This is a genomic window from Schlegelella aquatica, assembly GCF_026013905.1.
GTDB classification, from domain to species: domain Bacteria; phylum Pseudomonadota; class Gammaproteobacteria; order Burkholderiales; family Burkholderiaceae_C; genus Caldimonas; species Caldimonas aquatica.
This window is the reverse complement of the sequence record NZ_CP110257.1, coordinates 1,637,268-1,691,013: the sequence shown is the minus strand read 5'-3', so window position 1 is coordinate 1,691,013 and position 53,746 is coordinate 1,637,268. Positions and strand designations below refer to the sequence as shown.

Annotated in this window: 58 protein-coding genes and 1 pseudogene (2 of these 59 only partly in view); 33 read left to right on the top strand and 26 right to left on the bottom strand. The window is 70.7% G+C overall.

Going from position 1 to position 53,746, the window contains the following annotated elements:
- The 3 genes and pseudogenes from OMP39_RS07655 to OMP39_RS07645 all read left to right on the top strand — a co-directional run.
- Positions 1–238, top strand: partial view of an HPF/RaiA family ribosome-associated protein gene (locus tag OMP39_RS07655; protein WP_264891168.1) — the end only. 308 nt of this gene lie to the left of the window's left edge; only the last 238 of its 546 coding nucleotides appear in the window; its start codon lies off the left edge, out of view; its stop codon occupies positions 236–238.
- 54 nt (positions 239–292) lie between these two features.
- Positions 293–382, top strand: a pseudogene (locus OMP39_RS07650) (hypothetical protein); the annotation flags it as partial.
- A 130-nt stretch (positions 383–512) separates the two neighbouring features.
- Positions 513–716, top strand: a complete 204-nt coding sequence (locus tag OMP39_RS07645) for a CBS domain-containing protein (RefSeq protein ID WP_264891167.1) — start codon at positions 513–515, stop codon at positions 714–716.
- Between the two features lie 71 nt (positions 717–787).
- Here OMP39_RS07645 and OMP39_RS07640 read toward each other — a convergent pair whose 3' ends face one another.
- The 4 genes from OMP39_RS07640 to OMP39_RS07630 form a co-directional block, all read right to left on the bottom strand.
- Positions 788–1,390: a response regulator gene (locus OMP39_RS07640; protein WP_264891166.1), complete on the bottom strand. Its 603-nt coding sequence runs from the start codon at positions 1,388–1,390 to the stop codon at positions 788–790.
- A gap of 192 nt (positions 1,391–1,582) precedes the next feature.
- Positions 1,583–2,014, bottom strand: coding sequence for an RtcB family protein (locus OMP39_RS15375; RefSeq protein ID WP_280925500.1), 432 nt, complete (start codon positions 2,012–2,014; stop codon positions 1,583–1,585).
- The gene (locus OMP39_RS15370; protein ID WP_280925499.1) at positions 1,900–2,355 is read right to left on the bottom strand and encodes an RtcB family protein; all 456 of its coding nucleotides are present in this window, start codon (positions 2,353–2,355) and stop codon (positions 1,900–1,902) included. The genes OMP39_RS15375 and OMP39_RS15370 overlap by 115 nt, the downstream gene beginning before the upstream one ends.
- Before the next feature lie 2 nt (positions 2,356–2,357).
- On the bottom strand, positions 2,358–2,777 hold the full coding sequence (locus OMP39_RS07630; protein WP_264891165.1) for an archease: 420 nt from the start codon (positions 2,775–2,777) through the stop codon (positions 2,358–2,360).
- A 171-nt stretch (positions 2,778–2,948) separates the two neighbouring features.
- Here OMP39_RS07630 and OMP39_RS07625 point away from each other — a divergent pair, with 171 nt between their 5' ends.
- Positions 2,949–3,833 carry a hypothetical protein gene (locus tag OMP39_RS07625; protein ID WP_264891164.1) on the top strand — a complete coding sequence of 295 codons (885 nt, stop codon included), beginning with the start codon at positions 2,949–2,951 and terminating at the stop codon, positions 3,831–3,833.
- Positions 3,834–4,000: 167 nt separating this feature from the next.
- On the opposite strand, the gene OMP39_RS07620 is transcribed toward OMP39_RS07625, so the two are convergent.
- The 4 genes from OMP39_RS07620 to OMP39_RS07605 all read right to left on the bottom strand — a co-directional run bounded on the left by OMP39_RS07620 (position 4,001) and on the right by OMP39_RS07605 (position 6,811).
- On the bottom strand, positions 4,001–5,104 hold the full coding sequence (locus tag OMP39_RS07620; RefSeq protein ID WP_264891163.1) for a CapA family protein: 1,104 nt from the start codon (positions 5,102–5,104) through the stop codon (positions 4,001–4,003).
- Positions 5,105–5,192: 88 nt separating this feature from the next.
- Complete coding sequence (locus OMP39_RS07615; protein WP_264891162.1) at positions 5,193–5,672, bottom strand: YbhB/YbcL family Raf kinase inhibitor-like protein; 480 nt, start codon at positions 5,670–5,672, stop codon at positions 5,193–5,195.
- Positions 5,673–5,735: 63 nt separating this feature from the next.
- Positions 5,736–5,948, bottom strand: coding sequence for a hypothetical protein (locus tag OMP39_RS07610; RefSeq protein ID WP_264891161.1), 213 nt, complete (start codon positions 5,946–5,948; stop codon positions 5,736–5,738).
- Between the two features lie 275 nt (positions 5,949–6,223).
- Positions 6,224–6,811: an ATP-dependent Clp protease proteolytic subunit gene (locus tag OMP39_RS07605; RefSeq protein WP_264891160.1), complete on the bottom strand. Its 588-nt coding sequence runs from the start codon at positions 6,809–6,811 to the stop codon at positions 6,224–6,226.
- 365 nt (positions 6,812–7,176) lie between these two features.
- On the opposite strand from OMP39_RS07605, the gene OMP39_RS07600 reads away from it, so the two are divergent.
- From OMP39_RS07600 to phbB, 4 genes are all read left to right on the top strand, one after another.
- The gene (locus OMP39_RS07600; RefSeq protein ID WP_264891159.1) at positions 7,177–7,662 is read left to right on the top strand and encodes a universal stress protein; all 486 of its coding nucleotides are present in this window, start codon (positions 7,177–7,179) and stop codon (positions 7,660–7,662) included.
- Entirely contained in the window at positions 7,659–8,195 is a 537-nt protein-coding gene (locus OMP39_RS07595; protein ID WP_264891158.1) for a hypothetical protein, read from the top strand. Before OMP39_RS07600 ends, OMP39_RS07595 begins: the two co-directional genes overlap by 4 nt.
- Before the next feature lie 208 nt (positions 8,196–8,403).
- A complete protein-coding gene (locus OMP39_RS07590; protein WP_264891157.1) occupies positions 8,404–8,853 on the top strand; it encodes a host attachment protein in 450 nt (149 codons plus the stop codon).
- A gap of 171 nt (positions 8,854–9,024) precedes the next feature.
- Entirely contained in the window at positions 9,025–9,777 is a 753-nt protein-coding gene (gene phbB / locus OMP39_RS07585) for an acetoacetyl-CoA reductase (RefSeq protein WP_264891156.1), read from the top strand.
- Positions 9,778–9,822: 45 nt separating this feature from the next.
- On the opposite strand, the gene lon is transcribed toward phbB, so the two are convergent.
- From lon to OMP39_RS07555, 6 genes are all read right to left on the bottom strand, one after another.
- Positions 9,823–12,204 (bottom strand): endopeptidase La, encoded by a 2,382-nt coding sequence (gene lon, locus OMP39_RS07580; protein ID WP_264891155.1) that lies wholly within the window; start codon positions 12,202–12,204, stop codon positions 9,823–9,825.
- A gap of 175 nt (positions 12,205–12,379) precedes the next feature.
- Complete coding sequence (locus OMP39_RS07575) at positions 12,380–13,399, bottom strand: hypothetical protein (RefSeq protein ID WP_264891154.1); 1,020 nt, start codon at positions 13,397–13,399, stop codon at positions 12,380–12,382.
- A gap of 167 nt (positions 13,400–13,566) precedes the next feature.
- A complete protein-coding gene (locus tag OMP39_RS07570) occupies positions 13,567–14,424 on the bottom strand; it encodes a Crp/Fnr family transcriptional regulator (protein WP_264891153.1) in 858 nt (285 codons plus the stop codon).
- 140 nt (positions 14,425–14,564) lie between these two features.
- On the bottom strand, positions 14,565–15,206 hold the full coding sequence (locus tag OMP39_RS07565) for a response regulator (protein ID WP_264891152.1): 642 nt from the start codon (positions 15,204–15,206) through the stop codon (positions 14,565–14,567).
- The gene (locus OMP39_RS07560; RefSeq protein WP_264894416.1) at positions 15,203–17,392 is read right to left on the bottom strand and encodes a PAS domain-containing protein; all 2,190 of its coding nucleotides are present in this window, start codon (positions 17,390–17,392) and stop codon (positions 15,203–15,205) included. Before OMP39_RS07560 ends, OMP39_RS07565 begins: the two co-directional genes overlap by 4 nt.
- Before the next feature lie 138 nt (positions 17,393–17,530).
- The gene (locus OMP39_RS07555; protein ID WP_264894415.1) at positions 17,531–18,283 is read right to left on the bottom strand and encodes a lipoyl protein ligase domain-containing protein; all 753 of its coding nucleotides are present in this window, start codon (positions 18,281–18,283) and stop codon (positions 17,531–17,533) included.
- 228 nt (positions 18,284–18,511) lie between these two features.
- Here OMP39_RS07555 and OMP39_RS07550 point away from each other — a divergent pair, with 228 nt between their 5' ends.
- Positions 18,512–18,937: an Hsp20/alpha crystallin family protein gene (locus OMP39_RS07550; protein WP_264894413.1), complete on the top strand. Its 426-nt coding sequence runs from the start codon at positions 18,512–18,514 to the stop codon at positions 18,935–18,937.
- A gap of 180 nt (positions 18,938–19,117) precedes the next feature.
- On the opposite strand, the gene OMP39_RS07545 is transcribed toward OMP39_RS07550, so the two are convergent.
- Entirely contained in the window at positions 19,118–19,255 is a 138-nt protein-coding gene (locus OMP39_RS07545; RefSeq protein WP_264894412.1) for a hypothetical protein, read from the bottom strand.
- A 13-nt stretch (positions 19,256–19,268) separates the two neighbouring features.
- Here OMP39_RS07545 and OMP39_RS07540 point away from each other — a divergent pair, with 13 nt between their 5' ends.
- Positions 19,269–19,685 carry a hypothetical protein gene (locus OMP39_RS07540; protein ID WP_264894410.1) on the top strand — a complete coding sequence of 139 codons (417 nt, stop codon included), beginning with the start codon at positions 19,269–19,271 and terminating at the stop codon, positions 19,683–19,685.
- Between the two features lie 44 nt (positions 19,686–19,729).
- On the opposite strand, the gene OMP39_RS07535 is transcribed toward OMP39_RS07540, so the two are convergent.
- Entirely contained in the window at positions 19,730–20,149 is a 420-nt protein-coding gene (locus OMP39_RS07535) for an ArsR/SmtB family transcription factor (protein ID WP_264894409.1), read from the bottom strand.
- Positions 20,150–20,280: 131 nt separating this feature from the next.
- Between OMP39_RS07535 and OMP39_RS07530 the strand changes: the two genes are divergently transcribed.
- The 8 genes from OMP39_RS07530 (at position 20,281) to OMP39_RS07495 (ending at position 30,289) form a co-directional block, all read left to right on the top strand.
- Positions 20,281–21,378 (top strand): efflux RND transporter periplasmic adaptor subunit, encoded by a 1,098-nt coding sequence (locus tag OMP39_RS07530; protein ID WP_264894407.1) that lies wholly within the window; start codon positions 20,281–20,283, stop codon positions 21,376–21,378.
- 15 nt (positions 21,379–21,393) lie between these two features.
- A complete protein-coding gene (locus OMP39_RS07525) occupies positions 21,394–24,642 on the top strand; it encodes an efflux RND transporter permease subunit (RefSeq protein ID WP_264894406.1) in 3,249 nt (1,082 codons plus the stop codon).
- A 12-nt stretch (positions 24,643–24,654) separates the two neighbouring features.
- Positions 24,655–24,864: a YgaP family membrane protein gene (locus tag OMP39_RS07520; protein WP_264894404.1), complete on the top strand. Its 210-nt coding sequence runs from the start codon at positions 24,655–24,657 to the stop codon at positions 24,862–24,864.
- 25 nt (positions 24,865–24,889) lie between these two features.
- The gene (locus OMP39_RS07515) at positions 24,890–26,272 is read left to right on the top strand and encodes a TolC family outer membrane protein (RefSeq protein ID WP_264894403.1); all 1,383 of its coding nucleotides are present in this window, start codon (positions 24,890–24,892) and stop codon (positions 26,270–26,272) included.
- A gap of 170 nt (positions 26,273–26,442) precedes the next feature.
- On the top strand, positions 26,443–27,399 hold the full coding sequence (locus OMP39_RS07510) for a DnaJ C-terminal domain-containing protein (RefSeq protein WP_264894402.1): 957 nt from the start codon (positions 26,443–26,445) through the stop codon (positions 27,397–27,399).
- Between the two features lie 3 nt (positions 27,400–27,402).
- Positions 27,403–27,714: a chaperone modulator CbpM gene (locus tag OMP39_RS07505; RefSeq protein WP_264894401.1), complete on the top strand. Its 312-nt coding sequence runs from the start codon at positions 27,403–27,405 to the stop codon at positions 27,712–27,714.
- A gap of 131 nt (positions 27,715–27,845) precedes the next feature.
- Positions 27,846–29,336, top strand: coding sequence for a thymidine phosphorylase family protein (locus OMP39_RS07500; RefSeq protein WP_264894479.1), 1,491 nt, complete (start codon positions 27,846–27,848; stop codon positions 29,334–29,336).
- Entirely contained in the window at positions 29,333–30,289 is a 957-nt protein-coding gene (locus OMP39_RS07495; protein ID WP_264894399.1) for a ribose-phosphate diphosphokinase, read from the top strand. Before OMP39_RS07500 ends, OMP39_RS07495 begins: the two co-directional genes overlap by 4 nt.
- A 27-nt stretch (positions 30,290–30,316) precedes the next feature.
- On the opposite strand, the gene OMP39_RS07490 is transcribed toward OMP39_RS07495, so the two are convergent.
- Genes OMP39_RS07490 through OMP39_RS07475 form a run of 4 tightly spaced genes read right to left on the bottom strand, consistent with a single transcriptional unit; the run spans position 30,317 to position 36,066 of the window.
- Positions 30,317–31,432 carry a hybrid sensor histidine kinase/response regulator gene (locus OMP39_RS07490; protein WP_264894397.1) on the bottom strand — a complete coding sequence of 372 codons (1,116 nt, stop codon included), beginning with the start codon at positions 31,430–31,432 and terminating at the stop codon, positions 30,317–30,319.
- Between the two features lie 4 nt (positions 31,433–31,436).
- On the bottom strand, positions 31,437–32,105 hold the full coding sequence (locus tag OMP39_RS07485) for a chemotaxis protein CheB (protein ID WP_264894396.1): 669 nt from the start codon (positions 32,103–32,105) through the stop codon (positions 31,437–31,439).
- Between the two features lie 10 nt (positions 32,106–32,115).
- Positions 32,116–32,943 carry a CheR family methyltransferase gene (locus OMP39_RS07480; RefSeq protein ID WP_264894378.1) on the bottom strand — a complete coding sequence of 276 codons (828 nt, stop codon included), beginning with the start codon at positions 32,941–32,943 and terminating at the stop codon, positions 32,116–32,118.
- Positions 32,944–32,952: 9 nt separating this feature from the next.
- Complete coding sequence (locus OMP39_RS07475; protein WP_264894377.1) at positions 32,953–36,066, bottom strand: response regulator; 3,114 nt, start codon at positions 36,064–36,066, stop codon at positions 32,953–32,955.
- Between the two features lie 261 nt (positions 36,067–36,327).
- Here OMP39_RS07475 and OMP39_RS07470 point away from each other — a divergent pair, with 261 nt between their 5' ends.
- Positions 36,328–37,341 carry an SDR family oxidoreductase gene (locus OMP39_RS07470; RefSeq protein WP_264894477.1) on the top strand — a complete coding sequence of 338 codons (1,014 nt, stop codon included), beginning with the start codon at positions 36,328–36,330 and terminating at the stop codon, positions 37,339–37,341.
- A 62-nt stretch (positions 37,342–37,403) separates the two neighbouring features.
- On the opposite strand, the gene OMP39_RS07465 is transcribed toward OMP39_RS07470, so the two are convergent.
- The 3 genes from OMP39_RS07465 to OMP39_RS07455 are packed head-to-tail and all read right to left on the bottom strand — an operon-like array spanning position 37,404 to position 41,078.
- Complete coding sequence (locus OMP39_RS07465; protein WP_264894375.1) at positions 37,404–37,640, bottom strand: hypothetical protein; 237 nt, start codon at positions 37,638–37,640, stop codon at positions 37,404–37,406.
- Between the two features lie 57 nt (positions 37,641–37,697).
- Positions 37,698–39,872 (bottom strand): amylo-alpha-1,6-glucosidase, encoded by a 2,175-nt coding sequence (locus tag OMP39_RS07460; protein WP_264894374.1) that lies wholly within the window; start codon positions 39,870–39,872, stop codon positions 37,698–37,700.
- Positions 39,873–39,926: 54 nt separating this feature from the next.
- On the bottom strand, positions 39,927–41,078 hold the full coding sequence (locus tag OMP39_RS07455; RefSeq protein ID WP_264894372.1) for a glycosyltransferase family 4 protein: 1,152 nt from the start codon (positions 41,076–41,078) through the stop codon (positions 39,927–39,929).
- A gap of 149 nt (positions 41,079–41,227) precedes the next feature.
- Here OMP39_RS07455 and OMP39_RS07450 point away from each other — a divergent pair, with 149 nt between their 5' ends.
- The 13 genes from OMP39_RS07450 (at position 41,228) to flhC (ending at position 51,403) form a co-directional block, all read left to right on the top strand.
- Complete coding sequence (locus OMP39_RS07450) at positions 41,228–41,941, top strand: glycine-rich domain-containing protein (protein WP_264894370.1); 714 nt, start codon at positions 41,228–41,230, stop codon at positions 41,939–41,941.
- Positions 41,942–42,025: 84 nt separating this feature from the next.
- Positions 42,026–44,263, top strand: a complete 2,238-nt coding sequence (locus OMP39_RS07445; protein ID WP_264894368.1) for a hybrid sensor histidine kinase/response regulator — start codon at positions 42,026–42,028, stop codon at positions 44,261–44,263.
- Positions 44,264–44,320: 57 nt separating this feature from the next.
- A complete protein-coding gene (locus tag OMP39_RS07440; RefSeq protein WP_264894366.1) occupies positions 44,321–44,773 on the top strand; it encodes a response regulator in 453 nt (150 codons plus the stop codon).
- A gap of 87 nt (positions 44,774–44,860) precedes the next feature.
- A complete protein-coding gene (locus OMP39_RS07435) occupies positions 44,861–45,163 on the top strand; it encodes an ElaB/YgaM/YqjD family protein (RefSeq protein WP_264894364.1) in 303 nt (100 codons plus the stop codon).
- Between the two features lie 4 nt (positions 45,164–45,167).
- Entirely contained in the window at positions 45,168–45,581 is a 414-nt protein-coding gene (locus OMP39_RS07430; protein ID WP_264894362.1) for a phage holin family protein, read from the top strand.
- The gene (locus OMP39_RS07425; RefSeq protein WP_264894361.1) at positions 45,578–45,841 is read left to right on the top strand and encodes a hypothetical protein; all 264 of its coding nucleotides are present in this window, start codon (positions 45,578–45,580) and stop codon (positions 45,839–45,841) included. Before OMP39_RS07430 ends, OMP39_RS07425 begins: the two co-directional genes overlap by 4 nt.
- Positions 45,842–46,140: 299 nt before the next feature.
- Positions 46,141–46,533: a hypothetical protein gene (locus OMP39_RS07420; protein WP_264894359.1), complete on the top strand. Its 393-nt coding sequence runs from the start codon at positions 46,141–46,143 to the stop codon at positions 46,531–46,533.
- 99 nt (positions 46,534–46,632) lie between these two features.
- Positions 46,633–47,097, top strand: a complete 465-nt coding sequence (locus OMP39_RS07415) for a hypothetical protein (protein ID WP_264894357.1) — start codon at positions 46,633–46,635, stop codon at positions 47,095–47,097.
- Between the two features lie 193 nt (positions 47,098–47,290).
- Positions 47,291–49,504 carry a serine/threonine protein kinase gene (locus OMP39_RS07410; RefSeq protein ID WP_264894355.1) on the top strand — a complete coding sequence of 738 codons (2,214 nt, stop codon included), beginning with the start codon at positions 47,291–47,293 and terminating at the stop codon, positions 49,502–49,504.
- A 73-nt stretch (positions 49,505–49,577) separates the two neighbouring features.
- A complete protein-coding gene (locus tag OMP39_RS07405; protein ID WP_264894354.1) occupies positions 49,578–49,979 on the top strand; it encodes a TraR/DksA family transcriptional regulator in 402 nt (133 codons plus the stop codon).
- Between the two features lie 143 nt (positions 49,980–50,122).
- Positions 50,123–50,305, top strand: a complete 183-nt coding sequence (locus OMP39_RS07400) for a hypothetical protein (protein ID WP_264894352.1) — start codon at positions 50,123–50,125, stop codon at positions 50,303–50,305.
- Positions 50,306–50,499: 194 nt separating this feature from the next.
- Entirely contained in the window at positions 50,500–50,829 is a 330-nt protein-coding gene (gene flhD, locus OMP39_RS07395; RefSeq protein ID WP_264894350.1) for a flagellar transcriptional regulator FlhD, read from the top strand.
- A 37-nt stretch (positions 50,830–50,866) separates the two neighbouring features.
- The gene (flhC, locus tag OMP39_RS07390; RefSeq protein WP_264894348.1) at positions 50,867–51,403 is read left to right on the top strand and encodes a flagellar transcriptional regulator FlhC; all 537 of its coding nucleotides are present in this window, start codon (positions 50,867–50,869) and stop codon (positions 51,401–51,403) included.
- Positions 51,404–51,511: 108 nt separating this feature from the next.
- Here flhC and OMP39_RS07385 read toward each other — a convergent pair whose 3' ends face one another.
- Positions 51,512–51,916 carry a hypothetical protein gene (locus OMP39_RS07385; RefSeq protein WP_264894346.1) on the bottom strand — a complete coding sequence of 135 codons (405 nt, stop codon included), beginning with the start codon at positions 51,914–51,916 and terminating at the stop codon, positions 51,512–51,514.
- 205 nt (positions 51,917–52,121) lie between these two features.
- Here OMP39_RS07385 and OMP39_RS07380 point away from each other — a divergent pair, with 205 nt between their 5' ends.
- Positions 52,122–52,544 (top strand): four-helix bundle copper-binding protein, encoded by a 423-nt coding sequence (locus tag OMP39_RS07380; RefSeq protein WP_264894344.1) that lies wholly within the window; start codon positions 52,122–52,124, stop codon positions 52,542–52,544.
- Between the two features lie 42 nt (positions 52,545–52,586).
- On the opposite strand, the gene OMP39_RS07375 is transcribed toward OMP39_RS07380, so the two are convergent.
- Both OMP39_RS07375 and OMP39_RS07370 read right to left on the bottom strand, forming a co-directional pair.
- Positions 52,587–52,820 (bottom strand): hypothetical protein, encoded by a 234-nt coding sequence (locus tag OMP39_RS07375; protein WP_264894342.1) that lies wholly within the window; start codon positions 52,818–52,820, stop codon positions 52,587–52,589.
- An 8-nt stretch (positions 52,821–52,828) separates the two neighbouring features.
- Positions 52,829–53,746, bottom strand: the 3' portion of a protein-coding gene (locus OMP39_RS07370) for a S8 family peptidase (RefSeq protein WP_264894340.1). The gene runs 591 nt beyond the window's last position; only the last 918 of its 1,509 coding nucleotides appear in the window; the start codon falls outside the window, past its right edge; its stop codon occupies positions 52,829–52,831.

The window sequence follows — 53,746 nt, the reverse complement described above, 5'->3', positions numbered from 1 at the left end:
CCAAACCAAAGCCCACGCCCCCGAGCTCATGGGCGAGGTGGTTCGATTCGACAGCGAAGGCCGCTTCGGCTTCATCCGCTCCGAGGAAGGCGACGAATACTGGTTCGGTCCCGACAACGTCTCGGGCCTGCCGTTCGAGCACCTGCAGGTGGGCGCCGAGGTGCGCTTCATTCCCGAAACGGCGGCCGAGGGCCGTCAGGCCAAGCGGGTGAGTCTCGGCAAACACCATTTCGAGTGACGGAGGCATCATGTCAGTCGCAAGACCACCGCGGGCGACATCTGCACCCGCATCGTGTCCATCGCACCCCCGGGCCTGTCTCTCGAAGAAGCCGCGCGCGTCATGCGCGACCAGCACGTCGGCTGCCTGGTGATCGTGGAGGAGCCGTCGCCCGAGGACCGGCAAGTGGTGGGCGTGCTGACCGACCGCGACATCGTGACGCAAGTGGTGGCCGGGCAGAAGAACCCGAACGGCCTGTGCGCGGCCGACGTGATGAGCCCGCGAGGTCGCCAGCGTGCGCGAGGACGACTCCCTGCTGGACGTGCTGGCCACCATGCGGCGCAAGGCGGTGCGGCGGGTGCCCGTGGTCGGGCCGCACGACCGGCTGATCGGAGTGATCTCGATCGACGACGTGCTGGAGGTGCTGGCCGAGGAGATGCAGGCCGTGGCCGACGCCATCGGCGCCGCCCAGCATCACGAGCAACGGCAGGGCCGCTGAGCCGAGCTGCGCGCCGTCGTCGCATCGAGCGCGCCCGCGGGCGTCGCGCAGCCGGCGACCGTGTTGGCCCGTCACCCCGCCGGCAGGCGGGCAATGAGGTTGCGCACCCAGTCGGGGGTGATCGGTTTGGTGATGAACTCGTCGACGCCCAGCTCGCGGGCCCTCTTGTTGTAGGGCCGCAGTTCGCCTTCCGTGCGCGCCGTCACCATCGCCACGTACGTGCCCCACGAGGCGAGCTGGGGCCGCAGCGTGTCGACCACGGCCAGGCCCTCCATGTCGGGCAATCCCATGTCGCACAGCAGGATACGAGGTTTCACGCCCGCCGCGGCGTCGAGCGCTTCGCGCCCGGAGGCCACGTAGATCACCTCCAGACCTTCGCCACGCAACAGGTCGAGCGTGGCTGCACCGAGCTCCGGATGGTCCTCGACCAGCAGTGTCCGCAGCGGTCTGGCGGGCCGCCGCGCAGGTGCGACGAGCACCGGGGCGCCGTCGATGCTCGAGACGAACTCACTGCCTGCACCCAGTCCCCCGCTGTGGACCAACGGCTCGACGATCTTGTCTTGCTCCTCGTGCGCCACGCCCGGCTCGCTGCTGCGCAGCCCGACGTGCGACCCGGCGTCCCCCGAGTGCATCCCGAGCTCGTGCAGCAGGCGCATGGCCCGCATGTCGTCCATCGTGTCGCCCCCTGACTGCTGTGGACCGGCGACTGGACGCAACCTCCGTACATCTCGTGCAGGCCCTGGCCGATCTCAGACGCCATTGGAAGCGCCCCGGCCGCGGCCACAGCCAATAACCGACCCGCGCAAGGGGGGAAAAGCAGGCTCCGGCGTCGAATCGCCACCGGGCGCGGGGGAGCGGGCTTCGTCCTAGCCCTTGACGCAGATCAACGGCGCGAGCCGCGCCACCTTGCGCGCGAGCCCGGCCCGGTCCGCCGCATCGACGACGGCGGTCACGTCCTTGTAGGCGCCCGGGGCCTCCTCGGCCACGCCGCGCGAAGAAGGGCTGCGCACCAGGATGCCCCGCGTGGCCAGTTCGTCGACGACCTGGCGGCCGTACCAGTGCTTCAGCGCTTCATGCCGGCTCATCGAGCGCCCGGCACCGTGGCAGGCCGACGAGAGCGCGAGCCCCTCCGATTCGCCCGTGCCCGCCAGCACATACGAGCCGGTGCCCATCGAGCCGCCGATCAGCACGGGCTGGCCCGCCGAACGCAGCGCGTCCGGCAAGTCGGGATGCCCCGGCCCGAAGGCGCGCGTGGCGCCCTTGCGATGGACGTACAACGGCCGCAGCCGCCCGTCCACGCCATGCACTTCGAGCTTGCACGTGTTGTGGGAGACGTCGTACAGCAGATCCAGACGTCGAACCCCACGCCTCCGGCCGAGACCACGCCCCCGCGTTGCTCGTCGAAGGCCGCGACGCCGCCGATCGGAAAGCCGTAGCCCCAGTGCGCGTCGGGCATCACGTAACTGGCCTGCACGATGCCCGGCAGGCTTGCGACGTTGGTCGCCTGCTGCCGCACCTTGTCGTCCATCCCGTGCATCAGGTCTTCGGTGGCGTAGAACACCACGGGCACCTGCATGCGTCCTTGAGGTTCGATTTCCCAGACGCACTCGCTGCGCTGGATGAGGGAATGCATGTCCATGGTCAAACGTCCACCACCGTCTGTGCCACCCATCCGGCCTCGGGCAGCGGTTGCACCTTGAGCTCGGTGTACGTGGCACCCTTGACCTCCACGGCCGGTTCGTGGCGCTGCACCGAAACCGGCTCGCCCAGCGCCACGGCATGAAGGCCGTCCTCGCGCAGCTCGACCCGGAAGCCGCCGAAGAGCATGTGCCGCACGCCCATCTGGTAGACCACCGCGTTGAGCCAGTCCGCAAGCAACAGCTCGTCGTCCGGCGCCTGGCACACGATGGGCACGGCCTGCTGTTGCCGCACGCGCTCGGGCGGCGTCACCACCGCAGTCAGCGCGAGCGCTGCCTGCTCGAACGCGCGGGCCTTGGTGCTTCCGTAGCCCCGCACGCCGATGTCCGCCCCGTGATCGAAGTGTTCCCAGCGGTCTTCCATGGACGCACCCTTGCGCTCCTTTTATGCGCGCCGGCAGACGGGCGCCGCTTGCGCCAACGCAACCGGGCAGGGCAGGGGCGAGCATCGGGCCCCGGGCGGGCATGCCGGTCCAGGCCCGCGAAGTTGCGCGGCATCAAACCGGGCGGGGCGAGGGGCGGCAGAGTGGACGCGATGAAGCCGTCTCGCGTGGCCATCGTGGGCTGGGGGCATCTGGGAGCGGCCTGTGCCGAAACCCTGCGCGGCCAGCCCGACCTGGCACTGGCCGGGGTGGTCCAACCTCCGGAGCCTCCGCCGGCGCTCCCCCTGCCCAAAGGCGTGACGTGCGCCGGGCATGTCAGCGAGCTGGACAGTGCCGACCTTGCGCTCCTGTGCGTGCCCACCGACCGCGCGACCGACGCGGCCCACGACCTGCTGCAACGCTGCCTGCCGGTCGTCGAGTGCGCCAGCCTCGAGGCCGACTCGCTGCACCATCACCGCCAAGCGCTGGCCAGAGCCGCCGCGCGGCATCGCGCCGTCGCCGCGCTCGGTGCAGGCTGGGACCCGGGGCTCTTGCAGCAATTGGTGCGCGTGTTCGAGTTGCTGGTGCCCAAGGGCTCCACGCGCGTGAACCGCCACACCGCCACCGGGCTCTATCACCCCGCGGCGGTGGAGTCCGTGCCCGGCGTGCAGGAGGCCCTGAGCACCGAGATCCGCGACGCCTCCGGCCACCCGCAGCGCTACGTCTACGTCCAGCTCGCGCCGGGCGCCCAGTTCGAGCGCGTGCGCTCGCCGATCGAAGGCGACCCGCTGTTCAACGACGAGCCCACGCAGGTGCTGGAAGTGGACGACCTGGCCTCGATGCAGAAGGAGAACTCGGGCATCGTCTTGCAGCGTCTGGGCAGCGGGGGCCCGGGCCCCCATGCCAGCCTCGTGTTCGAGGCGAGGGCGGATGCGACCGCCTTCACCGCCCGGCTGATGGTGGACGCAGCCCGGCTGCTGCGCGCCTTGCCCCCCTCCGCGCGCGGCGCCTGGCTCTACACCCCGTTCGGCCTCGTGCCCTGGACACCTGAGCCCTAGAGGCGCTGGCCTGGTGTGGCGGTGGACGCGCGGGGCGTTGCGTCACCACAGGCGTCACGGCAGGGGTCACGGCAGGGGTCACGGCAGGGGTCACGGCAGGGGTCACGGCAGGGCAGTCGTCGCCCCGGCCCTCGGGCCGGTCGTCCAAGCGGTCGTCCGGGCCGCCCTCAGGCCCCGGCGGACCACACCAGGCGAGGGCGGCCTTGCGTGGCGGCCTCCAGCCGGGTGCCCATCGCCCGGCACCGCGGGACGAGCAGGTCCGTCAGCCACTGGAAGGCAGCCGGGCTGGGGTGCCTCAGGCGGAACTGCCGCACCTGCATCGGCACGATCTCCAGCGCCCGAAGGCTGCCGCTGCGGGCATCCAGAGACGCCGCATACCAGCAGCCCACGTCGCTGCGCAGATCGCCGTGCAGGCCGATCCCCTCGTAGTCGTTGATCAGATCGCCGCAGCCATAGAGGATCAGCTTGCCCGCATGGACCTCGAAGGGCAAGGGATGGTGCGAGGAGTGCCCATGCACCACGTCGGCGACATCCAGTTCGATCAATCGCCGCGCGAAGCGGCGGTGACGCGAGGGCACTTCCTGCACCCAGTTGGCGCCCCAGTGCAGCGACACCAGCACCAGGTCGCCCGGGCCACGGTGGCGGCGCACGACCGAGGCCACCTCCGAGGCCGCCGCTTCGTCCAGCCCGGGCAGCCACGCGATGCCGGCTCGGCGGTCGGTGGCCGCCCACGCCGTCGGCACGCCGCAGTCGGGCGCCGCCCAGGCAAACATCAGCAAGCGCCGGCCGGCGCCGGGCAAGGGCAGGGCGGCGGGGGCTCGTGCGGCCTGTCCATCCCGCCCGGCGCCGGCGTGCCGCAGACCGGCGTCGTCGAGCGCCTGGAGCGTGTCGGCCAACCCTGGCGTGCCCCAATCGAGGATGTGATTGTTCGCAAGGCAGCAGGCGTCGATCCGCGCCGCCTTCAGACAGCTCGTATGAGCGGGGCTCATGCGGTAGTGGACCTCCTTGCCGGGCCAGGCGGAGGGGGACTTCGTGATCGCCGTCTCCAGGTTGACGATCCGCAGGTGCGGTGCCAGGGCGTCCATCACCTCCAACGCGTCGCCCCAGGGGTAAGCGTCGGACACGGGGGCGCCGATGGGGCCGTTGACCCGCTCGGCCAGCCGGACGTACTCGCGCGCATCCCGCACGAAGCTCTCGTACAGCACCGGGGGCACGGGCTCGCGCATGACCTGGTCGATGCCGCGTCCGGTCATCACGTCACCGGCCAGCAAGAGCTCGATGGTGTCCGTGGTCAGCCCTCCTGATTCACGTGCGCAGGGCCCGGGGCCATCAGCCGGCCGAGCCCCACGTCCCTCGGGCTCAGTCCTCGCCCGAACGGGTGTGTTGCCGCTCGTACATGCCGATCAACTCGGTGTGCACCAGGACGTGCCCGCGCATGGCGTGTTCCAGTTCCGCCTTGGTGGGCTGCTTCAGCCCGGGCAAGGTCGTGTCGAGCGCGTAGAGCTTGAAGATGTACCGGTGGCGCCCGATGGGAGGGCAGGGGCCGCCGTAGCCGGTGCGCTTCCAGTCGTTCAACCCCTCGCGGGCGCCCGCCGGCAGGCGCCCTCCCTCGGGCAGCCCGTGACTCTCGGGCGGCAGATCGACCACGACCCAGTGCACCCAGGTGCGCTGGGGCGCGGCCGGGTCCGGGGCATCGGGGTCGTCGGCGATCAGTGCGAGACTGCGCGTGCCGGCCGGCACCTCGGCCCAGGACAAGGGGGGCGAAACGTCGTCCCCGTCGCAGGTGTATCGGCGCGGTATTCCGCCGTAGTGCACGAACGCGGCCGATGTCAGCTTCATGACGACTCCTCCATCAAAGAACCGGAAAACGGCCGCGCCGGCACGTGCGGGCGCCTCGCCTCCCTAGGACGGCAGCGCTCCCAGCAGGTCGGGGTCCTCGGCCAGAGCATCGCCGGTGGCGAAGCGCCCCCAGAAGCTCAACTCCTCCAGTTGCACCACCGGCAAGCCCGCCGACCGCAGCCGAGCGGCCAGTTCACCGGAGACCAACCACCACTCGTTGATCTCGCGTTCGCTGTCCAGCCCTTCCGGGCGCACGATCAAGGAGACGCCTGCCATCGCGCTGACCGCCCGATCACAACGGCAGAACACGTGCTGCTTCACAAAGCCTGAAACCGTCGAGGCCATCGCTGCTCCTTGCTCCGTCCGGCCGCCCGATGACGAACTGATGCGCTCATCGAGCGCGGGCGGCCGCCGCAGTTGACGGTTTAGTCCAATCCGCCCGCCGCGGCTTGAGAAAGGGCAAGCGCGCACCCGAGCGGCGCCCTGCGCGCCTGCGCCGGTTCGTCCGCTCGCGCCTTGCCCCCGCGGCGTGAAGCCCTCAGCGCGTCGTTTCAGCTGCGGATATCCGCCTGACGCTCCACGATGCGGCCCACCAGACCGTAGTCCAGCGCTTCTTCTGGCGACATCCAGCGGTCGCGCTCGATATCGGCCATCACCCGCTCGAAAGGCTGCCCCGTCTCGCGCGCGATGGTGCGTGCGATGCGCTCGCGGGCCTTGATGATCTCTCTGGCCTGGATGGCGATGTCGGTGGCTTGGCCGCCGGCGCCGCCGCTGGGCTGGTGGATCAGAAAGCGGGTGTTGGGCAGGCAAAAGCGCCGCTCACGCGGCACCGACAGGTAGACATGCGTCGCGGCGCTGCCCACCCAGCCGGTGCCGATCATGTTGACCGGCGCCGAGATGAAGCGCACCACGTCGTGGATGCTGTCGCCCGACTCGAGATGCCCGCCTGGCGAGCACATGAGCATGTCGATCGGTTCGTTGGAGTCGGCCGCCAGCGCGATCAGCCGCCGCACGATGTCCTGCGCCACGTTGTCGTTGATCGGCCCGTAAAGCAGCACCGTGCGCGACTTGAAGGCCTTTTCCTCCAGAAACGAGGTGCGCGAGTCGACGGGGTGGATGGGAGGTGGGGTGGTTTCCATGAGATGAGTGCCTCCAGGACGTCAGGGCATCTTAGTGCCGGCCACCAGGTACCGCGCCCACGAGGTGCAACAGCCCTCGATGCAGCGAGGTGCATGGTCGCGGGGGGCACGGTCCTCTGGTTCCTGGGGGGTGCGTTTACGAGTTGACATAACGCACATTCTGGAAAGCTTATGGCTGGGGCGTCACCGAGCCCCGGCCACTGGTGTGCCACGGGCCCGAAGCGCCAGCGTGAGATATATCAAGCGAGCGCTGGCGGCGCGAGCCAAGATGGATGCGTGGATCGAACAAGACCGCCATCGCCCCAGCGCGGGCGCCAGGCGGCTTGGCCGGCCGGGCTATACAGGGCTCGCCCCTCACCATCACCATGTACCAACGAATTCTCGTGCCTCTGGACGGCAGCGCGACAGCCGAATGCGGGCTGCGCGAGGCCCTCGCCGTGGCTCAGGCGCAGCGTTCCTCCTTGTACTTGCTGCACGCGCTCGAGAGCTTCCCACTGACCCTAGGCGCGGCACCCGATGAGGCCGCAGACCGGCTGCGCGCTCGGCTGCGCCGCTACGGCGAGGACCTCCTCGGTCGCGCAGCGGCCGCTGCGAGCGAAGCGGGCGTGCCGAGCGTCATGCTCTTGCGGGAGGTGGCCACGGGACGCGTGGCCGACGTCATCTTGCAGGAGGCGGTGCGCATCCCTGCCGACCTCGTGGTCATGGGCACGCACGGTCGCCGCGGGTTCAACAAGTTGGTCCTCGGCAGCAATGCGCAGGCCGTGGTCCACGGCAGCTCCGTGCCGGTGCTGTTGGTTCGCCAGCGCGAGACGCTCGTGCCGCAGGCCTTGCCGCCAGGGAGCGACCCATGATCGAAGGCCATGCCCACCTCGGCTACGCGCCTCGCGGTGCGGGCCTGCTGTACGCCGTCACCTGGTTCGCGCATGGGCCGGACGTCTTCGGGTGGTACATCGGCGCCCGGGAGGGACTGCCCTGCGCATCGTACTTCGCGCTCCCGCGCTACTACACCGCGCGGGATGTCGTGCTGTGCCGGACGGCCGAGGACGACTTGCACGGCCGCTGGCTGGAAGTGACGCCACAGGGGGAAGTCGAGCTTCCACCGCCCTCCCCGGTGCCGCAGGAGCTGAGCCACGACCTGGCACGCCTGCAGGACGAGTTCACCCGCCATTGGCTGTTCTGCGACGACGACCCGCAGGCCGCAGACGAGGTGCGTGCGCTCGAGGTGCAGGGGTTCCCAGTCTGCCGCGTGAACATCCTCGCCTCGCGCATGGGCAAGCTGCGCCCCGGCGCCGCCGTGTGGCGCTACGACGCGCCGGGCGCCGACCGCAACGTGCTTGTGCACCTGTCGCGGCTGTGGCCGCTCGACGAGCGGCTGTACGACTGAACGCACGTGGCGGGCGTGCCGCGCCGGGGTTTCGAGACGCGGCGAAACCGACATTTCTCAATGGCCACCGCGGCGTCTCATCCTATCGTGCGCGCATCGGCCCTCCGAGCGGCAGGCGCGCCGTGCAGCGCGCAGGCTGCATCGGGGCTTGGAGCCCCAGTCGCGGACTCGCCGAGATCGGACGTCGCCCTTGCCCTAGGAGCCCTTTATGAAGCCAGACTGGTTCCTCGTCGCCAACGCCTCGCAAGCGAGGCTGCTCAGCCGAGAAGCCCCGGACGCCCCGCTCGTGCCGGTGGCTCAGTTCGAGCACCCTCAAAGCCGCCTGTCCGACACCGAGCTCGGTGACGCGCCGCACGGTCGCACCAAGTCCGACCAGCGTTCCCGCGGGACGTCGTTCGCGCCGCGCACCGAACTGCACCGCAAGGAGCGGGAACACTTCGCGCGCGAGATCGCGGACTACCTCGACGAAGGAGTGCAGGCCGGAAAGTGCCGCTCGCTCACGGTCTTCGCCGCCTCGCCCTTCCTCGGCGAGCTCAAGGCGGAGTTCGGCGACGCGACGCTCGGGGCGCTCAAACATGCCGTCGACCTGGACCTCACCCACTTCGGCCTCAGCGAACTCGAGCATCGCATCGCCCAGGCGCTGCCGCACGCGGGCTGAGTGCGGCTGTCGCAAGGTGTTGCCCATCTTCTGCTGCCGTGCTCCCGCCCGGGACAAGGGATGTGAAGACTCAGATCGGGTCGGGGACGGGCCCCGCCCGCTTGCGCTGGCGCAAGCGGGAACGATGGCGCACGTTGCACCCTTCTGGCCACTCAACACAGGGAGAGACCTATGTCATCGAACACACCGAAGGTCGCCGTCGTCACGGGCGGCATGGGCGGCCTGGGCGAGGCCATCTGCAAGCGCCTGAGCGAGTCGGGGTTGACGGTCGTGGCCGCGCATTCGCCAGGAAACCGCCGTGCCGGCGAATGGCTCGAGCGCATGAGCCAGGACGGCTACCCTTTCGCTGCACAGGCGATGGACGTGGCGAGCTTCGCCTCGTGCCGCGAGGCTTTCGAGGAGATACGCCGCCGCCGCGGCCCGGTGTCCGTGCTCGTCAACAATGCCGGCATCACGCGCGATGTCAGCTTTCGCAAGATGAGCGAGGAGGACTGGCAGACGGTGCTGCGGACCAACCTCGATTCGATGTTCAACGTGACCAAGCAGGTCATCGAGGACATGCTCGCGCTGGGCTGGGGACGCATCGTCAACATCTCGTCCGTCAACGGGCAACGCGGTGCCTTCGGCCAGGCCAACTACGCGGCCTCGAAGGCCGGCATCCATGGGTTCACGAAGTCGCTGGCGGTGGAGTTCGCGAAGAAGAACATCACCGTCAACACGGTCTCTCCCGGCTACCTCCACACGGCCATGGTGGCCCAGGTGCCCAAGGATGTGATGGAGACGCGCATCCTGCCCGAGATCCCCGTCGGACGGCTCGGGGAGCCGGACGAGGTGGCGCAGTTGGTGAGCTACCTCGCCTGCGAGCGCGCGGCATTCATCACCGGCGCGAACATCTCGATCAACGGTGGTCAGCACATGTATTGAGATTGAGTGATCGCAACCGACGTGTGCGGCGGCAGGGCTGCGGCGTCACACCAACCGGAAGCTCCCCGCGCTGCCCGCTGTGCTCGGGTCGCCCAGCGCCGCGGTCACCGCGTCGTCCACCGTGTCCAGCCAGACGAACCGCAGAGCCTCCTGGGCCGACGCGGGGACTTCATGCAAGTCCTTGCGGTTGCGCCTGGGCAGCATCACCGTCGACACGCCGGCGCGAAGGGCGGCGAGCACCTTCTCCTTGATGCCGCCGACCGGCAACACGAGGCCGCGCAGGCTGATCTCGCCGGTCATCGCCACGTCGTGGCGCACGGGCCGGTCGGTGAACAACGACGCCAGCGCCACGAACATCGCGATGCCGGCACTCGGCCCGTCCTTGGGGATGGCGCCGGCCGGCACATGCAGGTGAAGGTCGATGCCGTCGAACATCGCGGCCGGCACGCGCAGCTCGGGCGCCCGCGCCTTGATGAGGGTCAGCGCCGCCTGGGCACTTTCCTTCATCACGTCGCCCAATTGCCCGGTGAGGATGAGGCGGCCGCTGCCGGCCACTCTCGTCGCCTCGATGAAGAGAATGTCGCCTCCCACGGGCGTCCACGCGAGGCCGGTGGCCACGCCGGGCAAGCCACTGCGCAGCGCCGTCTCGTGCTCGAACTTCGCCGGCCCCAGGATGGCTTCGAGGTCTGCCTTGTGCACCCGCACACTGGTGCAGCGGCCCTGCGCCACGCACATCGCGGCGTGACGCATGACGCGGCCGACCTCGCGCTCGAGCTGACGCACGCCGGCTTCGCGCGTGTAGTCCGTCACCAGCGCGCGCAGGGCCTCCAGCTCGATCTCGCACTGGTCCTCGCGCAACCCGTTGGCCTCGCGCTGGCGCTGGACGAGGTAGCGCTGCGCGATCTGCAGCTTCTCCTCCTCGGTGTAGCCCGGCAGTTCGATCACCTCCATGCGGTCGCGCACGGGCGGCGGCACGTTGTCGATCACGTTGGCCGTCGCGATGAACACCACGCGGCTCAAGTCGAACGGCACACCGAGGTAGTTGTCCCGGAACGTCGAGTTCTGCTCGGGGTCGAGCACTTCGAGCAGGGCGGCCGACGGGTCCCCTTGCAGGCTCGCGGACATCTTGTCGACCTCGTCGAGCATCATCACGCAGTGGCGCGCGCCCGCCTTGCGCAGGCTTTGCACGATGTTGCCGGGCATCGCTCCGATGTAGGTGCGGCGATGGCCCCGGATCTCGGCCTCGTCGTGCACGCCGCCGAGCGAGACACGCACGAACGGCCGTTGCAGCGCCCGCGCGATGCTCTGCCCCAAAGAAGTCTTGCCCACCCCGGGCGGGCCGACGAAGCACAGGATCGGCGACCTGCCGGTGGGGTTGAGCTTCTGCACGGCGAGGAATTCCAGGATGCGCTGCTTGACGCGCTCCAGCCCGAAGTGCTGCGCTTCCAGCACCTCGCGCGCGACGTCGAGGTCGATCGCGGTTTCCGGGGGCGTGCGCCAGGGCAACTCCGTCATCCACTCCAGGTAGGTCCGCAGCATCGAGTACTCGCCCGTGGTGTCGCCCATGCGCTGCAATCGTCGCAGCTCCTTGCGGGCCTGGGTCTCCACCTCCTCCGGCATGCCCGCCTGCGCGATGGCCTGCTCCAGCCGGGCGATCTCCTCGTCGCTTTCGGTGCCCTCACCCAGCTCCTTCTGGATGGCCTTGAGCTGCTCTTGCAGCAGGAAGCGCCGCTGCCGGTCGTCGAACTGCTCCTTCGTGCGCGCGCTGATCTCCTGAGACAGGCGCAACACCTGAACACGGTGCGCCACGATCTCGAGCACCTTGTGCAAGCGCTGTTCGGTGTCGGTGGTCTCCAGCAGTTGCTGCTTCTCCGCCGGTTGAGCATCGAGCAGGCTGGCCACGGCATCGGCGATCGAACTGGCGTCCCGGGTCTCCTGGATGGCCTGCGCAAGCTCGGCGGGCACGGCCGGCAAGAGCGACATCAACTCGCTGGCCCTCTCGCGCAGTTGCAGCGCGAGCGCTTCGGCTTCCGCGGAAGCGGGGCTGGGCTCCGAGACGGGCTGCGCATGCACCGCGAGGAACGGGTAGCCCTCCACCGGCGCGACCACCCTGAACCGCTCCAGCCCTTGGCAGACCAGATGGTACTGGCCGTCGGCGCCTTTCAGGCGGCGGATGACCTTGGCCAGCGTGCCCATGACGCACAGGTCCTGCACCGTGGGGTCGTCGACAGTGGCGTCCTTTTGCAGCAGCACGCCGATGGGCCCGGAGGTCTCGGTGGCGTACTGGACGGCGGCCAGCGAGCGCGGACGCCCGACGGTCACCGGCAGCAGCACATGGGGAAACAGCACGACGTTGCGCATGGGCACGACCGGGACCACACCCTTGGGCAGGCTGGGGGAAGACGACGAGGTCGAAGTGGTTTCCATGGAACTTCCATCCGATGCCGATGAGCGGCCAGGCGCGTCCCCGGTCGGAGCGACGGAGGACGGGCTGCCCGCCTGAGGATGACAAGGCGCGGCCCGCTTCGGGCGGTCTGCGCCGACCCCTTCGAGGGGCGCCGCGGAAACCGCCGCCCGCCCGAGCCCTGCGCGAACCCAGCTCCTAGGATGGGCCGGCACCGCCACCGCAGGCGTGCGAAATGTCAAAACCGGGGTGGTGCTGCCCCCAACGCTGCGACAGGAAGGCGTCGAGGAAGTCGGCGAGCCGGCTTCTGGGCAGCAGGTCGATGCCGGCCGCACCCGTACGCCCGGAGCCCCCGAAGCGCCGACACAGCTCGTCTGCCCCGCTCGGCGAGGACAGCGGCGCGCGCACGCTGACGCGCCAGCCGCCGCCCGAGGCGGTCTCGACCAGCACGGCGTGAGCCCGGTCGGGGTAGGCCGTCGCGAGGTCGTTGGCGAAGGTGCCCACCACGCGCCGGGACCAGGCCGCGTCGGGCAGGAGATGCACGCTGGCACGATCGCCTTCCAGCAAGGGCGATGACGCGCGAGCGCGGTTCAGGTCCGCAGCACGCAGCTCACGCAGCTCCCGAAGCACGGGTTCGCTGCGCACAGCCTCCAATGGGTTCTCGTGGCGGCTCAAGATCCCATAGAGCACGGCCGGTGCCACATGCACGTCGCTTTCCGACTCGCCGTAGGCGTTGTAGTTGATCGATCGACCGAGCTCTTGCAGTTGCTCGCATTGCGCATCGCTCAGCCCCGCCTCGACGGCCAAGCGATGCCCCACTTCCTGCAGGTTGTCGCCGAACGCACCCACCGCCGCCCACGCTCGTCGCCGGCCCTGGAGGTGGCGGTCCATCAGAACGCAGGTGCACACCCCGCTGCCCGCATCCAGATGCACTTCCAGGCCCGGGTGCTGCGGAATCTCGCCCGCGGCGTGATGATCGAAGTAGCGCACACGCGCCCCGGCCGCGAGCAGCCGAGTCAGCGCGGCCCGGTTGCGCTGCATCGACAGATCGCACACCAGCACCTCGTCACCGGGCCCGGCCGGCACCCGTTCGAGCAGCGCGATGTCGCGCTTGAGCCCGGTCACCAGCGTCGCAGGCGCCGGCCGCTCGAGCCGCCACTGCAGCACGGCGCAAAGCCCGTCGGCATCCCCGTTGCACACGTCGAAGCACCGCATCATCCCGAGTCCTCGTGGCTGGGCCCGCACCCCGGCCGCCCGTCAGGCCGCGTGGGCGACGGCCGTGTGCGGGCCTGCCACCCCATGCTGGCGCACCCGGACGTGCGCTGGCGTGCGCCACATCAACTGCGGGGCCACGAAGGTGGCGTGGCGAAGGGGGTCGATGGGCCTCACGCGACGGCACAGTCCCCGAGAGCCGATGGGCTCGCGAAGTCGGCGGCGTCGGTTGCCATGCCGGGCAGTGGCCGCGGCGCGTCGAGTTCGGCCGTTCGCCGCGTCAGGCGCTGAAAGCTCTGCAGCCCCTCGATGTCGACGATCTCGATGGCGCGCTGAGAGACGGTCAAGTAGCCCCCCTGGGCCAGCGCCGTGAAGGCGCGGCTCACCGTCTCGTGGGCCAGCCCCAGGTAGCTCGCGATGTCGCGGCGGCTCATCCGCAGCACGAAGCGGCGGCCGGAGTGCCCGATGAGCGCATTGCGCTCGGACATCTGCAAGAGGAACCGAGCCAGCCGAACGTCGGCCCCCACCGCGCAGACGAGTTGCAGGGCGTCGAGGCCGCGGCGCACTTCGCGGCTCGCGCAGCGGTGCAAAAAGCCCTGCATCGCCGGCACGTCCGCCTCCAAGCCGCGCAGCTCGGAGAAGGCCACCACCGCAGCGCGCGAGTCCTCGAGCGCGATGACCGACGTCGTGTAACGGCCGTTGGCGATCCCGTCCATGCCGATCATGTCGCCGCGCACGGCAAAACCGAGGACCTGCTCGTACCCTTCCTCGTCGCAGCGCGCGAACTTGAAGGTGCCGGACTGGACGAAGAACAGATGGCGAAACGTGCCTTCCTCATGGACCAGGGCCGCCCCCCCGGGCACCGGTCGCACGGGGAAGTACCGGTCCTCCAGGACCGCGGCGGCGGCTGCCTCGCCCGCGAAGGAGCGCAGCAGACTCGACAGGCTGCACCGATGCTCCAGCGCAGCGTTCTCGACCGACGGGCCCGCGCCCGTGGTCGAGTCCGCGCGGTCGGCCGTGCGACACACCATTCACATCTCCCTTCTTGCACGCTCGGACACCCGCGCTTCGGGTATCGACCCGGAAGACTCTAGGCCGCGCGCTCGCGGGCCGCTGTAGGGAGTTCTCGACGGCCCCTGTGCGGAGTGTTCGCAATCGGGCGGCTTGAGTCTCACTCGTCGTCGAGGTCGATCAGGCCCTCACGGATCGCGAAGCGGACGAGCGCAGGCACGTCCGGCACGCCGAGCTTTTGCATCAGACGGTAGCGGTAGGTGTCCACCGTCTTCGGAGACAGGCACAGCTCCTGCGCGATCTGAGCACTCGAGCGGCCCGTGGCCACCATCCGAACGATCTGCCGCTCTCGCTGTGACAACGCCTCGAGGCGGTCCTGGGCCGAGGCCGTCGTCAGCGCTTGCACGGCCAGGTCCGCGATCTCGGCGCTGAGGTAGCGCCGGCCCTGGCCCACCACCTCGATGGCCTTCAGGAGTTCGGGCGCCGGGGAGTCCTTGAGCAGGTAGCCGGCCGCGCCCATCCGCAACGCCTCGGCCACGTGGCGCGGTTGCGCCGACATGCTCAGCACGATGATGCGCACCGAGGCGGTGCGATGCTGGAGGCCCGACAGCACCTCGAACCCCGAGCGGCCGCCGAGGTTCACGTCGAGCAAGACCATGTCGGGGCCCGCTCGCACGATCTCCGCGATGGCCTGGACCGGCTGGTCGGCCTCGCCGATCACCTCGTGTCCGGCTCCCTGCAGCAGCAGACGCAGCCCGTCACGCACGAGTGCGTGGTCCTCGACAAGATACAAGGTGCTCATGGGCACGCCGTCCAGTGAAGCTCGACCACCGTGCCTCCGCCCGCGCCGGCCCCGATCGAGAATGCCGCACCGATGGCCGTGGCCCGTTCTCGCATCCCCACCACCCCCAGGTGGCCCGGCTCCACGCTGACACCACCGGCGGGCAGACCCACACCGTCGTCCTCGACGCGAAGCCGCAGACCGCCCTGCGTGCCCGACAGCACCACCCGTACGGTCGAAGGCTGTCCGTGCATCAAGGCGTTCGCGATCGCCTCCCGGGCCACCATGAAGGCCGCGTACTCCACGTCGGCAGGCCAGCGCGCCGCGCGCTCGTCCAGCGGGCCGTCGAAGACGAGCCGCACGCGGGGCGACGCCGCCGCGCGACTGCGCAGCTCGTTGTCCAGGGCGATCTCCAATCCCTCCTCTTCGAGCAAGGGCGGGCGCAGTTCGATGAGCACCCGACGCACTTCGAGGAACGCCTGTGCGATCAACGAGGCGATCCGCTCGTCGAGCTGCCGCATTCGGCCGTCCTCCCCCTCCCCGTGCAGCGAGCGCGCCACCTCGCACGACAGACGGATCGCGAGCAGCGTCTGGCCCAGCCGGTCGTGCAGCGATTGGGCGATGCGCTGCGTCATCTCCTTTTCCTGGCTCATCAGACGCTGCGTCAACGCTGCGGCGTGCGACTGGGCCTGATGCTGGGCGGTCGTGTCGTTGGCCACGAGCAGATAGCCGACGAAGTTGCCGGTCGCATCGCGTGCCTGCGTCGCATGCCACTCGCAGTGCAGCGCCTCGCCGTCCCTGCGCTGCATCGGGCCGCTGCCGTTGACTTCGTGCCCTTGCTGCAGTTGCTCGTGCAGGCGCTGCATCGTCTCGGCCGCGACACCTCCGGCGAAGCTGCTTTGCGGAGTCCGGCCCAACACCTCGCGGTCCGACCAGCCGGCGAACATCCGGCGGCAGGCCTCGTTCCAGTACAGCACGCGCAAGCCGCAGTCGCACAGCAGGACGCCCGACGGCAGTGCGTCCAGCACCAGCTGCAAGCGGGTGGCGTCTTGAGCCAGCAGCGCCAGAACTTCGCGAGCCGTGAGCGGTCGTTGCTCGAGGGGCCCCTCGGGGCCGCCGGCGGGCGCCTCGCGCGGCATCGGGAGGTCCCTCGCGTGGGCCGTGAGCACATCGAGGTAACCGGCGAGCCCTGCGCGCCCCGGCGTGCTGGCCTCGCGCACGCGCCGCGTCATCGCGGCAAGCAGCCGCTCGTACGGCTGCATGAGGCGACGCGACAGCTTGTAGCCGAGCGCGCCGAACACCAGGGCGGCGAGCACGCCCACGGCGGCCACGCTGCGCTGCAGGGTTTGAGAGGGCCGAAGTGCCACTCCGAGGTCCTGCACCGCGACCACCTGCCAACCAAGACCGGCCGGGCCGCCGACCGGTATCGACGCCATGAGGAGCTCCCGGCCGCCATTCGTGCTCGTCTTCCAGTACCTGGCCGGCCTCGGCCCGCCGGTGTCGGCGCGCATCAGGACGGGGTCGAGTTCCCCCAGGCTCTCCATGCGCGTGAGCAGCCGGCGCTGCTCGGTGGAGTAGATACCCAAGTCCAGTCCTTCGCCGCGAGAGTCGAGCTCGAGCCCGAGGATCGGCTCGCGCAGCGAGACGAACCACCACCAATCGATGCTCGAAACGAGCACGGCCTCCAGGCGACCCTGCGGCCCCGGGAGGGGCACCGCCATCTCGACGACCATGCGCTTCTCGTCGACCGGCACGGGCCCACCCCCCGTCTCGATCGCGCGTGGCCGCCCGACGCGGGACTGCGCCGCTTCACCGGGCAGGCGCTGCGCTTGTTCATGGACCGAGCCCACCTGCGCCGCCTCGGTGGAGGCGATCACGCGTCCGTCCAGATCGACCACTGCGAGTTGACGCGAACCTTCGAGATGCTGTTGGGCCCATTGCAGCACGGGCGTCAGCAGGGCCGGGTCCAGGGCGCCCTGCCCTTCCACGCGGGCGATCATGCGCAGATGGTCTTCGCGCTGTTCGATGGCCTTGGCGAGGCGGAAGGCAAAGGCTGCGCCGGCTTGCCGCATGCGGGTGGCCGCCCGATCCTCCAGGTACCCGTTGAGCAGCCATTGGCTCAACCCGAGCACACTGAGGACCAACAGGACCGCCAGCGCCGCCGGGATGGCTGCCACCTGCCAGTGCAAAGCGATCGGCCTTCTCATGACTGCCCCCGGCCAAGCCCACCCTCTGTTGATGCATGCCAATGCATCGCCCCGGCTGCCGCGCATTGCACGGCAGCGGCAGCCATGAGGACCTTATACCCACTATCCGCCCGCTGGGGGGCCGACCCTTGATCTGGATCACAGAGGGCGGCGCTCGCCCGGGCCGCGGTCGGTGCCGCCCCCGTGGCTCGAGGCCTGGACCCAGCCCTGCAAGACGGCGTGCAGTTCTCTGGCCCATCGATCGGCATCGAGGTCGGCCGCGCCGGCCTCGGCGCAGCTCGCGACGCCCTCGTCCAGGGCACGGGCCCGCGCTTCGGGCTGGCGCAGCGCCTCGCACAGCAGGGCCCAAGGCACCGGCTGCAGGAGCACGCCTGCGCTCGAGACGGCGGCGTGCGCTCCCCGCGCCTGCGCCAAGGCGGCGATCTTGCGTCCCCGCACGCAGACCTCCCACGGCGCAACCCCGGCAAAGCAGGCCCACTCGACGCCCTGCGGGGCCGCACGGCCCACCGGGTGCACCCGGGCCTCGACGCGATGCCGGCGCAGCCACCGCACGAGGGCGAGGCCGAGCCGGCGGTGGGGTTCGAGGAGTCCGATGCCGAGCAGGCGATGCCGGGCCGGCAAGGCCACACTCGCAGTGAGCATCCACGGGCCCACCAGCACGGCCGTGCCTCCCGTCGCGCGCAGCAGCACCTGCCCGCCCCACCCCGCAGGGCCTTCGCGGGCCAGGGCGGGCGCGATCACCTCCAAGGAACTCTTGACCAGCACGGCCCGAGCGAGCGCCTGTCCGCGGTGCACGTGGTCGCCCTCGGCCACGAACCACTGATCGAGCAAAGCAGCAGTGCCGGCCTCCAGCGACTCCCACAGCTCGGGATCGAGGATCACGTCCTTCATGCCGCCACCGCCAGCCGCGGCTGCATCAGCAGCCGGCATTGCTGCACGATGCGCTCGACCGAGGGAATCACCTCCTGCTCGAGCCAGCCCGGAGTTTGACGAGACTCAAGCAGAGCCCGCCTCAGTGGGCCAGACTCGACCCATGGTCGCCCCTTCTCAGGAAGAAGTAACGAACGTCGGAGCGGCCTCTTCGCGACTCTTCAGACCTTTTCGACAGGGGAATTCGTCATGAACCAGATCCGTCTGCCCGATGTGCTGTCTTTGGAGAACACCGAGGAGCTGTGGCGCAGCTTGTTGCGGCCCCTGCGGTGGGATGGCCCTCAGGGCGTGCCGCAGATCAAGCTGGACGTCCACGAGGACGACGCCGCCTACACCGTGAAGGCAGAGATGCCCGGGGTGAAGAAGGAAGACATCGACGTGCGCATCGAGGGCGCGCAGGTGTCGATCAGCGCCGAAGTGAAGAAGTCCGACGAGAAGAAGGAAGGCACCCGGGTGCTGCGCGCCGAGCGTTATGAAGGCTTCGTCAGCCGCAGCTTCACGCTGGGCTGCGAGATCGATCGCGACAAGGCGACTGCGCGCTACCAAGACGGTGTTCTCGAACTGCGGCTGCCCAAGCAGCAATCGGGCGCCGCCCACAAGGTCACCATCGAGTGACCACCGCGCCGCGGCCTCCCGTGAGGCCGCATGTCCTTTCTGTGTCCTATCTCATGCCTTGCACCCGCAAGGCCAGGAGACCCGCATGGCCTCTCGCCCGGCAATCATTGGCAGTACCTCCTCCGAATCCCTCGCCTCGGCGCAGCCGCAGGTGTCGCCCGACGGCCCTTCCACCCACCCTCACACCACCACGGCCACAACAGCCACCACGGCCACAACAGCCACCACGGCCACCACGGCCACCACGGCCACCACGGCCACCACGGCCACCCCCCCGGAGGCCACCCCGCACACGAGCCCCGATCCGTGGGCCGACATCACTCGGCGACAGATGGAGTGGCCCCTGCAGGTCATGCTCGCGATGTTGCACGGCGCCGAGGCGATGGGGACCATCGAACTCAACTACGCGCACATGCTGCGGCAGCACCATGAGGCGGTGCTGGCGCGGCTGGCTGCCGCCGAAGATGTGACGCAGATGTGGGCGGCGCAGGCCGAGTTGCTGCGCTTCGACGCTGCGGGTTCGCTCCGATGCTGGCAGGAGACGCTCGACGCATGGGTCCACGCCGGGCAGGACATGCTCAATCGCGTGGCCTCGGCGGCCGACCGCAATGGAGGCGACCCGCTCCTCGCAGCTTTCCTTGCGATGCAAAGCTGCATGCACAGCGGCTTCCGCCCGATGGACGACTTGTTCAACGCGCCGTACTCCCGCCCCTTGGACGGCGGCCGGGCTGGTCCGCAGCCTCACTGAACCCGAGCGACGCCGGGCCGCAGCCCTCCGTCGGGGCCCGAGCCTCAGACGGACTTCACCCGCCGTCCGCGAGGGCGGCGAGCGCTGGCCTCGGCCGGGGCGGGCGCGCTGGCCTGCGCCACGGACGCCGCCGCGGCGCCGAACAGCGTGCGCCCGTGCACCACGTCATCCAGCCGGCGGGCGATGCTGCCGCACACGAGGTCGCACAACGCATAGACGGATTCGTCCGCCACCCGGTAGTAGACCGCGGTGCCCCGGCTCTCGCGGCGCACGAGCCCGTGTTGCATCAACAAGGCCAGGTGGCGCGACACGTTGGCCGAAGTGCATTCGCACGCCTGCGCCAGTTCACCCACGTTGTACTCGCCTTGGCGCAGCAGATTGAGGATCTGCAGCCGCGTGGGCTCCGCCAGCGCCTGGAAGTAGGCGGCAACCTGTTCGAGGGCCTCGGGGGGTAGGTCTTGCATGGTGAGACGCGAGATCAGGCCCGCATATTGCCTCAGATCGGCACGTCGAGGCGCGCGAGTGGTCATCACTTGACTATTTAGCTAAGTGCTCAAATAATACACCCGAATTCTCGATCGTCATGGGAGCCAGAATGTCCTCGGTCGCCTTCCGGTTCTTCAGCCCGGTGCTCGTCGCGATGGCCACCGCCGGCGTTGCGGCGGCGCAGCCCCCCTCGTCCACCTCTGCGGCCCGCGACGGCGCCGCCGGCGAGGCGCGGCCCTCGAGCGCGCTGGCCACGGCCGTCGTCGCCGCCGCGCGCGACGGCACCCGAGCCGCCTATGAAGGGACGGTCCAGGCCGTGCGCCAGACGGTGCTCGCCGCCCAGGTCCCCGGCGCGGTCGTCGACCTGCGCGTCAAGCCCGGCGACGCGGTCGAGGCGGGTCAGGTGTTGGTGCGGCTCGACGCCCGTGAAGCGCAGCAGGCGGCCGCCGCCAGTGCGGCCCAGGTGCAGGCCGCGCGCGCCGCGCAGGAGGCGGCCACGCGCGAGTACGAGCGGCAGAAGCAACTGTTCGAGAAGCGCTACATCAGCCAAGCCGCCCTCGAGCGCGCCGAGGCCCAGTACAAGGCGGCCCAAGCCCAGGCCGCGGCCATGATGGCGAGCGCGCAGGCGGCCACCACGCAGTCCGGCTACTACGTGGTCAAGGCTCCCTACGCGGGTGTGATCGCCGAGGTGCCGGTGGTGCTGGGCGACATGGCGATGCCCGGGCGCCCGCTGGTGACCTTGTACGACCCAGCCCGCATGCGGGTGAGCGTGCCGCTGCCGCAAGGGGTGGCGTCGCGCTGGAGTGCGGACACCACCGCCTCCATCGAGATCCCCGGCTTGCCGGCCGAGCGCGTGGCGCCCGTCGCCGCGGAGCTCCTGCCGGCCGTCGATCCGTCCACCCACACACAGGAGCTGCGCCTCACCCTGCCGGCCGGCCTGGCGGTGCGGCCCGGCTCGTTCGCTCGCGTGTGGCTGCCGCTCGGTGCGCAGGGCGACCGGAGCGCCGCGGCCCTGTTGGTGCCGGCCCAAGCCGTGGTGCGCCGGGCTGAGCTGACCGGCGTGTACGTGCTGTCGCCGGAAGGCCGGCCGCTGCTGCGTCAGGTGCGCCTGGGCCGACGCATCGGCGATCAGGTCGAAGTGCTCAGCGGCGTCTCCGCAGGCGAGCGCGTGGTGCTCGACGCCCAGGCCGCCTCGCGCGTGCGCTGAGGACGGAGGTCACCGATGCACAGCCCCCTCGGCATCTCCGGCCGCATCGCGCGGTTCTTCCAGTCGGCGCAGATCACGCCGCTGCTGGCGCTCGTCGCGCTGTTGCTCGGCCTCTTCGCGGTGATGGTCACGCCGCGCGAGGAAGAGCCGCAGATCGACGTGACGATGGCCAACGTGTTGGTGCCCTTCCCCGGCGCCTCGGTCAAGGACGTCGAGCAAATGGTGGCGACCCCGGCCGAGCAGGTGCTCTCGCAAATGGCCGGTGTCGAGCACGTCATGTCCGTCTCGCGCCCCGGGCTCGCGGTGCTGACCGTGCAGTTCAAGGTGGGCGTGCCGCGCACCGAAGCCCTGGTGCGCCTGCACGACACCCTGCGCGCGAACGCCGACTGGCTGCCGCGCGGCCTGGGCGTGGGCGAGCCCTTGGTCAAGCCCAAGGGCATCGACGACGTGCCCATCATCAGCCTCACCCTCTATGCCCGCGACGCGAGCCTCGGGGCCTACGACCTGGAGCGCGTGGCTCACAGCCTGGAGGCCGATCTGAAGCGCGTGCCGGGCACGCGCGAGGTGGTGACGATCGGCGGGCCGGGGCGCGCCGTCCTGATCGAGGTCGACCCGGCCCGGCTGGCCGGGGCCGGCGTCACCGTCTCGGACGTCCGCCAGGCCCTCCAATCGGCCCACCTGGCCGCCCCCGTGGGCGAGCTCCTGGCCGGCAACCAGGCGGTGGCGATCGAGGCCGGGCCCTTCCTGCGCGACGCGCACGACGTGGGCCAGCTCGTGGTCGGCGTGCGCGCCGGCCGGCCGGTGTTCCTGCAGGAGGTGGCCGACGTGCGTGACGGGCCGCTGCCGCCGCAACGCTACGTGTGGCACGGCCAAGCCGGCGAGACCCCGCGCGAGGACCCCGCCGTGACCCTCGCCATCACGAAGAAGCCCGGCGAGAACGCGATCGACGTCGCCGAGGCGGTGATCGCCCGTGTGGAGGCGCTGCGCAACACGGTGATCCCGCAGGGCGTGGAGGTGGCCACGACCCGCAACTACGGCCTCACCGCCGACGAGAAGGCGAACCAGCTCATCCACAAACTGCTGTTCGCCACCGCCTCGGTGGTCGCGCTCGTGTTCCTCGCGCTGGGCAAGCGCGAGGCGGCCATCGTGGGCGCCGCGGTCATCCTCACCCTCACGGTCACGCTCTTCGCGAGCTGGGCATGGGGCTTCACGCTCAACCGCGTGTCGCTCTTCGCGCTCATCTTCTCGATCGGCATCCTGGTGGACGATGCCATCGTGGTGGTGGAGAACATCCACCGGCACCAGGCTCTGCACCCGGGCCGGTCGCTGGCCGAGATCATCCCCGCGGCGGTCGACGAAGTGGGCGGCCCCACCATCCTGGCCACCCTCACCGTCATCGCGGCCCTCCTGCCGATGGCCTTCGTCACCGGGCTGATGGGGCCCTACATGAGCCCCATCCCGATCAACGCGAGCATGGGGATGATGCTCTCGCTGGCGATCGCCTTCGTCGTGACGCCGTGGATGGCGCGGCTGTGGATGAAGGCGGCCCCGTCGGCCCACGGCCACGGCGAGACCAGCGGCAAGGAAGGAAGCGGTCACGGCCCGAGCGGCCGCATCTCGCGGCTGTTCGAGCGCGTCTTTGCGCCCCTGCTCGATGCCAGGCGCGGCGGGCGCAACCGCGCGCTGCTGGGCGCGGCCGTCGCCGCGCTGATCGCGGTCTCGCTGGCCCTGCCGGTCCTGGGCTGGGTGGTGCTCAAGATGCTGCCCTTCGACAACAAGTCCGAGTTCCAGGTGGTGGTGGACATGCCGGCCGGCACGCCGGTCGAAAAGACCGCCGCGGTGCTGCGCGAACTGGGCGACTACCTGGTGCGCCAGCCGGAGGTGGCCCACTACCAGGCCTACGCAGGCACCGCCGCGCCGATCAACTTCAACGGCCTCGTGCGCCAGTACTACCTGCGAGCCGGCGGCGAGGTGGGGGACCTGCAGGTCAACCTGGTCGACAAGCGCCATCGCAAGGAGCAAAGCCACGCGATCGCGACCCGCCTGCGCCCGGCCTTGCAGGAGATCGGTCGCCGGCATGGCGCCAACGTGAAGGTCATCGAGGTGCCCCCGGGCCCGCCCGTGCTCTCGCCCATCGTGGCCGAGATCTACGGACCGACCGCCGAAGGCCGCCGGCAGGTCGCGCAGGCCGTGCGCAAGGTCTTCGAGGAGACGCCGGGCGTGGTCGACGTCGACGACTCGGGCATTGCCGAGGCGCGGCGCTTGCTGTTGCTCGTCGATCGGCGCAAGGCCGCCCTGCTCGGGGTGCCGCAGGCCGCCATCGTCGCCACGCTGCGCGCAGGCTTGGCCGGCGAGCCCGCGGCCTACCTGCACGACGAGAGCAAGTACCCCGCCGGCGCGGTGATCCAGCTGCCCGCCGAGCGGCACGGCGATCTCGACGCCCTGCTGCAACTGGGCGTGCGCGGCGCGGCGGGCCAGGTGGTGCCGGTGCGCGAGCTCGTGACGGTGAGCGACACCGTGCGCGAGCAGCCCCTCTATCACAAGGACGGCTTGCCGGTGCACTTCGTGGTCGGCGACATGGCGGGCGAGGTGGACAGCCCCCTGTACGGCATGTTCAAGATGCGCGAGCGTCTGCAGGCGCTCCAGACGCCGGGTGGCGGACGCCTGGTGGAGTACTTCATCCGCCAGCCGGATGAAGCCTGGCGCGACTACGCCCTCAAGTGGGACGGCGAGTGGCAGATCACCTACGAGACCTTCCGCGACATGGGCGCTGCCTACGCCGTAGGGCTGATCCTCATCTACCTGCTCGTCGTCGCCCAGTTCGGCTCGTACCTCACGCCGCTCATCATCATGGCGCCGATCCCGCTGACCATCGTCGGCGTGATGCCGGGCCACGCCCTGCTCGGAGCCCAGTTCACGGCCACCAGCATGATCGGCATGATCGCGCTGGCCGGCATCATCGTGCGCAACTCCATCTTGCTGGTGGACTTCATCCGCCTGGAGGTGTCGCAGGGTGTGCCGCTGGAGCGGGCGGTGGTGCGCTCGGCGGCCACGCGCGCGCAGCCCATCGTGCTGACCGCTCTGGCCGCGATGCTGGGCGCCTTCTTCATCCTCGACGATCCCATCTTCAACGGGCTCGCCGTGTCCCTGATCTTCGGCATCTTCGTCAGCACGCTGCTGACGCTGGTGGTGATCCCCTTGCTGTACTACGTGGCCTACCGGCACCGACCGCAGGCCGCGGCCCTTTCCTCGACCTCTCGCTGAAGGAGCTTCGTCATGACCTCTTGGCAACTCGTGCGCATGTTCGCCGGTGTGTTCATCCTGCTGTCGCTGGCGCTCGGCATCCCGGGCAGCCCGCTCTTCGTGAGCCCGTGGTGGCTGGCCTTCACGGCCTTCGTGGGCGCCAACCTGCTGCAAAGCGCGTTCACCCGCTGGTGCCTGCTCGAAACCATCCTGCGCAAGCTGGGTGTGAAGCCCGGCTGCTGAACCACCGCACGCATCGGGAGGCTCCATGCCGAGCAAGCGCGCATTGACGGTGATGGCCTGGGCCGCCTTGGCGGCCGGGCCCTCGTGGGGGCTGGATCTGATGGAGTCGTGGCGGGCAGCGTCTGCCCACGACGCCCAGACCGCGGCCGCGCGAGCGGCGCGCGACGCCGGCGCTGCGCGCGCGCAGCAGGCCAAGGCGCTGTGGCGGCCTCAGGTGGTGCTCGAAGGCGGCGCCGGTGCGGCGACGAACGAGAGCGCCACCCGCGGCGCGCGCTTCGCCACGCCGGCTTTCGGCTCGTCCACCGACGTGGGCTTCGACACCTCGGTCACCGGGGGCACGGCCACGCGTTACGCGCTGATGCTGCGCCAGCCTCTGTACGACCGGGAGCGCTCGGCACAGGCGCGCCAGCTCGGGCTCTCGGCCCAGGCTGCCGAGGTGGAATGGCAGGCCGCCCGTGATGCGCTGCTCATTCGCACCGCCGAGCGCTACTTCGACGTGGCATTGGCCGCGGCCCGCGTGCGCCTCCTCGCCCGGCAGGAAGAAGCCGTCGAGAGCGCGCGGCAGGAAGCCGAGGACCGTTTCCGCATCGGCGACCGGCCCGTCACCGACGTGCACGAGGCGACGGCGCGCGCCGCCGCCTTGCGCGCCGAGCGCGCGGCCGCCGAGGCCCAGCTGGAGGTGGCCCGGGCCGCCTTCGCGGACCTGACCGGCCTGCGCCCGGCGCTCGACGAATGGGCGTTGCCTGCGGCCGCCGACATGAGCGGCCTGGGCACGGTGGACGAGTGGGTGAGCCGCGCAGCCACCGAGCATCCGCAGGTGCGCCTGGCGATCGCCCAGCTGCAGGTGGCCGAGGAGGAGGCGCGCAAGACCTCGGCCGCGCTCTCGCCGACGGTGGACCTGGTGGCCCAGGCCAAGCGCGACCGCCTCTCGGGCAGCGGCGATTTCGGCGACGCGAGCCACACCGCGGTGGACCGCGCCATTGGCGTGCAGGTGCGCATTCCGCTCTACACCGGCGGCTGGCGCAGCGCCCGACACACCGAGTCGCAGGCCCTCGTCGAACGCGCGCGCGCCGAACTGGAGCGCGCCCGGCAGGAGGCCGCGCTCCAGGCCCGCGGGGCGTGGCTGGATGTCACCCTGGGGCAAAGCCGGCTGGCCGCGCTCGAGGCGGGCCTGCAAGCCGGCCGCGCCCGCCTGGACGCCACCCGGGTGGGGCTCAAAGCGGGCGACCGCACCACGTTGGACCTCCTCAATGCCGAGAACGACGCGGCGGCCGCCGAGTTGGCCCTGCTCCAGGCGCGCACGCAGCTGTGGCTGCGCTGGCTGCAGCTTCATGCCGCGACCGGCCGCCTCGACGAAGGGGCGCTGGCGCAGGCCAACGCCCGTCTGGCCGCCGCGCCCAAGTCCTGACCCGCCCCGCGGGGCCCTGTCACCACCCGGCGTCCACCACCCGGCGTCCACCCGGGCGCCCGCCTCTGCGTCTTGAGCTGTGTCAAGGCGCGTGGCTCGCAACGGCCCTACCGTAGCCACGGGTGGCGCCCTTGAGCGTGTGCGCCCCCGACCCCATACTCGGGAGGGCCATGGACTTCAAGGACTACTACCGCATCCTCGGCGTCGATCGCGGGGCCGACGAAGAAGACATCAAGCGCGCCTACCGCAAGCTCGCCCGGAAGTACCACCCCGACGTGAGCAAGGAGGCGGACGCCGAAGCGCGCTTCAAGGAGGTCGCCGAGGCCTACGAGGTGCTGAAGGATCCTCAAAAGCGCGCGGCCTACGACGAGGTCTTCCGTCGGTGGGAGCGCGGGGAGTCGTTCCACGTGCCGCCGGGCACCGACGGAGGCTACGAATTTCGCGGCGAAGGCGTCGATCTCGGCGAGGACTTCGACCCGAGCGAGTTCTTCGAGGCGATCTTCGGCCGCGCCACCCGCCGCCGGGGCGCCCATTTCCGCCGCTCGGGCGGCGGTGTGCGCGGCGAGGACCACCACGCGCGCGTGCTCATCGACCTCGAAGACGCCTACCGGGGCGGCGTGCACACGATCACCTTGCGCATGCCCGTGCTCGACGAGCACGGCGGCGTCCAGATGCGCGAGCGGCGGCTGGAGGTGGCGCTGCCCCGCGGCGTACGCGAGGGCCAGCACCTGCGGCTGGCCGGCCAAGGCGGCCCGGGCTACGACGGAGGCCCAGCCGGCGACCTCTACCTCGAGGTGGCGTTCCGTCCGCATCCGGTCTTCCGCGTGGACGGGCGCGACGTCTACTTCGACCTGCCGCTCGCCCCGTGGGAGGCCGCGCTCGGTGCCCAAGTGGACGTGCCGACGCCCGAGGGCCCGGTCAAGCTCAGCGTCCCGGCCGGCAGTCACGGCGGGCGCAAGCTGCGTCTCAAAGGCAAGGGGCTGCCCGGGGAGCCCGCAGGCGACCTGTATGCCGTCGTCTCGATCGTGCAGCCGCAGCCCCTCAACGAGCAGGCGCGGCAGGCGTACCGGGCGCTGGAGGCCGCTTTCCCGGGGTTCGATCCGCGCGCAGCGCTGAGGGGGATCTGACGGATGAACCAGTCCATCGACGAGCCGCACGCCTACCGGGCGGAAGCTCACTACCAAGTCACCATCGAACGTCTGTGCCTGGCTTGCGGCACGGACGAGCAGACCATCGAGGTGCTGGTGCACGAGGGGGTGCTCGACGTGGCGGGAAACCGCCCGCAGGACTGGCGTTTCGACGCCGCGGCCCTCGCCCGGGCGCGTCGCGCCGTGCGCCTGATGCGCGAGCTGCACGTCAATGCCGCCGGCGTGGCCCTGGCGCTGGACCTGATGGACGAGATCGCGCGCTTGCGGGCCCAATTGCGCAGTCTGCGCCCCTGACGGGCGAGCAGCGACGACCCGGGACGCCGTGAGCGGCCCGGCCCCTTCACACAGCAGGTGACGGTTTGGCCACTACCGATCTTGCCGGCTCCTCCCAGGCCGGCCCCGCCGAGACACCTCGGCACGACTTTCTGCGCGCCCGGCGCGCGCACATCGACACCTACCAGCAGGCGGTCGTCTACATGCGCAGCGACTGCGACGTCTGCCGTGCCGAGGGCTTCGAGGCCCAGGCGCAGGTGGAGGTGATCAACGGCCAGCACCGGGTGCTGGCGATCTTGCACCGGGTCGACAGCGACTGGCTGCACCACGACGAGATCGCGCTGTCCGATGCGGCGTGGAAGGTGCTCAAAGTGCACGAGGGCGTGCCGCTGCGGGTGCGGCATCCGCAGATGCTCGAGTCGCTGCGCCACCTGCGCGCCAAGGTCTACGGCGCGCGTCTCGACTACGGCGCTTTTCATGCCTTGATGCAGGACATCGCCGCCCAACGCCTGACCGACCTGCACCTGGCCGCCTTCGTCACCGCCTGCGCCGGCGGGCGCTTGGACATGGACGAGACGATCGCGCTGACCCGCGCGATGATCGACGTCGGCGAGCGCTTGCAGTGGCCCACGGCGCCGGTGATGGACAAGCACTGCGTCGGCGGCCTTCCGGGCAACCGCACGACCTTGCTGGTGGTGCCCATCGTGGCCGCGTGCGGGGTGCTGATGCCCAAGACCTCCTCGCGCGCCATCACCTCGCCTGCCGGCACGGCCGACACCATGGAGACCCTGGCGCCCGTGACCCTCGATGTGACCGCGATGCGCCGCGTCGTGGAGCGCGAAGGAGCCTGCATCGTTTGGGGCGGCGCCGTCCAACTGAGCCCCGCCGACGACGTGCTGATCCGCGTGGAGCGCCCGCTCGACCTGGACAGCGACGCCCAGCTCGTCGCTTCGGTGCTGTCCAAGAAGGCGGCTGTCGGTTCGCAGAAGGTGTTGGTGGACGTGCCGGTGGGGCCGACGGCCAAGGTCCGCAGTGCCGAGGCCGCACAGTCCCTGGCGCACGCGCTGGTCACCGTCGGGGCCGCCATCGGGTTGGAAGTCGAGCCGCTGCTCACCGACGGCTCCCAACCCGTGGGCAGAGGAATCGGCCCCGCGCTGGAAGCCATGGACGTCCTCGCCGTGCTCGAACGCCGCCACGACGCCCCTCAGGACCTGCGCGAACGGGCGTTGCTGCTCGCCGGCGCCGTCCTCGAGATGGCGGGCAAAGCCGCCCCGGGCGAGGGATTCCTGCTGGCGCAGCGCACCCTGGACGAAGGGCGCGCCCTGGCGAAGTTCGTCTCGCTGTGCGACGCCCAGGGCGGCATGCGGGTGCCGCCCGTGGCCCCCTACTTCGCGCCGGTCACGGCCGCCAGGCCCGGCGTCGTGACTCAGATCGACAACCGCCGCATCGCGCGGGCGGCCAAGCTGGCCGGTGCCCCGCGCGACCCGGCCGCCGGGGCCACTTTGCATGTGAGGCTCGGCGATCCGGTCGAGCGCGGGCAGCCCTTGTTCACCTTGCATGCCGACACGCCGGGCGAGCTGCGCTACGCGCTGGACTACGTGCACCAGCAGCCCTCCATCGTGGCGGTGAAGGAGCACACATGAACGAGGCGTCCCCCACGCGGCACCTCTGCGCCCGGGCGTCGAGCGCCGCGGTCATCGCGCTGCCGGGCGCCGAGGCGCAGGCCGAGGGGCTGGCCGCCCGGCTGTCGGCCGAGCGGCTCACGCTCGAGCACCGACGATTCCCGGACACCGAGCTCTACCTGCGCGTCCACGGCCCGGTCGAGGGGCGTCACGTCATCGTTGCCGCGCACTTGCACGAGCCCGACGCCAAGACGCTCGCCGCGGTGTTCCTGGCCGATGCGCTGCGCGACCTCGGAGCGGCGGGCGTCGGCATCGTCGCGCCGTACCTGCCCTACATGCGGCAGGACGCGCGCTTCCAGCCCGGCGAGGCGATCACTTCCGCCTCCTATGCGCGCGTGCTGTCCGCCGCGTTCGATTGGCTCGTCACGGTCGACCCCCATCTGCACCGGCACGCCAGCCTGGAGGAGATCTATCGCCTGCGCGCGCACGTCGTGCCCAGCGCGCCGGCCATCGCGCGGTGGATCGCGGCCCACGTGGAGCGGCCGGTCGTGGTGGGCCCGGACGAAGAAAGCGAGCAATGGGTCAGGCGGGTCGCGCAGTCGGTGGGCTGCGGCCACGTGGTGCTGCGCAAGCACCGCCGCGGCGACCGCGATGTCCGCATCGACCCCTCGGCCCTGCCTGCCGGCGGGGAGTTCACGCCCGTGGTGGTGGACGACATCATCTCCAGCGCCGCGACGATGGCCGACGTGGTGCGCCTGCTCACCGGCCGCGGCTTTTGGGCGCCGGTGTGCGTCGGGGTCCACGGGCTCTTCGCGCCCGGCGCGTTGCACACGCTGCGCGCGGCAGGGGCGGCGCGCCTCGCCGTGTGCAACACGGTACCGCCCGCCCTCCCCGACGTGGAGGTCATCGACGTCGAGCCCGGCCTGGCCGACGGCGTGCGCCACGCACTGGAAGAAGCCGTCCTCGCGCCCTGATCCGCGCTGCCGGTCAGCCCGCGGACGTCACAGGGGCACGACCGTCTGGCCGCTCGCCCGGGCGTCGCGCGGCAGCACCACTTCGGCGAGCGTATCGGAGCCCTCGTTGCGCAGTGCCACGCGGCCCCCGTGCGCGCGCACGAACTGATCGACGATGTACAGCCCCAGCCCGAGGCCGGCTCGCTGCGGTTTGCCGGCCCGCTGGTAGGGCGCGAACAGCGATTCCAGGCGCTCGGCCGGGACGGTGCCGCCATTGCGCACGCGCAGGATGAGCTGCTGCGGCTGCCCGCCGTCCAGCTCCACCGTGACGGGCCGGCTCGGGTCTCCGTGCTCCAGGGCGTTGCCGATCAGGTTGGCCACCACCTGCATGACGCGGTCGCGGTCGAGCACGGCGTCCAACGGCCCGCGACGCACCACCTGCAGCCGCTCCTCGCACCCGCCGACGCTCAGCTCCGCGCAGATCTGTTCGACCAGTTCGCCCAGGTCGCATGCCACGGGCTTGAGCGGAATACCCCCCGACTTCAAGCCGTACACGTCGAGCAGCTGCTCGACCATGCGCGACATACGCGACGCGCTGGACTTGAGCCGCTGCGCGATGCTGCGCGTGGCCTCGTCGCGGTGCTGCATCAGCAGCAGCTCGGCGCTGACTTTCACCACCGACAAGGGCGTGCGCAGGTCGTGCCCCAGCACGGCGGTGAACATCTCGTTGAGCTGCAAGGCCCGCTGCAGTTCCTCCATGCGCCGCGCAAGCTCCGCGCGCTGCCGGTGCAGTTCCACGAACACGCCCACCTTGCTGGTGAGCACGTGCGGGTCGATCGGTTTGTAGAGAAAGTCCACGGCCCCCGCGTCGTACCCGCGGAAGGAGCGCTGCACGTCCACCGCTGCGGCGGTCAGGAAGATGATGGGCACATGCCGGGTGCGTGGCGAGCCGCGCACCAGCTCCGAGAGCTCGAAGCCGTCCATCTCCGGCATCTGCACGTCGAAGAGCGCCACGGCCACGTCGTGGGCCAGAAGCAGTTCGAGCGCCTCGCGGCCCGACTGCGCCTTGAGCACCTTCACTCCGGGCCGGCGCAACAGCGCCTCCATGGCGACGAGGTTCTGCTCCAGGTCGTCGACGACGAGGACGTGGGTGTCTTGTTCCATGGTTTCACTCTCGTTGCTTGGGCGCGCAAGCGCCAGGCGAGTCCGGGTACGCGGGGCGCACCCCCTGCGCCAGTTGGCGCAGGCGTTCGGCCATTTCGTCGAGGCCCAGCACCGCATCGGCGCCCGCGGCATCGAGGGCGGCCTGCGGCATGGTGCGCGCGAGCGCCGTGTCGGGGCGTTGCACCCAGGCGGTGCCGCCGGCACGCCGCACCGCTGCGAGTCCGGCCGCCCCGTCCGCGCTGGCCCCTGTGAGCACCAGCGCCAGCAGGCGGGGGCCGTAGGCCACGGCGGCCGACTCGAACAGCGGATCGATCGCCGGTCGCGAGTACAGCACGGGCTCGTCCACCGACAGCGCGAGCGTGCCCTGCGGCTCGACCAGCAGGTGGTAGTCGGGGGGAGCCACATACACCCGGCCGGGCTGAGCGGGCTGCTTGTCCATCGGCTCCTCCACGGGCAAGGCGCATTGCGGCGCAAAGATCTCCACCAGCCGACTCGGTCGACGCGACGGCAGGTGCAAGACGACGAGCACGCAAAAGGGCGTGCGTGCGGGCAAGGCCGCAAGCAGCCTTTCCACGGCGTCGATGCCACCGGCCGACGCGCCGATCGCCACCGCCGCGACATCGGCCGGCCCGGCGGGGGCTGCAGGGGCGGTGGAGCTCACATCGGCACTCATCGCGTGGCCCTCAACGGCGCCTGTAGATGCGCTGCGCGGGCAGCCATTCCTCGAAGGACGAGACATGCGCCGAGAACCGCAAGGTCTCCTTGGTGCCCAGGCCCAAGAAGCCACGGTGGACCAGCGCGTCACGAAACAGCCCCACGGCGCGGTCCTGCAGCTCGCGGTCGAAGTAGATGAGCACGTTTCGGCAGGACACGAGATGCACCTCCGAGAACACCTGGTCCGTCGCCAGACTGTGGTCGGCGAAGAGCACGCGCCGGCGCAGCCGCCGATCGAAGACCGCGGCGTTGTAGCCGGTCGAGTAGTAATCCGCCAACGAGCGCTTGCCGCCCGCGCGGCGGTAGTTCGCGCTGAACTGCGCCATGCGCTCGAGCGGATAGACGCCCGCCTCGGCCGCGGCCAGCGCCTTGGGATTGATGTCCGTGGCGTAGAACAAGGTGCGATCGAGCAACCCCTCCTCCTCGAACACGATCGCCAGCGACCACAGCTCCTCCCCCGTGCTGCAGCCGGCCACCCACACCTTGATCGACGGATAGGTGCCGAGCAGCGGGACCACCTCGTCACGCACCGCCCGGAAGTAAGCCGGGTCCCGGAACAGCTCGCTCAACTGCACGGTGAGGAACTGCAGCATCTCGGCGAAGACTCCGGCGTCGGCCAGCAGCAAGCGGCGCAGCTCGTCCACGCTGCGGCAGCCGAAGCGGCTCATCGCCTGCCGCACCCGGCGCCGCATCGAGGCCACGGCGTAGTGGCGGAAGTCGTGTTGGTAGACGCGGTACACCGCGTCCAGCAACTCGCGGACCTCGGCGTCGAACGAAGGATCGGCGTCGTCCCTCATCGTCTCGTCCTACTTGCGGATCCACACCCGGCACAGCGAGACCAGCCGGTCGATGTCGATGGGCTTGGCGACGTAGTCGTCGGCACCGGCCTCGATGCAGCGCAGCCGGTCGTCGGCCATCGCCTTGGCGGTGAGCGCGATGATCGGCAGCTTCGACAGCTCGGGCCTCGCACGGATCTCCCGGGTGGCGGTGAGCCCGTCCATCTCCGGCATCATGATGTCCATCAACACCAGGTCCACGTCGCTGTCACGCTCGAGGCGGGCCAGCGCCTCGCGCCCGTTGCGGGCGATGTCGAGTTTCACACCGAGCGGCTCCAACGCACTCGACAGGGCGAAGACATTGCGGATGTCGTCCTCGACGAGAAGGATGCGCCGGCCTTCGAGCACCGCGTCGCGCTGCCGCGCCTGTCGAAGCAGGCGCTGCTGGTCCGGCGGCAGCGCCGACTCCACGCTGTGCAGGAAGAGCGTCACCTCGTCGAGCAGCCGCTCCGGCGAGCGCGCCCCTTTGATGATGATCGAGCGGGAATACTTGCGCAGCCGCTGCTCCTCGTCGGCGCTCACCGCGCGCCCGGTGTAGACGATCACCGGCGGGAACGAGCAGTCGGTTCCCGGGGCCAGACGCTCGAGCAGCTCATAGCCCGAGCCGTCCGGCAGTGCGAGGTCCATCACCATGCAGTCGTAGGTGTGGCGCCCGAGGCAGTCGAGCGCCTCGCGCACCGTGCCCACGGTGGTGATGTCGGCCTGCGTGGACTTGAGCAGCAACGCGATGCTCTCGCGCAGCGCCTGGTCGTCCTCGACCACCAGCACCCGGTGCACCTGCTTGCGCAGGCGCTCCTCGATGCGCCGGACCGCCTCCACCAGCCGCTCCCGGTCCACGGGTTTGAGCGCATACCCGATCGCCCCGAGCTCGAGCGCCGTCTGGGTCTTGTCGTGCAGCGAAACCACGTGCACGGGGATGTGCCGCGTGGCCGGATCGCGCTTCAATTGCTCCAGCACGCCCAGACCAGACTGGTCCGGCAGGCCGATGTCGAGCAGCACGCCGTTGGGCTTGAACTCGCGCGCCAGCCCGATCGCCTCGGCCCCCGTGGTGGCGATCACGCAATCGAAATCCATCTCGTGCACCAGCTCGTAGAGCACCCGCGAGAAGTGCGGATCGTCCTCGACGACGAGGATCAGGCGGTGCGGGCGGGACAGCCGCTGCCGGTCGTCCTGCGGCTCGCTGGCCGAGGCCTGTGTGCGAGGCACACCCGCCGCCGCCAGCCCGGGGGCCGCCGCCGCCGGCAGCGACGACGGCGCGGTCGCCGCAGGGGAGGCCCTCGGCACCTGCGCACCTTCGGGCTCGCGCCACGCGAGCGGAAGCTCCAGAGTGAAGGTGCTGCCGCGCCCCGGCGCGCTCGCGACCGTGATGCGCCCTCCCAACCGGTGGGCCAACTCGCGCGAGATCGACAGACCCAGGCCCGTTCCGCCGTACTTGCGGCTCGTCGAGCCGTCCGCCTGGCGGAAGGCTTCGAAGATCACTTCGTGCTGCTCGGGCGCGATGCCGACGCCCGTGTCGCGCACATCGAAGGCGACGCGACCCTCGCCGTGCGGTCGGATCACCAGTTCCACCTCGCCCTGCTCGGTGAACTTGAACGCGTTGGACAGCAGGTTCTTGAGCACCTGCATGAGCCGCATCTCGTCCGTCAGCAGCGTGGAGGGCGCGCGTGCGGCGCTGCGCACGTGGAACGCCAGCCCCTTGGTCTGCGCCACCGGCTCGAACGTCGCCTTGAGATTGCGCACCACCGCCTCGATCGACACCGGTTCGGCCTGGATGTCGATGTGCCCGGCCTCGATCTTGGACAGGTCGAGGATGTCATTGATCAAGGCGAGCAGATCGCTGTTGGCCGCGTGGATCGACCGGGCGTACTTGACCTGCTCCTCGGTGAGCGTGCCCTCCCGGTTGTCCGCGAGCAGCTTGGCCAGGATGAGGGCGCTGTTGAGCGGCGTGCGCAGCTCGTGCGACATGTTCGCCAGGAACTCCGACTTGTGCCGGCTGGCCGCCTCGAGCCGCGCTGCATTGAGGCGCAAGGCCTGCTGCGCCACGAGCAGCTCCTGCTTCTGGCGTTCGAGTTCGTGGGTGCGCTCCTCCAACTGCGCGTTCGTCTGTTCGAGCTGCGACTGCTGCTCCTCCAGGGCGTTCTGCGACTCCTGCAGCGCCCGGGCCTGCTGCTCGAGCTCCTCGTTGGCCACGCGCAGTTCCTCCTGCTGCGCCTGCAGCTCCTCGCTTTGCCGCTGCGTCTCCTCCAGCAGTTCGACCAGTTGCTGGCGGTAGACCGCCGAGCGCAGGGCCTGCCCCACCGGTTCCTGGAGGTCCCGGGCGAGCTCCCGCAAAGCGTCGACGCGGCTCGCGGTGCCCACGAAACCGAGCTCCAGGACACCCACCACACGGCGGTCCGCCGTCAGGGCCATCAAGAGCACCGCCTGCGTGTCCCCCACCCCGAGCCCGGACTGGACCTGCAGGTAGCCCGAAGGCAAGCCATCGACCCAGCGCACGCCGCCGTCACGCGCCACCTCGCCCGCAAGGCCTCGGCCCGGCGCGATGGACTGCGGCGCGCGGTCGGCCGGTAGCGCATATCCGCCCGCCTCCCGCAGCTGCCCGCCTTCGAGCCGGTACAAGACCGCCACCGCCGCCCCCACGTAGCGGGCCACCGCACCGGCGACGGCATCGGCGAGTTCGTGCAGCGTCTGCTCACCCACCAGCGCCTGAGTCACCTGGCTCATGCCGGCCTGACGCCACAGGGCGGCGTGCTCCTTCGCGCGCGCGATCACCATGCGCCGCGCCATGTCGGCGGTGAACCACAAGGCGACGGCGCCCGCGATGCGATTGCCGCTCGCCGCCAGTAAGCTCAGATCGCCCGCGGGCGAGATGAACAGCCCCACCACCAGCAGCACCGTGCTCACGGCCGCCACGGCGTAAGGCAGTCCCGCGTGAGGCTGCCACAGGCACAGCCCGAGCGGGATGAGATACAGCACCCAGTACGACAGGCCGACCGGCGTGACGGCATCCACCGCGAAGGTGGCGAACACGCCCGCGACGATCAGCAGGTGGACGAGCAGATGAAGGCGGTTTCCCTCGGCGGCCATGGTGGGTGCGCAAACATCGGATGAAGGCCGCCATTCTTGCGATCGGCGCGAGAGGCGTTTGTAACAAATGCGCGCGTGCCGCCCCAGCCGAGCGACCCGGCCCTCGCCCGCTGCTGCCCTGCACGGCTTGCCCCGCCGTGGGTGAGGCGCCGTCCCGGGGGCCCACCGGCCGCCTGCTACGGGGTGACCCCGCTACGGAAGGCAGGTCTCATGCCCGACAAGCGCTGGAGCGCCGGGTATGGCCTTTGCCACGGCCAGGCCATGGATCAGCAAAGCCTTCAGTCCTCGACCTCGGCGCCCGTCGTCGTCATCACCGGCGCTTCTGCCGGGATCGGCCGTGCCACGGCCCGCGAGTTCGCACGCCGGGGCGCGCGGGTGGCCCTGCTGGCGCGCGGACGCGAGGGCCTCGAAGCGGCCGCTCGGGAGGTGGAGGCCGCCGGCGGCGAGGCCATGGTGCTGGCCGTGGACGTGTCGGACACGGCCCAGGTCGAGGCGGCCGCCGCGGCCGTCGAGGAGCGCTGGGGCGGCATCGACATCTGGATCAACAACGCGATGGCGACGGTGTTCGCTCCCACCGAGGACATCGCACCCGCGGACTTCCGCCGCGCGACCGACGTGACCTACCTGGGGGCCGTGTGGGGAACGCTCGCCGCCTTGCGGCGGATGAAGCGGCGCGACCGGGGTGTGATCGTGCAGGTGGGCTCGGCGCTGGCCTACCGTTCCATCCCGCTGCAATCGGCCTATTGCGGCGCGAAGGCGGCGCTGCGCGGTTTCACCGACTCCCTGCGCAGCGAGCTGCTGCACGACCGCAGCAAGGTCAGGCTGACGATGGTGCAGCTCGCCGCGTTCAACACGCCTCAGTTCGACTGGGGACGCACGACCCTGGGACGGCAGCCCCAGCCGGTGCCGCCGATCTTCCAGCCGGAAGTGGCTGCCCGTGCCATCGTGCATGCGGCCTTCCACCCGCGACGCGAATGGTGGGTCGGCTGGCCCGCCGTCCAGGCGATCCTCGGCACCCGGATCGTCCCGGGGTGGCTGGACCGCCTGCTCGCCCGGCGCGCCTACGAGGGACAGTTCACCGACGAACCCTTGCCGCCCTGGCGCCGGGACAACCTGTACGAGCCCGTGCCGGGCGACCACGGCGCACACGGGCGCTTCGATGCCCGGGCCCGGCCGGTGAGCTGGCAATCCCTGCTGGACCGGCACCGCGGCCTGCTCGCCCTGGGGGCGACCCTGGCCGCCTGCCTCTGGATGATGCGCCGGCCGCGCAGGTGACGGCGGCCGCCACCCCGCCGCCCTGTCAGCCCCGGGGGGCAGGCTCCAGGCGCATCGCGCGATCAGCAGGGCCGCAGTTCCACGCCCGTGCGCACGATGCGCAACGCGCCGTCGCCGGCCGGCTCCACGAGGCGGCCGTCGTCGAGCCGGTATTCCGCCAGGCCCGTCGGCTCCCAGCGGTCGCAGGCGTCGGGCAGGCTGATGTCGCGCACGAGATGCTCGTACCCGCACACCTTGTACGTCCGGCCATCGGAGCCGCGGGCGGTGAACGATTCGAGCAGGTGAAGCTTGCGTTCCATGCACATCCTCCTTGAAGTCGGCTCGCGGGCGCCAGGCCCCGGCCCGCGATGCGTGGGTCAGACTGCGACTCGGACCTCGATGTTCCCTTCCTTGCGGATCACCTCCACCCCCACGTTGTGGTGGTAGCGCTGCAGCAGCAAGTCCACCTTCGCGTCGCAGATCTGCAAGTCCCGCACTTCCATCCAGTCGATGAATTCCGGCAGCCGCGGCAAGCGAAAGCCGAGCTGGCCGTGGGTGGCGTCGATCTCGATTCCCAGGCAGCCTTGCAGGAGGGCGAACACCGCGGCGGCGGCCCAGGCCTGCGGCGAGCAGGCCACGGGATAGAGCGTGGGCCCTTCGCCCGCACGGCGAGGAAAGCCGCAGAAGAGCTCGGGCAACCGGTGCTGGCTGAAGTACAAGCTCGCCTCGAACATGCCCGTCAGCAGGCGCAGCGCCGCCTCGGTGTGACCATAGCGCGCAAGGCCCACGGCCAGCAACGCGTTGTCGTGCGGCCAGATCGAGCCGTTGTGGTAGGACATCGGGTTGTAGCGCGGCTGCCCGGCGGCCACCGTGCGCACGCCCCAGCCGCTGAAGAAGTCCGGCTGCATGAACCGCTCCGCCATGCGCCGCGCGTGCTCGGGGGCCGCAATGCCGCTCCACAGGCAATGCCCGCCGTTGGACGTGGCCACCCGGCAGGGCCGCTTGCGGCCGTCGAGTGCGATGGCGTAGGTGCCCAGGTCCTCGCACCAGAACGCCTGGTGGAAGCGTCGTCTCAGCTCAGCTGCCTCGGCCGCCAGCCGCTCGGCCCTGGCCTCGTCGCCGAGCACTCGGGCCAGCCGGGCCGCCCCGCACTTCGCCTCGTACACGTAGGCCTGCACCTCGCACAAGGCGATGGGCATCTCGGCCATCTCGCCGTCGGCGTGGAACACGGAATCATGCGAGTCCTTCCAGCCCTGCTGCACGAGCCCCCGATCGCTGCGCCGCGCGTACTCGACGAAGCCGTCGCCATCCAGATCCCCGTAGCGGTCGATCCACTCCAGCGCGGCGAGCACGTGCGGCCACAGGCCGCGAATGAAGTTCAGATCGCCCGTACGCTCGAAGTAGGCGGCGGCCAGCCCGACGAACAGCGGCGTGGCGTCCACCGTCCCGTAATAGCGTTCGAAGGGCACTTCTCCCGTGCGGGCCATCTCGCACTTGCGCGCTTCGTGGAGGATCTTGCCCGGCTCGGCGTCCCGGGCCGGCTCCTCCTGGCGCGCCTGATGAGCCGCCAGGCAAGCCAGCACCCCGCGCGCGAGCCGCGGGTCCACCCACAGACACTCGCGGGCCGTGAGTATCCCGTCGCGCCCGAACGTGGTCGAGTACCAGGGCACGCCCGCATACGGATAAGGGCCTGTGGGCAAGCGCGTCGTCAGCATGCTCAAGTCCGAGGCCGAGCGGTCGAGCCACAGGTCCATCAAAGGGTTGGACGTCTCGAGACGGCACTGCCGCACGAGGCCCTTGTTGCGCGCTTCGGCGTTGGCGCAGTAGGCTTCGTCGTAGCCCGGCACGGTGCGGGGCACGAGGTCTTCGCCCGTGTTGCCGGTCTCGCACACGCAGGTGCAATACAGATGCACCTCTTCTCCGGGGGCGAGGTCCACCTCGTAGTGGGCATGCAGCCCGTCCCAGTGCCGGGGCGCGGGGTTCAAACGGATGCGCATGCGCCGCCGGCGCCCGTCCCGGCCGTCATAGGTGAAGGCAAGGCCGTCGTGCGTGTGCTGCGGCGGGTGAAGCTCGCCCCGCTCGGTGCGTGCCACGCCGCGCACTTCGAACAGGTCCCGGAAATCGGCGCCGAAGGCCCACGTCAGCGGCAGCCGCGCGGGCGCGAGCCCATGGTGCACCAGGCGCACGTGCTCGTGGCAGGCCCCGTCCCACAAGAGCTTCGCGCGAAAGACGTGGACCTCCCCCTTGCCCAGCGCCACCGCGCCTTCACGCATGATGTCCGGGTTCATTAGTTCGACGATGAGCAGGTTGTTGCCCTCCTTCACGGTGGAGCCGAGGAAGAGCGGTCGCACGCCGGCGATCCGCAGCTCCATGCGGGAGAGGTAGCGCGTGTCCTCGTGGTAGAGCCCCTGCTCCCCCGCCCCCCAGGCATGGGCGTCGCCGTAGCGGTCGAACAAGGCGAAGGTGTCCTCGTGCTTGAGCACGTGCGGGCTTTCTTCCGCGCGTGCCGCGGTCGCGGCCACGTACCACTGATCCCCGATGCGTTCGTTCACGCTTCACTCCCTCTGTCGCGACGCGGATCCCGGCGGTGCCCGGCTGCCGGCAGTTCAGGTCATCGGGCCTGCATCGGCGGGCAAGGCCCCCGCACGCGCCGAGCCCGGGTCTTCGCGCACCTCGCCTGCCGCTGCCGTCCCGCCCGCGAGCTCTTGCGCCGAGGAACCCCTTGCACCGCTGCGGGCGGCCTGCAACGCCTCGTAGATCCGTACGTAGTCCATGGCCATGCGGTCGGCCCCGAAGCGTCGCTCGAAGGCCGCGCGGCACGCCCGGCGATCCAGCCGGTGCACGCGGGCTGCCGCTTCGATCGCGGCCACCTGGTCCTCCACCACATACCCCGTGACGCCGTCCTCGATCACCTCCGGCACGGAGCCGCACCGGTACGCGACGACCGGTGTGCCGCAGGCCAGCGACTCGATCATCACCAGCCCGAAAGGCTCCGGCCAGTCGATCGGAAACAGCAAGGCCCGCGCCCGCCCGAGAAAGTCGCTCTTTCGATCCTCGCCGATCTCGCCGACGAACTCCACCACCGGGTCTTCCAGGTGGGGGCGCAGGTGATGCGTGACGTACGCGCGATCGGCGTCGTCCACCTTCGCCGCGATCTTGAGCGGCACGCCGCACGCGCGGGCGATCTCGATGGCGCGGTCCGGGCGCTTCTCCGGCGACAGCCGGCCGAGGAACGCGAAGTAGTCGCCCGGCCCCGCGTGAAAGTCGTACAAGCCTTGCGGGATGCCGTGCGGCACCGTGCCGATCCATCGGGCGCCCGGCATGCAGCCGCGCTGATGCTCCGAGATCGCCACGAGCGGGTGCCGGCGAAAACGCTCGTGCAACTCCGCCAGCCCGGGCCGGTCCAGGCGGCCATGCAAGGTCGTCAGGGAGGGCGTGGGGCAGCGCACCGCGAACGGGTACTGAAGCACCTCGGTATGGAAGTGGATGACGTCGAACTCGTGCGCGTCCTGCATCACCCGCTCGAGCAACAGCGTGTGCCAGACCAACGGGTCGGGCCGGCGCGGGTCGAGCCGCAGTCCCTGCTCCACCACCCCGACGAGATCGGCGCTCGTGACCGAGTCCGCACTCGCATACAGCGTGACGTCGTGGCCCAGGTCGACGAGTGCCTCGGTGAGATAGGAAACGACCCGCTCGGTGCCTCCATAGGCCTGGGGCGGTACCCTCTCGTACAGCGGGGCGACCTGCGCGATCTTCATGACAGGGCTCGATCGCCAGTATGAGCAAGCCCAGTGCCGAGTGAGCCCAGCGGACACCGGTTGTTACCGGTACGTGCGGCCCCATCGCCGAGAGTGCCAGGCGGAGCCGCCCGACGGTGGGCGGCTCCTCCACCAAGGAGCTCAACGTCATGACCTGCAAACCGATTGAAGACGTGCTGGCGGCCATCGACCGCCTCGACCTCGAGCCGATCCGCCGCCGGCTCACGCACGAGCACGCCGGCAAGGGATGGTCCGAAGCCCGGGCAGTCGCCGCCGAGCGCGACTACCGCCGCTACCTCAAGCTTCTGGCCAAGTACCCCGACGAGACCCTCGCGCCCACCCCGGACATCGACGAGTTCTGGCACACGCACATCCTCGACACGCGCAAGTACGCGGCCGACTGCGCGCAGGCCTTCGGGGAGTTCATCCATCACTATCCCTACCTGGGGCTGGGAGACGAAACCGACCGTGCGGCTCAGCAGCAGGCAGCCGACGCCTTGCACGCCCTTTACGAGCGGGAGTTCGGCGAACCGGTCCGCGCCGCGACCGAAAGCTCCTTCTGCGCCCGCTCGCAGCCCGCGTTCTGCGCCCGCACACCGGAAGATGCCTTCTGCGCCAGGCAAGCCGCGCCGCAGCACGCGTTCTGCGCCCGGCGTCCGGAGCCGACGGCGGCCTTCTGCGCCCGCCAGCCGCAAGACGAAGCCGCCTTCTGCGCGCGCCGCCCGCGGGTGGACGCATCCTTCTGCGCCCGCAGCGCCCAGGACGAGGCGGTCTTCTGCGCCCGCCAGCCCGCCGCCGAGACCGCCCTCCCGGGTGACGGCGCTGGGGCGACGGGCCACCCGGTGGCACCCCGCGCCTCTTGAGGCCCCCGGCGCTTCCCCGGGAAGACTCCCCAGAGCGCCGCGGCCGGCGTGCCTTATCCTCATGCCTAGAGCAAAGAGGAGTTCATGAAGCTGCACGCCCGCCTGGCGCTCGTCGTGATCGCCGGCCTCATTCCGATGATCGCTCTGCAAGCCGTCGAGCACGTGGAGACCGCCCGCGAACGGGAGGCGCAGGCCCTCCTCGACGTGCAGCGGCAGGCGCAGCTGGTGGCCGGCCAACTGGAGCAGGTCAGCGCGCGCTACCGCGACCTCCTGCTCAGCGTGGCGACGACGCCCATCGTGCGCTCGCGCAACGCGCCGGCCTGCGCCGCCTATCTCGCATCCCTCCAGAAACAGTTCCGGGACGGCTTCACGATCGGCGCTTCCGACCTGGACGGCAACGTGTACTGCATGGGCCTGCCCTTCGGGCAGAACAGCCCCATCAACAACGCCGACCGACCCTACTTCCGCGAGGCTTTGCGCACGCGCGACTTCGTGGTCGGCGAGCTCGCCTACGCCAAGGTGCCCGGCACCGCGGTGCTGCATTTCGGCTACCCGATTCTGGACGCCGACGGCAAGGCCCTGGGCGTCGTCTTCGCGTCCATCAATCTGCCTTGGCTGGCCCGCCAGCTGGTGGACAGGCCCTTGCCCGAGGACGCGCGTCTCTACGTGACCGACCGCCGGGGCTCCTTGCTCGTCGAACTGCCCGACGAGGGCAGCATCGGACGCGCATTGCCCAAGGAGTTGCGGCGGCTCGTCTACGCGACGCAACCGGGCAACGCCTCCGTCAAGATCGCCGACGGCAACACCCTCATCGCCGGGTACGTGCCCGAAGCGAGCGAGCCGCGGGGCTTCGCGGTGGTGCTCACCCGGCCGCGCGAGGCCGTGCTGACTCCGGTGTGGCGTCGACTGGCCTGGGAGGCGGCATTCGCGATCGCGGCCGTCGGCATCGGCCTGGTGCTCGCCTTCGCGGTCGCGCGTCGCAAGGTGTACCACCCGCTCGCCCGTCTGAACGAGACCGCAGCCCGCTGGCGCAAGGGCGACCTCGCGGCGCGCACCGGCCTGGAGACCGACGCCGACAACGAGCTGCGCGAACTCGGCAAGGCCCTCGACGGCATGGCCGAGCATCTGGCACGGCGGCAGGAGGAACTGGCCGCCGCCCACGAGGAGATGCGCCGCTCCCGCGACGAGGCCATCCGCGCCAACCACTCCAAGACGCAGTTCCTCGCCGCCGCCAGCCACGACCTGCGGCAGCCCCTGCACGCGATGAACCTCAACATCGCCCTGCTGTCCTCGCGTCTGGGCGACAGCCCGGAGGTCGCCCTGGTCGAGCGGCTCAAACGCTCGGTGGCCAATCTCGGCGAGCTGCTCAATGCCCTGCTCGACGTCTCCCAACTCGACGCCGGGCTGATCCGGCCGCACCTGGCGGCCGTGGAGCTCGACGGGCTGGTGCGCACGGTGGTGGAGGAGTTCTCGGCCACGGCGGCGCAAAAAGGCGTGAAGCTCGAGGCCGACAAGACCGACGCGACCGTCCACACCGACCCGGTGCTCCTCGGCCGGATGTTGCGCAACCTCGTGAGCAATGCGATCAAGTACACGCCCTCCTCGGGCGAGGTCCGCCTGAGCTTCGCGCGCACGGGCGGCCGTGTGGAGATCATCGTGCGCGACACGGGCGAAGGCATCCCGCCCGAGCGCCAGCAGGAGGTGTTCGAGGAGTTCCGTCAACTGGGCAATCCGCAGCGCAACCCTGCGCTCGGGCTGGGGCTGGGCCTGTCCATCGTCAAACGCATGAGCACCCTGCTCGACCACCCGGTGCGGCTGCACTCCATCCCGGGTCAGGGCACGACGGTCACCGTGAGCGTGCCCTTGGCCTTGGCGGCGGCCTCGCACGCCACCGAGGGCCGGGCCCCACTCCTCGCAGGACGCGCCCTGCTCGTCGAGGACGACGAGGTGGTGGCCCAAAGCACGGCCGACGTGCTGCGCACCTGGGGACTCACGGTGGATGTGGTCCACACCGCCGAGGACGCGTCCCAGCTCTTCGCCAGCTCGTCTTGGGTGTGGGACGCCGTGCTCGCCGATCATCGCCTTCCCGGACGCCCCGGGCTGGACGTCCTGCTCGACGTCCAACAGCAGCACCCAGGCGCCCTGCTCGCGCTGCTCACGGGCGACCCCGGCGATCCGCGTGTGTCCCAGGCGCGGCGCACAGGGCTCATCGTGCTCGAAAAGCCCGTCAGACTCGAACGTCTGGCCGCCGTGCTGAGCCCCTTGGCGGCTGCCAGCCCACGCGAGGACTCCCCCCCTCGCGTGGCCGCCTCCCGCGCCTGAGTCACTCAGCTGAGGGGCCGGTGCAGGAACAGGCATCGGGCTTGCTTTTTCGAGGGCATGAACCCTCGCCGGCAAGCCCCCCTCTCGCCCCGTGCCCCCACCGGCGCCGAACCGTGGATCGCCGGCGAGCCCCGCCGCCCGCGCGTGCTGATCGTCGACGACAACCGAGACGCTGCCGACAGCCTCGCGATGCTGCTGGGTCTGCTGTCGTACGAGCCGCGTGTGGCCTACGACGGTCAGAGCGGGATGGAAGTGGCTGCGTCGTTCAAGCCCGACATCGCCATCCTCGACATCTCGATGCCGCGCATGAGCGGCTACGAGCTCGCGCGCAAGCTGCGTGACGAGCTGGAGGGCGAGACCCCCGTGCTGGTCGCGCTCACCGCCTTGAGCAGCGAGGAAGACCGCCGGGCCGCCCGCGAAGCCGGCTTCGAACACCACCTGGCCAAGCCGGTCGACAGCGCGAGCCTGTGCCGGTTGGTCATTCGAATCCTCTCCGAGCGCAAGCACTGAGCCGGCGCTGCCCGGGCGTATTGCGCTCGATCAAGACAAGTGTGTGCATTCGTGACAGGATAGGCGCTCGTCAAACGGAGAGTAGCCATGGCCCTGTTCCACGCCGCGCCCAAGGACAAGCTCGTCGCCGACTTGAAAAAGGTCATGGCCGACGTGGATGAACTCATGCGCTCCGTCGGCTCCCAAGCCGGGGGCGAACTGCAGGAACACCTCGGTGCTCGTCTGAAGGACGTCCGCCGCCAGGTCGAGGAACTCGAACAGGACGTCGTCGAACAGGCCCGCGCGGCCGCGCGTGTCACCAACGAGTACGTGCGCGAACACCCCTGGACTTCGGTCGGTGTGGCGGCCTGCGTGGGAATGGTCATCGGCGCGCTGCTCGCCCGCCGCTGACACCGTGGCCGGCACGCCCCCTTCACCGGACGCCGCCCAGAGCGAGCGCCCGACGACCGTGCTGCGGCGCCTGGCGGCCGACTTCACGTCCCTGCTGCGCATCCGGCTGGAGATCTTCGGTCTCGAAGCGCAGGAGCAGGCGCAGCGCTGGGCAGCGCTGTTCCTGGCCGGATGGGCCGCTGTCCAGTTGATGTGTTTCGGGCTGCTGTTCCTCGCGCTGACCGCCGTGGTCGCGTGGTGGGACACGCACCGCGTGCTCGCCTTCGGCATCGCCGCGGCGGTCTTCGTCGGCGCTGCGGTCGCGCTCGGCGTGTGGGCCGTGCAGGCTTGGCGGAACGCGCCTGCGCCCTTTGCGGTGACGCGAGGCGAACTCCAGACCGACGCGCAGTGGCTCGACGATCGCGGGGCCGGGGCGTGAACCCGCCCCCGCCCTCGCGGCGCGAAAGGCTGCGCCGGCTGCAAGCGCAATCCTCGTTGCTGCGGCTGCGTCTGGCCACCGAGGTGCTCGTCCTGGCCCACTCCCGGCCCGCACAGCGCACGGCGGCGCTGTGGCGCGGGCTGCGGCGCGTCGGGCCCTGGGCCCGGCTGGCGTGGCGCTGGGGGCGCTCACCCTCGGCCCAGGCCCTCGCCGCCGCCATCCTGACGGCCTGGCCCTGGTGGCGCGCCCGCCGCCGCTGAGCTGCAACTTTTTACCCTGCCGGGTGGACGGTTTTACCCGCCCACCGCGCGCTGCGCCGGCCGGGCCCCTTCGGCTGGTCTTGCCCCATCGGCCGCACCCGGGCCCGAGGCCCGCCCTTTCGTTGCCAATCCGTTGCCGGCCCGCCCTTCCGCGCCGCGACGTCCCCCGCGCTCGCGGGGTTCTGCGTCGATGCCGCCGTTCTTGCCGTCTTTCTGGACCTGAACTTGCTTTGCCTGCCGTCCGCGACGGCCGCGGCGGGAGAGCGCCGCGGCAAACCCATGTATGAAGGGGGAGCGACATGGAACCGGAAACCTGGGAAGTTCTCGTCGTCCTGGCGATGCTGGTGTCCCTCACGGTCATCGGTGCGGTCCAATGGACGCGCCACCGCGCCCTGTCCTGGGGCTCGTTCGGCGTGTGCCTGATCGTGCCGGAGGCGGTCAGCGGGAACCCGGACGAAACCCTCCTCTATGCGCTGATGGGCGCCACGGCCACCCTGATGCTGGCCCAGTGGGGATGGGACTGGCACACGAGGCGCGCGCCGGCACGGGCCCAGCGTGCCGAGCCGTGCCAGCTCGTGCTGCTGCCTGTCGAGCCGGCGCCCGCCGACCCGCGCTCCGAGCTCTTGCGATGGTCCTGGCTGGCCCGCGTGCGGCAGCGCCACCTGATGCACCTCCCCTGGAAGAGGGGGTAATTCCTTCACGGCCCGCTTCTTTCCCCGCGCGGCGCGCAGGGAGGCGGCCTTTCCCACTGTTAGAGTGCGGGCATTCCCGCCCTCGCCGGATTCCGGCTCATGACCTTCCACCGCTCCGACCGCAGCCCCCTCTTCACGCGCCCCTGGCGGCCCGCGGTGCTCGCCGTCTCCGAGAACCCGCAGGTGCTCGCTCGACTGGCGCGCGTGTGCCTGCCGATGGAGCCGTACACCCGCTGGATGGTCGAGTCCGACGCCGGCTGCGCCCTCGAGCGGCTCGCCGCAGCGGCGTGCGACCTGATGCTGGTGGATGTCGAAGCCCTGCCCCCGCAGGTGGACGGCTTCGTGCTCGCCGCGCGCCGGGCGCGCGCGCAGGCCGCCGTCCTCCTGGTGGGAGAGGCCCAGTGCGCTCCGCACGAGGACGTGCGCCTCGTCGCGTGGAGCGAGCTGCCGCAATGGGCGGCGATCGAGCTCGCCCGCCTGCGCTGCCGTGCGGAACTCCAGCGCCTGCCCGGTGCCGATCTCGACGAAACCACGCTGCCCGACGCGCTGCCTTCGCTCAGCTGACCTCGGGCCCCCGCCCGGTCGCACCGGCGCGCCGTTTGTGACGTTCGTCACGCCTGGCAACGTTTGACCCCCCGCCCTCGTCTATAACGGCTCGATTCGCATCGCCCGTCGCCGCAGGCCCCCCGCTTGCCACTGCGTGGGCGCGCCGCGCCTGTGTCCGCTCGTCCGCGCGCGGCCCAACACTTTCGAGCCGATGACCTCCACTGCCTCGTCCCACGACGCCCATCACCCCCGCGGCTTCGAGCCGACCCAGATCCAGGTCCAGACCGTGCCGAGCCATGATGCCCTTCCCCCCGGCACGCGCCTGGGCGAGTACGAGATCGAGCGTGTGCTCGGCGAGGGCGGGTTCGGGATCGTGTACCTCGCCACCGACCACGGGCTGGAGCGGCACGTCGCGATCAAAGAGTACCTGCCCGCGGCGCTGGCCTCCCGCGGCAAGGGCACGATGGTGACGCTGCGCTCAGAAGCGCATGCCGAGACCTTCGCGCTCGGGCTGCGGTCCTTCGTCAACGAAGCGCGGTTGCTGGCGCGTTTCGACCACCCCAGCCTCGTTCGTGTCTACCGCTTCTGGGAGGCCAATCACACCGCCTACATGGTGATGCCCTACTACGAGGGCCGCACCCTGGCCGCCACGCGCGAAAGCATGGCCGCGCCGCCCGACGAAGCCTGGCTGCGCCGCCTGCTGAACGACCTGTGCGGAGCGCTGGCCGAGTTGCACGCGAGCTCGTGCTACCACCGCGACATCGCCCCCGACAACATCCTGATGCTCGGCGACGGGCGCGCCGTGCTGCTCGATTTCGGCGCGGCCCGGCGCGTGATCGGCGATCGCACGCAGACGCTGACGGCGATCCTGAAACCCGCCTACGCCCCGATCGAGCAGTACGCCGAGGTCGGGCACCTCCAGCAGGGGCCCTGGACCGACATCTACGCGCTCGCCGCCGTCGTCTACTACTGCATCACCGGCCGCTCGCCCACGCCTTCGACGGTGCGCGCGGTCGACGATCAGCTGCGCCCCTTGTCCGAGGTGGTGGCCCAGCTGCGTGAGCGGCATCCGCAGCTCCACTACAGCGAGGGGTTCCTGCGCGCGATCGAATGGGCGCTTGCCGTCAGACCGTACGAGCGCCCGCAGACGGTCGCCGACTTCCTGCGCGCCCTCGACGCCGAGTGTCCGACCCCTCGCACCTGGCGCCCCGCGCCGGCCGCCGCCGAGGACCGCTCAGCATCGTCGCCCGACCGCGGCGTCTCGCCCGAGCGGCCCGTGCCGCCGGCATTGCGTGCCGTGGGCGGTGCCGACGAGGCCCGCACGCAGGCCCGTCCCGAGCCGCCGCTCGACACCTCGCGCGGGGACGGCTCGCTTCCGCCCGGCCACGCCGCCGCCGCCGCGGCGTCGGCACCGGTGTGGCACTTCGGCCCCCCCGGCGCCGCGGCCCAGGAGCCCGCAGAAGACAACGCGGCCGTGATGGCCGCGATCCAGGCTGCGTTGCGCGACATTCCCGCCGATACGACGGCGGTGCGCCGCGACGAAGCCGAGGCCGCGAGGGCGGAGCCGCCCGCCAGACGCCGACGCGCAGGGGCGTGGCGCTGGGCGGTGGCCGCCTCCATCGTGCTCCTGGCCGGCGCCGCGGTGTGGGTCTGGCGCGACCACTTCCAGACCGAACAAGTCTTGCGAGCCTTGGCTCGCCCCGGGGCCCCTGGCACCGGCGCCCCGGGCGCAGGGGGAGCCGACCCGCGCGCGCCGCAGACCACCGCCGCCCTCCCGCGCGCGGGCGTGGGGCCTGTCCCGCCGGTGCCGCCCGCTGGCTCGTCTGCGGCCGCCGTCCCGGCCGCACCGCCTGCCGCCGTCGCACCCGCTGGAGGGGCCGCCCCCGGCGCAGGCCCCCAGGCCGCCGGGGCGGCTGCCCCGGTGCCCCCGCCACCCGGCCCCCAGGCGCCCGTGGCCCAGGCGCCCTTGCCGCAGTCGCCCTTGCCGCAAGCGCCCGTCCCGCAGTCGGTCCCGCAGGCCCACCAGGGGCCGGGCGTGCAAGCGCCAGGCCCTGCCCCTGCTGCCGCCCCGGCGCCCCATGGCGTGGCCACGCCCGCGCGGGAGGCGCCTGCACCGCAGCTCCAGCAGGGCCCCGCGGCGCAGGCCACGGGCCCTGCCCCTGCCGCCCAGGCGCCCCCCGCGGGGGCCGCGCCTCAGTCTCCCCAAGGGCCGACGCCGCAGGCGCAGTCCGCGCAGGCCGGGCCGTCCCCGCCGCCTGTGGCCACATCGCGCGAAGAGCCTCGCCTGCCCACCAGCCCGAGGGAAGCATGTGGGGGCCGCACGCAGTTCGCGCTGTACTACTGCATGCAACGGCAATGCGAACGCGGGGTGTTCTACAACCACCCGCAGTGCCAGCGCTTGCGCGCGACGGACGAAGTGGGCTGACCGACTCCTCCCGACCGGCCCCGGGAACCGTGCTTGCTGCGCGGCAGTGAGACCTACTGACGGAACGACGGTCATGAGCGCCACCCTCACTGCGACGGTCCTCGACGAACTCAAGCGCCGCCTCGCCGAGCGGGAGCGCATGCTGCGTCGGGAGATCGAGGAGGCCCGGGCCGCGCGCGAAGAGGGTCGCACCGCCAACATTGGCGTCGTGGCCGACCGGGGCGACGAGGCCAACCAGCATCTCCAGGCCGGCATCGCGCACCTGGAACGCGAGCGCGACCTGCAAGAGCTCGCCGACATCGACGAGGCCCGACGTCGCATGGCCGAGGGCACGTACGGCGAGTGCATCGACTGCGGGCGCGACATCGCGCTCGAGCGGTTGCGCGTCCAGCCCTCGTCGTTGCGCTGCATCGCCTGCCAGGAAGCCCGGGAGAAGCGCGGGCCGCAACCTCTGCGCGACCCGCTCGACCGGTAAGCCCCTGCGCCCGGGACGCCCAGACCCTTTCGCTGCATTACCTCACGGTAGGACTTCGCACGCCCGCGCCGGCCTCGCGCCGCGAGTGCGCCGCGCTGGCTACGATCCCCGCGAGCCGTGCGGTTGCGGCGAAGGAGCGAACGATGTGGGGCGACACCCAGGGCTGGCTCGTGGCCCTCAACTATCCGGCGGGCGACACGCCGCCGAAATGGATCGAGATCCTCACGCCTGAGAAAGACGAGGCGATCCGCCAGGCACGGGCCTGGGCGGCCGAGCACCTGCCCGAGTGCATCGTGCAGGGGCTGGTGCCCGTGCTGGACCTGTGAAACGCACCGGGTAAACCCGAAGCCGAGGGCAGATTGTAAGAATTTGTCTTACAGCCCCCCTCGGAAGACGGCGACGCGGCTAACAGAACCGGCCCGATATGGCCGGCCGGCGGCCTTGAACAGAATTGTTTCCACGCTGCTTGCGAAAGTAGTCCGGCAAACGACCCCAGTTCAGAACCGCCGAGGAGTTCCAGATGACCGTCCAGACCGATCAACTGCTCGCCGAGATCCGCGAAGCCAACCTGTCCTACCTGATGCTCGCGCAGAACCTCATCCGTGCCGATCGGGCCCAGGCGCTGTACCGTCTCGGCGTCTCGGAGGACACCGCCGACCTCATCGCGGCGCTCAGCCCGGCGCAGATGCTGAAGATCGCCTCCGGCAACACGCTGCTGTGCCGCTTCCGCTTCGACGACGACATCGTGTGGGGGCTGCTCACCAACCATGGCAAGACCGCAGCGAACGACGCGACCTCTCGCCTGCACGCAAGCATCCTGCTGGCCAGCCGTCACCAGGAAGCCGCCTGAAGCCTTTCTTCTATTGCCGGACCCGCCGGAGGCTGCCATGCGCACCAAGAGCATCCTGACCGAAGCCCGCCAGATCGAGACCGCCGTCACGCTGATCCAACTCGGCGCACGCCTGCAGGTGCTGGAGTCGGAGACCGATCTCTCCTACGAGCGCCTCCTGCGTCTGTACAAGGAAGTCTCCGGCAAGTCGCCCTCCAAAGGTCAGCTGCCGTTCTCGACCGACTGGTTCATGACCTGGCAGCCCAACATCCATGCCAGCCTCTTCCTGAACATCCACGAGTACCTCAACAAGGCCGCGGAGCTGGAAGACATCGACATCGTCATCAAGGCCTACCGCCTGTACCTGGAGCAGATCCAGGCGCAGGGCCTGGAGCCGCTGCTGTCGATCACGCGCGCCTGGCGTCTGGTGAAGTTCATCGACAACGGGATGTTGACGATGACGCGCTGCTCCAAGTGCGGGGGCCATTTCGTCACCCATCCGCACGAGATCGCCAAGCATTTCGTCTGCGGACTGTGCAACCCGCCCGCACGCGCCGGCAAGGGCAAGAACGCCGGCGGTCTGCACATCCACTGACCCTCGTTTCAGGTCATTGGTCGTCTCCTCCTGAGCACATCCAGATGTGCTTTCCCCACGGGCCCTCGGGCCCGTTTTTTTTCGTCGGCCGTTCGCCGGCCTGCGTTCTCAGCGGTCGAGCCGCCGCGCCCCGAGCAGGAGACCCGCCGCCAGCGCTCCATAGACCAGCGCCAAGCTGCGGGCCGAGAGGCGCCGTTCGAAGCCGGGCGTGAGCCGTCGCGGCACGATGGCAAGGTCCACCACGGCGGCCACCGCCGTCGCGGCCACGGCATCGGCAGCGGTGGCTCCCAGGCCGCGGCGGGCGTGGCGGCCTCTCAGTCCTTCGAAGAGCAGCGCCCAGAAGACACCGGAAGCCGCATGCAGCAGCACCCCCGGCAGGGTGTGGCGCAGCGTCGGGCGGTCCACCTCGAACGCCTCGTCACCGTAAGCGATGTGGCTCACGGCATTGAGCGGGGCTGTCGCGCTGCCTGCATCGTGCCGGCCGCGCCACATGAGGGCGAGCGCGGAACTCAAAGCAGCGGCTCCTCCGGAGCGCAAGGCCCGTCGGGCGAGAGAAGCGTCGCGGAGCGAACCGACGGCAACCGAAGCAGGCACGAACGGCATGGTGGACTCCCGTGAACACGGCCTGGGGGAGCAACGCGCATACCCGGGGCGGCGAGCGCCGCCGCGAGGCACGAACGTTGCCCGACTCCTGCAACGACTGCGAAGGACCTCGACCATGACCGGAATACTGCAAGACCGCACCGTGCAGCGGTGCATCGAGGACTGTCTGCACTGCTACCGGACCTGCTGGTCCATGGCCTTCAGCGACAACCTGCAACGCGGCGGCGCGCACGCGGAGCCCGGCCACCTGAGCCTGATGCTCAACTGCGCCCAACTGTGCGAGACGACGGCGCGCTTCATGTTGAGTGCCTCCACGCTGCACACCGAACTGTGCGCGCTGTGCGCCAAGGTGTGCGGGGCGTGCGCGCAGAGTTGCGCCCAACTGGAAGGCATGGAGGCGTGCGAGGCGGCGTGCCGCGCCTGCGCACAGAGCTGTCGCGAGGTGGCCGGGTTCGAACTGCCGGGGACGTTTACGATCGACCAGCTGCCCACCACCGGCGTCCAGGGTGGGCCACCCCGCCAGGGCATCATGGGTTGAGGGCCCCCGCGTCGCGTGCCCGGGCGACGGGCCTCTCTCGCCTCAGGCGGCCTTGCGCCGCGGGGGTGTGGGCTTGCGCACCTCACGCCGCTCCAAGGTGTAGGACCACCCTGGCAAGCGGCTGGAGATCAGTTTGATCTGAGCCGGGCGGGCCTCGACCACCACGGTGCCCGTGCCGGTGGCGATGACCTTCGCGCCCGCGTCACGGGATGTCTGGGCCGCCTCCTCGGGTCGGACGGCCCCTTCTCCACCGCAATACAGCACGAACCGGCTCATGCAGCGGATTATCTCGCCAAGCCCTTGCCCTGCATAGCCGCAGGCATCCCCAGGTCTTCGGCACACCGGGCCGCGAGCGTGAGGATGGCTTCCGAGCGCCGGGCATCGCGCGGGGCGTGCAGCACCTGCGAGGACAGCGCCAGCACCCTCGCCAGCACGCCCGCGGCCACCGGGCAGGCCATCGAGGTGCCGTCCATCACGCCGTAGCGATCGCCGGGGATGGTGGAAATGATCCCGACGCCCGGCGCACAGAGCCGCACTTGCGGCCCCCGGTTGGAAAAGCGCGCGAAGAAGCTCTGGTGCTTGCCGTAGGGCGGCCCTTGGTGGCGCGCGGTGGCCGCATGCGAAGGCCATGCGTGCCGCACGCCGACGGCGGCCACCGCGACCGCGAGGGGATCGCTCGCCGGAAAGCTCACGGGGCCGCCGTCGTTGCCTGCGGCGACGAGGCACACCGCCCCACTCAGACGGGCGAACTGGATGGCCTCCGAGATCGCCGGGTCGCTGTCGCCCCCGCCGAGGCTGAGGTTGAGGATGTCGCAGCCATCGAGCACGGCCTGACGGATCGCTTCGCGGATGGCAGCGTTCGAGGCGCCGGCCTGGCCATGCTCGAAAACCCGATAGGCGTGCAAGCGCACCTGCGCGGCCTCGCCCCAGAAGGCCCCCGCCCCGGTCCCGCCGTCCGCGGCCGGTCGGCCCGCGATCAGTCCGGCCACATGGGTGCCGTGCCCGTCCTCGTCTTCCCAGCGGTCCACGGGTTCGACCAGCGTCGTGTTGCGCCCGAGTGCCACCGGCAGTGCGCTGTGAGGCCCGACCCCCGTGTCGATCACGGCCACCCGCACACCCTGGCCGTGCGATGGCCCCGAGTCCGGGTACAACCGTCTGCGGCTGTCGGCGAAGCGCACGTCGAGCGCGGGCAGCGCGAGGTC

What these genes read in the sequence shown, in the direction of transcription:
- OMP39_RS07605 (WP_264891160.1), bottom strand. Translation starts at nt 6,811, where the DNA reads ATGGAAACCACCCCACCTCCCATCCACCCCGTCGACTCGCGCACCTCG.
- OMP39_RS07600 (WP_264891159.1), top strand. Translation starts at nt 7,177, where the DNA reads ATGTACCAACGAATTCTCGTGCCTCTGGACGGCAGCGCGACAGCCGAA.
- OMP39_RS07480 (WP_264894378.1), bottom strand. Translation starts at nt 32,943, where the DNA reads ATGAGGGACGACGCCGATCCTTCGTTCGACGCCGAGGTCCGCGAGTTG.
- OMP39_RS07530 (WP_264894407.1), top strand. Translation starts at nt 20,281, where the DNA reads ATGTCCTCGGTCGCCTTCCGGTTCTTCAGCCCGGTGCTCGTCGCGATG.
- OMP39_RS07405 (WP_264894354.1), top strand. Translation starts at nt 49,578, where the DNA reads ATGAGCGCCACCCTCACTGCGACGGTCCTCGACGAACTCAAGCGCCGC.
- OMP39_RS07415 (WP_264894357.1), top strand. Translation starts at nt 46,633, where the DNA reads ATGACCTTCCACCGCTCCGACCGCAGCCCCCTCTTCACGCGCCCCTGG.
- OMP39_RS07545 (WP_264894412.1), bottom strand. Translation starts at nt 19,255, where the DNA reads ATGTCGGCCCACGGATCGGGGCTCGTGTGCGGGGTGGCCTCCGGGGGG.
- OMP39_RS07625 (WP_264891164.1), top strand. Translation starts at nt 2,949, where the DNA reads ATGAAGCCGTCTCGCGTGGCCATCGTGGGCTGGGGGCATCTGGGAGCG.
- OMP39_RS07400 (WP_264894352.1), top strand. Translation starts at nt 50,123, where the DNA reads ATGTGGGGCGACACCCAGGGCTGGCTCGTGGCCCTCAACTATCCGGCG.
- OMP39_RS07525 (WP_264894406.1), top strand. Translation starts at nt 21,394, where the DNA reads ATGCACAGCCCCCTCGGCATCTCCGGCCGCATCGCGCGGTTCTTCCAG.
- OMP39_RS07450 (WP_264894370.1), top strand. Translation starts at nt 41,228, where the DNA reads ATGACCTGCAAACCGATTGAAGACGTGCTGGCGGCCATCGACCGCCTC.
- OMP39_RS07535 (WP_264894409.1), bottom strand. Translation starts at nt 20,149, where the DNA reads ATGCAAGACCTACCCCCCGAGGCCCTCGAACAGGTTGCCGCCTACTTC.
- OMP39_RS07420 (WP_264894359.1), top strand. Translation starts at nt 46,141, where the DNA reads ATGGAACCGGAAACCTGGGAAGTTCTCGTCGTCCTGGCGATGCTGGTG.
- OMP39_RS07595 (WP_264891158.1), top strand. Translation starts at nt 7,659, where the DNA reads ATGATCGAAGGCCATGCCCACCTCGGCTACGCGCCTCGCGGTGCGGGC.
- OMP39_RS07520 (WP_264894404.1), top strand. Translation starts at nt 24,655, where the DNA reads ATGACCTCTTGGCAACTCGTGCGCATGTTCGCCGGTGTGTTCATCCTG.
- OMP39_RS07540 (WP_264894410.1), top strand. Translation starts at nt 19,269, where the DNA reads ATGGAGTGGCCCCTGCAGGTCATGCTCGCGATGTTGCACGGCGCCGAG.
- OMP39_RS07610 (WP_264891161.1), bottom strand. Translation starts at nt 5,948, where the DNA reads ATGGCAGGCGTCTCCTTGATCGTGCGCCCGGAAGGGCTGGACAGCGAA.
- OMP39_RS07465 (WP_264894375.1), bottom strand. Translation starts at nt 37,640, where the DNA reads ATGGAACGCAAGCTTCACCTGCTCGAATCGTTCACCGCCCGCGGCTCC.
- OMP39_RS07485 (WP_264894396.1), bottom strand. Translation starts at nt 32,105, where the DNA reads ATGAGTGCCGATGTGAGCTCCACCGCCCCTGCAGCCCCCGCCGGGCCG.
- OMP39_RS07515 (WP_264894403.1), top strand. Translation starts at nt 24,890, where the DNA reads ATGCCGAGCAAGCGCGCATTGACGGTGATGGCCTGGGCCGCCTTGGCG.
- OMP39_RS07560 (WP_264894416.1), bottom strand. Translation starts at nt 17,392, where the DNA reads ATGAGAAGGCCGATCGCTTTGCACTGGCAGGTGGCAGCCATCCCGGCG.
- OMP39_RS07565 (WP_264891152.1), bottom strand. Translation starts at nt 15,206, where the DNA reads ATGAGCACCTTGTATCTTGTCGAGGACCACGCACTCGTGCGTGACGGG.
- OMP39_RS15370 (WP_280925499.1), bottom strand. Translation starts at nt 2,355, where the DNA reads ATGGACATGCATTCCCTCATCCAGCGCAGCGAGTGCGTCTGGGAAATC.
- OMP39_RS07495 (WP_264894399.1), top strand. Translation starts at nt 29,333, where the DNA reads ATGAACGAGGCGTCCCCCACGCGGCACCTCTGCGCCCGGGCGTCGAGC.
- OMP39_RS07455 (WP_264894372.1), bottom strand. Translation starts at nt 41,078, where the DNA reads ATGAAGATCGCGCAGGTCGCCCCGCTGTACGAGAGGGTACCGCCCCAG.
- OMP39_RS07615 (WP_264891162.1), bottom strand. Translation starts at nt 5,672, where the DNA reads ATGAAGCTGACATCGGCCGCGTTCGTGCACTACGGCGGAATACCGCGC.
- lon (WP_264891155.1), bottom strand. Translation starts at nt 12,204, where the DNA reads ATGGAAACCACTTCGACCTCGTCGTCTTCCCCCAGCCTGCCCAAGGGT.
- OMP39_RS07375 (WP_264894342.1), bottom strand. Translation starts at nt 52,820, where the DNA reads ATGAGCCGGTTCGTGCTGTATTGCGGTGGAGAAGGGGCCGTCCGACCC.
- OMP39_RS07410 (WP_264894355.1), top strand. Translation starts at nt 47,291, where the DNA reads ATGACCTCCACTGCCTCGTCCCACGACGCCCATCACCCCCGCGGCTTC.
- OMP39_RS07630 (WP_264891165.1), bottom strand. Translation starts at nt 2,777, where the DNA reads ATGGAAGACCGCTGGGAACACTTCGATCACGGGGCGGACATCGGCGTG.
- OMP39_RS07505 (WP_264894401.1), top strand. Translation starts at nt 27,403, where the DNA reads ATGAACCAGTCCATCGACGAGCCGCACGCCTACCGGGCGGAAGCTCAC.
- OMP39_RS07575 (WP_264891154.1), bottom strand. Translation starts at nt 13,399, where the DNA reads ATGATGCGGTGCTTCGACGTGTGCAACGGGGATGCCGACGGGCTTTGC.
- flhC (WP_264894348.1), top strand. Translation starts at nt 50,867, where the DNA reads ATGCGCACCAAGAGCATCCTGACCGAAGCCCGCCAGATCGAGACCGCC.
- flhD (WP_264894350.1), top strand. Translation starts at nt 50,500, where the DNA reads ATGACCGTCCAGACCGATCAACTGCTCGCCGAGATCCGCGAAGCCAAC.
- phbB (WP_264891156.1), top strand. Translation starts at nt 9,025, where the DNA reads ATGTCATCGAACACACCGAAGGTCGCCGTCGTCACGGGCGGCATGGGC.
- OMP39_RS07435 (WP_264894364.1), top strand. Translation starts at nt 44,861, where the DNA reads ATGGCCCTGTTCCACGCCGCGCCCAAGGACAAGCTCGTCGCCGACTTG.
- OMP39_RS07550 (WP_264894413.1), top strand. Translation starts at nt 18,512, where the DNA reads ATGAACCAGATCCGTCTGCCCGATGTGCTGTCTTTGGAGAACACCGAG.
- OMP39_RS07570 (WP_264891153.1), bottom strand. Translation starts at nt 14,424, where the DNA reads ATGGTGTGTCGCACGGCCGACCGCGCGGACTCGACCACGGGCGCGGGC.
- OMP39_RS07475 (WP_264894377.1), bottom strand. Translation starts at nt 36,066, where the DNA reads ATGGCCGCCGAGGGAAACCGCCTTCATCTGCTCGTCCACCTGCTGATC.
- OMP39_RS07555 (WP_264894415.1), bottom strand. Translation starts at nt 18,283, where the DNA reads ATGAAGGACGTGATCCTCGATCCCGAGCTGTGGGAGTCGCTGGAGGCC.
- OMP39_RS07445 (WP_264894368.1), top strand. Translation starts at nt 42,026, where the DNA reads ATGAAGCTGCACGCCCGCCTGGCGCTCGTCGTGATCGCCGGCCTCATT.
- OMP39_RS07510 (WP_264894402.1), top strand. Translation starts at nt 26,443, where the DNA reads ATGGACTTCAAGGACTACTACCGCATCCTCGGCGTCGATCGCGGGGCC.
- OMP39_RS07470 (WP_264894477.1), top strand. Translation starts at nt 36,328, where the DNA reads ATGGATCAGCAAAGCCTTCAGTCCTCGACCTCGGCGCCCGTCGTCGTC.
- OMP39_RS07380 (WP_264894344.1), top strand. Translation starts at nt 52,122, where the DNA reads ATGACCGGAATACTGCAAGACCGCACCGTGCAGCGGTGCATCGAGGAC.
- OMP39_RS07440 (WP_264894366.1), top strand. Translation starts at nt 44,321, where the DNA reads ATGAACCCTCGCCGGCAAGCCCCCCTCTCGCCCCGTGCCCCCACCGGC.
- OMP39_RS07490 (WP_264894397.1), bottom strand. Translation starts at nt 31,432, where the DNA reads ATGGAACAAGACACCCACGTCCTCGTCGTCGACGACCTGGAGCAGAAC.
- OMP39_RS07590 (WP_264891157.1), top strand. Translation starts at nt 8,404, where the DNA reads ATGAAGCCAGACTGGTTCCTCGTCGCCAACGCCTCGCAAGCGAGGCTG.
- OMP39_RS07640 (WP_264891166.1), bottom strand. Translation starts at nt 1,390, where the DNA reads ATGGACGACATGCGGGCCATGCGCCTGCTGCACGAGCTCGGGATGCAC.